The following is a 57188-nucleotide window of genomic DNA, read 5'->3' on the forward strand; positions in this document are numbered from 1 at the left end:
GGTGATCACAGGCAGCATGCTGTCGTGGAGCAGGTGATCGCGGACTTGAAGAACGGCCCGTTCGCCCACGCCCCCTCCGGGCACTTCCAGGCGAATGCCGCCTGGCTCGCGCTGGCCGCTCTCGCGCACAATCTGACCCGCGCCGCCGGCGCCCTGGCATCCGCCTTCCACGCCAAGGCCACCACCGCAACGATCCGCGACCACCTGATCAACGTGCCGGCCCGCATGGCCCGTTCGGCCCGGCGTCTCACCCTCCACCTGCCCGAACACTGGCCCTGGGCCAACGACTTCACCCAGCTCTTCGACCTGGTGCACGGACCACCACCCACCGCCTGAGAAGCCCTGACCACCTCGCCCGCAAGGGCCCGCGACCGCCGAACAGTGGAAGAGCTGGACAGACCAGCGGATACTCCCTGCCCGAACGGCCAGATCATCTCGGCCACCGCCAGCGGCAACCCCGAAACGATCAGCCCGGAATCAAGCCGGTGGATTCGGGCTGAGGCGGTCTCCGAGTCAGGTGGTTCCACGGAAGACACGGAGGGCATCACATGTTTCTGGGAGGCAGCACCGAGAGCACGCGTACGATGTGATCGCGAAATTCCTCCATGAAGCGTTGCAGAGACTGTTCCGTATCGCTATTGGTGACCTGACCGTCGTCCGTGAATACCTCCGGGTTGAATCTGACGTAGGCCTCGGGTGCGTTCATTTGTGGAGAGTTGCAGTAGCTGAGAACGCTGCGAAGGCTCTGCTGGGCGATGGCTGTCCCGATGGCACCGGGGGAGGCTCCGATTACCGCGGACGGTTTATGGGTGAATGAATTGTCTCCCCAGGGTCGGCTGGCCCAGTCGATGGCGTTCTTCAAGGCGCCGGGGATTGACCGATTATATTCCGGGGTGACGAATAGAATGGCGTCGGCGGAAGAGATCGCAGTTTTGAGCCTCCTACCTTCGCTGGGAAAGTCACTGTCGTAGTCGTAGCTGTAGAGCGGGAGGTCACCGATCGGGATCTCATTGAACTCCAAGTCCGGTGGGGCCAGTCGGATCAGGACCTTAGAAAGCGTTCGATTGATTGAGTGAGTCGCCAGGCTTCCCACGATGTAGCCGACCTTGTACGTGGTCATTTCTCCTCGATTCGATGTGCGCGCCTTGCATTCGCCCGGTCTCTTGCCGGAAGGGGGCGCACTTCCTCCAAGTGCACGAAATCACGGTCGGTCGTAATCCGCCTTCCAGGCTGATCCAACCGGAGGAGCACGGTTCACGGTGCCGTTAGCCTCGATTCGTCAGCGGTGATCGCTGCCTGACGAGGTGATCACTTCGCCCCGTTTGTCCCGACGGGTGTCGGGTGGGCCTTCGCGTGTCGCTGCGGCTGCGCCGGGGTTCCACTTCTCCCGGGCCTGCAGGCCTCTCCTCTCTGGTTCTTGTCAGGACGGTTTGGCCAGGTCAAGTCACGGCGGGGAGGGCACCGAGCCGGTTCCAGCAGGTGGTGAAGGTGTTGGCCCAGGGCCAGGTCTGCTCGATCCGCAGCCAGCGGCGGCGGGCGTGCTTCGCGAGGCGGGCGGGCAGGTGGTAGAGGCGAAAGCGCATGGTGTCCGGCTCGGCGTCGGCCAGGTCCTTGCTGTCGTGCAGGGTCAGCAGACGGAGCCAGGCGTCGAGATCGGCCGCGAGGTTGGCGGTGAGCATCCATGCCGCGTTGATCTGCCAGGACTGTGAGGGCAGGTTGTGCAGGCCCATGGCCTTGCCGGTGCGGATGCGGTCTTCGACCTCGGCGTGGTCGCGGTGCAGGGCATCGAGGAACTGGATCTGGTGGGAGCCGGCGATGCCCCACATGTGACGGATGTTCGTTGCCGTGATCGAGTAGCGCCAGCCGGTCTTCTTCTCGAAGGCGGTCAGCTTCTTCAGGTGCCGCCGTGAGGGGCGGACCCGGCGGACGATCAGCCGCATCCCCTCCGGCCAGCCCTCGCGGGTGCTCAGACCAGTCAACTCAGCGACCTGGTAACCCTCTTGGAGTTCGCCGCCCTGTGTCAGCGAGGTCTCCCACGCTCTCTCGGGAAGCTGTGCGATCGCGGCTTCGTCCTCCTCGGTGATCTTCCAGCCGACCGTGTGACGGACCATGCGCCGCGTGGTGTTCAACGCTTCGAGGTGCTGAAGCAGACCGTGCGTGGCCCCCGCGCCGTCGACGCGGATCAGCAGCTTGGACTGCGAGGAGCGGGGGATCTGCTCCAGGCAGGCGGCCAGCACGCGCAGGTGGTCCTCGACGGTATTTGCTCCCGCGTTGCCCGGGCGCAGTTCCATCGCGAGACTCTCGCCGGTGTTCGCGCACCATCCGGCCAGCGGATGAAACCCGAACGTACCCTTGAATGTGCCCGCGGCTCCTTCCTTCCTGGACGCGGTGGTGATGACCGTGGCGTCCAGGTCCACGACGATCCAGCCCTTCAGGGCGCGTCCGGCGACCGTGAGAGAGGGAAAGCCGCAGGGCCGCAGGTGGAGCAGGGTCCACACGTGGCGGCGTACTCGCCGACGCACCTTCGCAATCCGCGTCAGAGTCTGTTCGTCGAGCCCGGCCAGCACCCGGCGCGTGGTCGAGTCCGAGACAGTTGGCCCGAACAAGCCCTGGTGGTGCAGCTGGAGCTGCTCGGCCTCCAGCAGGCTCCGGGCTCCCAGCACGATCGCGACCGCCAGCTGGGCGAGCACGGCGGCCCGCTCCCGCCAGCCGACCGCCGTGCTCGTCGGCAGCACCCCGGCGAGCCCTCGTGTCAGACCGATCCGGTCCGCCAGCTTCCGCAGCAGCACCGCTCCCGCATGCCCGACCAGCCCCTTCCCGTCGGCCGTCACAGACAGCCCACGGTCCCACCCTGTACGCTCGCTCACCAGAAAGGTGTCCTGACTCCTGCACCGGATACGACCTAGACACTCGCATCCTTGCAGGTCAGCGGCACCTTTCTGCTATCGGGCCGTCAGGAAGCCCAATTTCGCTGAATACTCAGGGTTAGCCTCGATTCTTCAGCGGTCGTGAGTGCATGACGGACCTGTCGGTTCGCCCTGTTTGTTCCGCGTGATCGCGGGCGGGGCCTTCGCGTGTCGCTGCGGCTGCGCCGGGGTTCCACGGCACCCGGAGATGGTGCGGGTCTGCTCCTTTCCTTGTCTCGTCGGGCTGGTGGTCTGGTCGTCAGGTGACGGCGGGCAGGGCGGTCAGTCGGTGCCAGCAGGTGGTGAACGCTTTCGCCCAGGGCCAGGTCCGCTCGATCCGCAGCCAGCGGCGGCGGGCGTGGTCGGTGAGTCGGGCGGGCAGGTGGTAGAGGCGGAAACGCATGGTGTCCGGCTCCGCGTCGGCCGGGTCGTCGATGTCGTGCAGGGCGAGCAGCCGCAGCCACGCGTCGAGGTCGGCGGCGAGGTTCGCAGCGAGCGTCCAGCCGCGGTTGACTTCCCAGGAGGCGGAGGGCAGGTTGTCCAGGCCCATCGCCTTGTTGGTGCGCACCCGGTCTTCCACGGACGCGTGGGAGCGGTGCAGCACGTCCAGGAACTGGGCGTGACCGGAGCCGGCGATGCCCCACATGTGGCGGATGTTGGTCGCGGTGATGCAGTAGCGCCAGCCGGTCTTCTTCTCGAACGCGGTCAGTTTCTTCAGGTGCCGTCGGGAGGGCTTGACGCGGCGCACGATCAGCCGCATCCCCTCCGGCCAGCCTTCACGGGTGTTGACCCCGGTCAACTCCGCGACGAAATAGCCCTCCTGGACGCTGCCGTCCTGGTGCACAGAGGTCTCCCAGGCGGCCCCGGGCAGGCGGGCGATGGCCCGCTCGTCGTTATCGGTGATCTTCCAGCCGACGGTGTAACGGACCGTGCGCCGCGTGGTGTTCAAGGCTTCCAGGTGCTCCAGCAGCCCGTGGGTGGCTCCGGCCCCGTCCACCCGGATGAGGATCTTCGCAGCCGAGGAGCCGGGGATCTGCGCGAGGGCATCGGTGAGCACACGGACGTGGTCGGCCACCGTGTTCGCTCCGGAATTCCCCGGCCGCAGGAGCATGGCCAGGGACTCGGTGGTGTTGGCGCACCACGCAGCCAGCGGATGAAACCCGAACGTCTTTTTGAACGTGACCGCCGCCCCGGCCTTCTTCGACGCCGAGGTGATGATGGTGGCGTCGAGATCGATGACGATCCAGCCGGCAAGCCGCTTGCCCGCCACGACCAGCCACGGGAAGCCGCCCGGCCGCAGATGCAGCAGACTCCACACGTGCCGACGCGCCCGCGCCCGCGCCTTTGCGATCTTCGCCAGGGTGACCTCGTCGAGCGCGGCCAGCGTGCGCCGGGCGGTGGAGTCCGAGGCCGCGAACCCGAACAACGGCCGGTGATGCAACTGGAGCTGCTCGGCCTCCGACAGGTTCGCCGCCCCCAGCACGATCGCGACCGCCAGTTGAACCAGCACTGCCGCACGGTCCCGCCAGCCGGCCACCGTGCTGGACGGCAGCACCTTCGCCAGCGTGTCCGTCAGCCCCGTCCGGTCCGCACACCGACGCAGCAGCACCGCCCCGGCATGCCCGACCAGCCTCTTCCCGTCAGCCACCACGGACAGCCGACGATCCCACCCTGTACGCTCAACCACCAGAAAGGTGCCTTGCTCCCGCAGCGGATACGACCTAGACACTCGCATCCTCGCAGGTCAACGGCACCTTTCTGCTATCGGTGCGTCAGATCACCCAATTCCACTGAATACCCAGGGTTAGGACAGCTCGATCCGGCGGGGCTTTTCGCTGTCCAGACGATCTCTGGTGTGCTCCAGGGCTTGCCGCTTCGGCCGGACCGGCGCCCCAGCCTGGACGAAGCAGCTGGCCGATGGGGTGCCATCAGCTTGGGAGGCTCGAGTGATCGGACTTGCGGTGTGAAGTAGCCGAGGACGGAGTGCCGGCAGCGCCGCGTAGGTCCGGCTTCCACTGATCATCGGGATTGCCATGGGTAAGGGGCTGACCGCAATTAGTGATGTCGCCATGCGGCTGGGCACCTTCCGGGGTCCGCGCACCGGCAGTCCTCCCTGCACGACCTCATGCCCTTCCTGGAGCGCAGCATGTGCTGGAACCTTGGCGAACCCATCGGGTCGGAGCAGGAAAGGGGCAGCCGCGGTTGAACAGGACAAAGGAACAGGCCGTCATGCTGGGATGCTATTCGGCTTCGGACGTTCGTCCGAGCGGCGGTGTGGAGGGTCGAGGTTGGGCAACGAACACGTAGGCCACGGCGGCGACGACGGCGCCGATCACTGGACCGACCCAGTACAGCCAGAACTCCTGCCACGGCGTATGGCCACCGAAGATAGTCGTGGCCGCGTAGGGACCGAACGTACGCGCAGGGTTGACCGAGCCGTTGCTGATGGGGCCGATGACCATGATTTCGCAGGCCACCACCAGGCCGATGACCAGCCCGGCCCAGCCCGTCGGTGCACGCGCGTCCACGGCCAACGCCATGATGGTGAACAACAGCAGCGCGGTTCCCAGGGCCTCAGCCACGCCAGCCTGCAGGTAAGTATGACCGGGCTGGACCACCGTGCCGCCGGAGACGTTGGCAGTCAGTGCAGACGAGCCGAAGATCACGTTGACCAGCAAGCCGCCACCGAGCGCCCCGCCCAGCTGGGCGACGACGTAAGGGACGACCTCCCTCCAGGGGAAGCGTTGTATCGCGGCCAGCGCGATGGTCACCGCAGGGTTGATGTGCGCCCCGGAGATGGGGCCGAACACGTAGACGGCAGCGGCGATGACGAAAGCGAACGAGAAACCGATGATCCCTATCGCGGCGTAGTCCAGCTGGCCCTTGCCCACCACCAAGGCGGCTACGAACGAGCCCGCCCCGAAGATCACCAGTAGCGCGGTGCCGATCGCCTCCGCGGCCAACCGTCGCCACAGCTTCGCGGTCATGAATTGCTCACCCCGATAGCTCGAGCGCGCCGGGGGTGCACGCCCAACGTCAGGGGTGTTGGCCGTGCGCCGACCGGCTACATCGGATCAGACGGCCTTTGGGTCGGGCTCGAGCACGACCTTCGGACCGGCGGCCGAGGTGCGGACCTAACCATGCGCCGGCGGTGACTTGGCGGCCCCGGGCCGGTACTCGGCCGGGGCCGCATGCTGGCTTGTTCTGCCGCGCCTGCCCGCGGTCAGGTTGCCGGTGACGATTGTTCAACGGGCGCCGCCGTCGGGGTGCAGGACGACCTTGGTCCATCCGTTGTCACGGGCGTCGAAGTGCTGGTAGGCCTCGGGGGCCCGGTCCAGCGGGAGTTCGTGGGAGACGATCCAGGACGGTGTGGCCTTGCTCTGCTGGATCAGGTTGCACAGCTGGCGGTTGTAGGCCTTGATGTTGGCCTGCCCGTTGCCGACCGACTGGCCCTTGAACCAGAACAGGCCGTAGTCGAAGGCGAATTCACCGTGCTGGTACAGCTTGTCGGGACTGCCGGGATCCTGGGGAATGAAGATACCGACCACACCAATGGTGCCGGTGAACTTCACCGACTCCACCAGGTTGTTCAGCGTCATGTTGGGGTGCTCATGGCCCTGGGGGTCGTGGGCCTGGTAGCCCACGCACTCACAGCCCCGGTCCGCCCCGAGTCCGTTTGTGTGCTCGTTGACCTGGTCGACGGGCGAGGCCTTGGAGTCGTCGATGGGAATTGCCCCGATCTGCTCGGCCAGCGCGAGGCGGTCCGGGTGGCGGTCCACGACCATGACCTTGGATGCACTCTTGAGGTTCGCCGACAGTGCGGCCATCAGGCCGACCGGGCCGGCACCGTAGATCACCACGGTGTCGCCGGGCCGTACCTTGGCCAGTTCCGTGCAGTGCCAACCGGTGGGGAAGACGTCGGAGAGCATCACGTAGTCGGTCTGCCGCTCCCGGGCCTCTTCCGGCAGGACCAGACAGTTGTGGTCACCGTAGGGCACGCGCAGCAGCTCAGCCTGCCCGCCGCTGTACGGGCCCATGTCGGCGAAGCCGTAGGCGGCACCGGCCGTCTTCGGATTGTCGGCAGTGGTCAGGCAGAACGCGGTCAGCCCCTGCTCGCAGTTCCGGCAGAAACCGCAGCTGATGTTGAACGGCAAGCAGACCAGATCCCCGACCCTGACCCTGTCGACTCCGGCGCCGACCTCGGTCACCTCCCCCAGGTTCTCGTGTCCGAAGATCCGTCCCTGCTCGAAGTCTGTGCGGCCCTCATACATGTGCAGATCCGAACCGCAGATGTTGGTGCTGGTGATCCTCACCAGCACATCGGTGGGCCGTTCGATGCGCGCGTCGGGGACATCCTTCACACTGACGGTGCGCGGCCCGTCATAGACAACAGCCTTCATGGCTTCCCCTTCGATTGCTTCACCACACGGTGGCCGGCATCAGGAGCTGCGCAAGGAGATCAGGTCACTCTGGACGACTCAGGCGACGGGAACCGGCACGCGGGCTCCTCCCGCGCAGGCGCGAGAACAATCCCGCGCTCCGCTGGGCCCTCGGCCTTCGGTGACCACTACCGCACCACCGCTCCTCCACCCTCCCACCTCCATCAGGCGTGTCAAGCCGTGGTCGGGAAGTGCCTGTGGAGCCTGTCCGTGGGAGGTCCGGGTCCCAGGAGAATGGGCCTAGGGTCTGTGTGATGTTGTGATCAACCGGCTGTTTGCAGGAGATCTCCGACCCAGATCATCGAGGCGCGGAGTTCGAGGCCGGCGAGGTAGCTTTCGGGTGTCTTGTCGGAGCGTGTAGCGATGCCGCGCCAGTCCTTCAGACGGTTGATCAGTCGCTCGACGGTGTTGCGGTCACGGTAAGGATCGGCGTCGTAAGTGACGGGACGGCCGCCCCGGCTGCCCTTCTTCTTGCGGTTGGCGGCCTGGTCCTTCTTCTCCGGGATGACCGCCGCCGTGATGTGACGTTTGCGGAGGTAGGCGCGGTTGGCGCGGGACGAGTGCGCCCTGTCCGCGGTGACCGCGCCCGGCCGGGCGCGGGGCCGGCCGACCGGCGGACGGACGCGGATCCTCTTGAGCACGGGGACGAACTGGGGGCTGCCCGCGGCCTGCCCGGCGGTCAGGGCGAACGACAGAGGCCGGAGCTTCCGGTCGGCAGCGAGGTGGATCTTACTGGTCAGCCCGCCGCGGGACCTGCCGAGCAGGGCCTGCAGTGCGTCCAGCAGGTGATCCCTGCAGGCCAGGACGGGGCCAGGACCTGGTCCGGAATAGCTCAGGCCGTGTTCGGCGGGCTGGGATCTGTGTCCTCGCCTTCTCGGGCGGGGCTGGTGAGGATGCCGGTGAGGGCCTGGTCGACGACGGCGTGGGCGAACGCGGGGGTCAGTTGGTCGGTGAGATGGGGCAGCAGGAGGCGGATGTAGCAGGCGCCCCAGATGAGGTCCACGAGCACGCCGAGATCGGCGTCGGCGCGGATCTGCCCGCGTTCCTTGGCGGCTTCGAGCAGGGTGAATACTCGCCGGCGGCGGGGACCGAAGTAGTGGTGGTCGAACTGGGCCGCCAGCTCCGCGTCGGTCTGGGCGACGCCGATGAAGTCGGGTCACCGGCGACAACCCGCGCGCCGCCACCCGCCTGGCCGCCGAGGTCGGCATCACCGACGTACACGCCGGGCTGCTGCCCCAGGACAAGGTCGCCGTGATCCGGGAACAGGAGCGGGCCGGACGCCGGGTGCTCGCTGTCGGCGACGGCGTCAACGACGCCCCCGCCCTGGCCGCCGCGCACACCGGCATCGCCATGGGCCGGGCCGGCTCCGACCTGGCCCTGGAGGCCGCCGACGCGGTCATCGTCCGCGACGAACTCGCTACCATTCCCACCGTGGTGGCCCTCTCCCGCCGGGCCCGCCGCCTGGTGGTCCAGAACCTGGTCCTCGCCAGTGTCTTCATCTCCGGACTGGTCGTCTGGGACCTGGCGGCCACCCTGCCACTGCCCCTCGGTGTCCTCGGTCACGAGGGCTCGACCGTCATCGTCGGCCTCAACGGCCTGCGGCTGCTGCGCGAGGCCGCCCGGCACCGGGCCCGCGCGGAGGGCCGCCGCTGACCCAATGCGCCCCATGGCCCGTCGCACCCGCGCTAGTGCGGCGGGCCGTTGACGTCCGACGGCTTCGACGGCGCTGCTGAGGCGGGAGACGCAACCCGCAACACATGATCGACTGTTCATATGGACATGGATTTCATTTTCATCTACCGTGAGGAGCGCCGACACCGCACGAGCCATAGGGGGTGATGTGCCATGGGCAGCCGGATGACACGGCAGCGCAAGGCGGTCACGCGCACACTCGCGGGCTGCCAGGACTTCGTATCGGCCCAGGAGTTGTACGCCCTTCTGGTGGCCGGCGACCACGCGATCGGCCTGACCACCGCCCTTCGCCGTGCACGGCATCAGCGAACTGTCCTTCGCCGGTGCCTCGGCCGCGCTGCTGCTGGAGACGAATGTCGTGGCGGGCTCGATCGTCGGCTCGCTCGTTGCAGTCGGCGCGATTGGCGTCCTGGGAGCGCGGGCCCGGGACCGCAACTCGGCGATCGGCATCCTCATGCCATTCGGCCTGGGGCTGGGGGTCCTCTTCCTCGCCCTCTACAAGGTCCGGGCGGCCAACAAATTCGGCCTGCTCACCAGCCAGATCGTCGCCGTCGACACTCCGCAGATGACCTGGCTGCTCAGCACCTCCGCCGTGGTCCTGGTGGCTCTGGTGGTGATGTGGCGGCCGCTGTCCTTCGCCAGCGCCGACCCGGACGTCGCCGAGGCCCGCGGCGCCCCGGTGCGAGGACTGTCCTTCGCCTTCGTGATCGTGCTCGGCCTCGCCGTCGCCCTGTCCGTGCAGGTCGTCGGCGCCCTGCTGGCCCTCACCCTCGTCGTCACCCCCGCAGCGGCCGTCGCCCGCGCCACCGCCTCCCCCGTACTGCTACCACTGCTCAGCATCGTCTTCGGCGGTATTCTCCTCGCCCTGGGCAGCAACATCCCCATCAGCCCGTACGTCACGACGATCTCGTTCACGATCTACGCCGTCTGCCGCTTGGTCGGCAAGTACCGCACCCGCCGTCTGGGAGCCAGGAGGACGGCCCCGCAGCCCGCCTGAGGGAGCAGGTGGCGGCGGCAGTCGCGGCGTGCAGTGGCCGACGTCATCTGCCGAGGAAGGCTGCGCGTCGGCCTCCGTTCGACCGGGCGCACGGTACGGGCACACACTTGAGGAGGGGGTCCGTCACTCAGCAGCGGCGGAAGGAGTCCTTCATGCATCCACTCACCGTCGCCAGTGCCGCAGCCGGGCGTCTTGCCCACTATGCCGTCTCCGGCGTGGTGGGCGGCCTGATCATCCGGGGAGTCACAAAACGTGCACCCGACGGCCAACCCGCCGTCCGGAAGGCCCTCGTCGGTGGTATCGCCCGGGGCATCGTCGTCGGCCGCTGGGTCGCTTCGGCCACGGAAGAAGCTCGGCTCAAAGCAGGGGACGTGATCGCGGAGGCCCGCACCACGCTCGGTGAGGAGGCACCGCCGCCCTCCGCGGTGAGCGTCGCCGACGGCGATCACGGGCACGAGCACTGATCATGTCCGGCGTGGTCGTACGCTCCGTCGCCGCGGGCCGGGTCCGACTGGTCGTTCCGTGGGTGCGTGCCCGCCCCGGCAGCGCGGGACTGATCGACGAGCGGCTGATGGGCATCAGCGGGTTCAGGGCACTGCGGATCTTCCCGCGTACCGGGAGCGTCGTGGTCTGGATGGCGCCGGACCTCCTCGACGTCGAACGGCTCGTCGCGGCGCTCGAAGAGGCTCCGCCCGCGACCGCGCCGGCGAAGCCCACCCGGTCCACGCCCGACTCGTCCACCGGTGAGGTGGCCCGGCTGGTCGTCGGCGGCGCGGCCCTCGCCTTCGTGGCGCTGCGACGCCTGCTGGGCCGGCCGAGGATCACGCTCGGTTCGTCCGGCTTCCTCGGCATGGTCACCGTCTTCACCGGACTGCCCTTCTTCCGGGGAGCCCTGCACTCGCTGCGCGGCCGCAGCCACCCGGGCACGGACACCCTGGTCACCGCGGCAACCGTCATCTCCCTGCTCCTACGGGAGAACGTGGTGGCCCTCACCGTCCTGTGGCTGCTCAACATCGGCGAGTTCCTGCAGACCCTGACCCTGCGCCGCACTCGGCGCGCCATCGAGGATCTGCTCACCATCGGTGAGGAGCGCGTCTGGCTCGTACGGGAAGACGGCGTCGAGGCCGAGGTGGCCCTCGAAGACGTCGCGCCGGGAGACGTCGTCGCGGTGTACGAACACCACCGCATCCCGGTCGACGGACATGTCGTCTCCGGCGAGGCCCTCGTAGACCAGGCCGCGATCACCGGTGAAGCCCTGCCCGTCTACGCCCGGGAAGGCACCCACGTCTATGCCGGGACCATCGTCACCTCCGGATCGCTCACCGTGCGGACCACCTCGGTCGGCCGGGACACCACCGTGGGCCGGATCATCAGCCGGGTCGAAGAGGCCCAGTCCGACCGGGCGCCGATCCAGACTGTCGCAGCCCGCTTCACCCGGCGCTTCGTCCCCGTCTCCTTCGCCCTGGCCGCACTCACCTACGCCATCACCCGCGACGCCCGCCGGGCCATGACCATGCTCCTGATCGCCTGCCCCTGCGCCGCCGGCCTGGCCACACCCACCGCCATCAGCGCCGCCATCGGCAACGGAGCGCGCCGCGGCACCCTCATCAAGGGCGGCACCCACCTGGAGGGCGTCGGCCGCGTCACGGCCGTCGTCTTCGACAAGACGGGCACGCTCACCTTCGGCCGTCCTTTGGTCACCAGCGTGGTCACCCTCAGCGACCGGTTCATGGCCGACGAGGTGCTCAGCCTCGCCGCATCCGGAGAGCTGCACGCCCGGCATCCGCTCGCCCAGGCGATCGTCGCCCGCACCGAGCAACAGCACCTGAACGTGCCCATCCACCAAGCCTGCGAGGTCGTCCTGGGCATGGGCATGCGCGCCGAACTCGACGGCACCCGTCTGCTGGTGGGCAGCCCCGCCCTGCTGCGTCGGCACGGCGTCGAACTCACCGAGGGGGCGCAGGGCTGGACCGAACAGCTCCGACGAGGCGGCGAAACCGTCATCTGCCTGGCCCAGGACGACGACCTGATCGGGCTGCTCGGGGTCTCCGACGCCGTACGCTCCGGGGCCGCAACCGTCATCCGGCAACTGCGCGGCCTCGGCGTCTCACGACTGGTGCTGCTCACCGGCGACGCACCCGAGACCGCCCAGGTCGTCGCCGACACCCTCGGCATCACCGAGGTCCACGCACATGCCCTCCCGGAGGGCAAACTCCAGCTGATCCGCGACCTGCAGAGCGAGGGCCACACCGTCGCCATGGTCGGCGACGGCACCAACGACGCCCCGGCCCTCGCCCTGGCCGACGTCGGCATCAGCAGGGGCGAACACTCCTCCCACGTCGCCCTGGAAACCGCCGACATCGCCCTCGCGGGCAACGACCTGCGCCAGGTCGCCGCCGTCGTCGAACTCAGCCGCCACACCCTGCGCCTCGTCCGCCAGAACTACGGCCTCGCCATCGGAGTCAACCTCCTCGGCCTCCTCGCCAGCGCCGGCGGTTCCATCAACCCCGTTCTCGCGGCACTGCTGCACAACATGAGCAGCATCGCGGTCGTCGGCAACTCGGCCCGGCTGGTCAACCACACGCCACATCTTCCGCGGGTGATCGACGGGGAATTGAAGGCGGCTCCGTTGGAAGACCGTCGGGTGCATTGACGCCGTGCTGCTTGACCTGGGCGACGTGCAGGGCGTCGGCCGCATCGGTCTTGCGGTCCCCGCCGGTGGCCAGGAGCCGGGCTCGGGCGGAAAGGGTGGAGGGCACGTCCACCACGTGCTCGCCGGCAGAGGCCAGCTGCTGGGCGAGGCTGCGGCCGAGTCCTTTGGCTCCCTTCGGCACCCTGGACGCTACGGCTGCAGACCGTGCATCTGAGTCCGATTCAACAAGTCAGAGGTCCGACTACCGCCTGGCCTCGCGCAACGCCCAGCCGCTTGAGGGCGACAGGTCTGCATAACGTGGATGCGCGAGTACGGCACCGGACTCCTGCCTCGCGAGACGACGAGCCGACGTGTTCTTCGCGATGCTCCGCGACGGCACCTTCTACGACCCCCAACCCGCCTCCACGGGTTGAGTATCTGCCCTGGTCAACGCCGAGAAACGCCCCGCCTACCCCTCACCTGACGGCTTCTGAGCTACGTAGGTACCGCGCTGGGGCACGGTGAAGACTTCCCCGGACTCCACCAGGACAGAGATAGCCCGGCGCACTGTGGAGCGAGCAAGACCGTATTGCTGCACCAACTGAGTCTCGGAAGCAATCGCGCGCCCTGGTGCCCAGTCTCCGCGCCGGATACGCGCCCGGAGGATTTCCGCAAGTTGCTTGTACGGCGTCAGCGGAGCGCCGTGGTCAATCTCAGCGTCAGCATCCATAGTTCGTTTTGGCCGTCTGCAAGTTGGCCGTAGCGCTGCGCGACATCGCCAACGTGGCAGACATGCGCGGCGAACGGCTCAGCGAACCCGCGTACGGACCGGCGGCAAGGGCGCTGGAGCAAGCGTTGCGCGCGTCGCTGCGGCGGTGAACACGTGGCCGACGAGAGACCGTTGATGACGCTCCGCGTATCGCGCGATGGCGGGCGCACCTGGGGACCGGTGAAGATGTTCCGCCCCAGCGATGCCATGCCGCCGCTGAGCACTTCGGCATGGCCACCGTGTGAGTGTTTCCGCTGTAGTCCGAAGAACCGGCACGGCTAATACTCCAGTCTGGTTTTGTGATGTCGCGCGAGGGTCGACTGGGTACGGGTACGGCCACCGCGTGATCATCAGGGGTTGTGTGGACTCCTGAAGATCGTGCGGTGGCCGCAGGCCATAGCGTAGACCCTGCCCGCTGGCGGGCGATGTTCGACCAGGCCATGGCCCGGATCGCGGGCAGGTTCAGGCGAGTTGAGCCCCGGGCCGCAGCCCGCGCTTACCTGCTTGGGCTGCTGTCGAACGTCGAACGGAAGAACTGCTGGCAGTTAGCCGAACAGGCGGGCCATAGGCGGCCTGGGCCGCTGCAACGCCTGCTGCGCTATGCCCGCTGGGACGCCGATGCCGTCCGCGACGACCTGCGTGCCTACGCCGCCGAACATCTCGGCGTCGACGGCGGCGTTCTCGTTGTCGACGAGACCGGCTTTGTGAAGAAGGGCCGGTCCTCGGCAGGGGTGCAGAGGCAGTGCACCGGCACCGCGGGACGTATCGAGAACGCCCAGGTCGGCGTGTTCCTCGCCCTGGCCACCAGCCGGGGCCGGGCCCTGATCGATCGACGGCTCTATCTCCCGGAACACTCCTGGTCCCAGGATCCTGAACGCCGCAACGCGGCCGGGATACCGCAGACGGTGCAGTTCGCGACCAAGCCCCGTCTGGCCTCGGAGATGGTCGCTGCCGCGCTGGAAGCCGGGATCACCGCCTCCTGGGTGACCGGCGACGAAGCCTACGGCCAGGACCCCCAGCTCCGCGCCGCCCTCGAGGCACGCGGCATCGGCTACGTGATGGCCGTCGCCTGCTCGACACGGGTGAGGATCAACCACGGCCGCACTCCCGACCGCGCCGATACCGTCGCCGGCCGCCTGCCCGCCACGGCCTGGCACCGTCAGAGCGCAGGAAACGGAGCGAAAGGCCCGCGGTACTACGACTGGGCCTGGATCCACATCGACACCGGCAGCCACCGGCGCCTGCTCATCCGACGCAACCGGTCCACCGGCGAACTCGCCTTCTACCTGTGCTGGTCACGCACCGAAATGCCCCTGTCCGAACTGGTCCGCGTCGCCGGCATCCGCTGGAGCATCGAGGAATGCTTCCAGGCCGCCAAGAGCCAGGTCGGACTCGACCGCTACCAGGTCAGACACTGGACCTCATGGCACCGGCACATCACCCTCGCGATGCTCGCCCTGGCCTTTCTGACCGCCCTCGCCGCCGACGCGGTACCCCAGCGGCCCGCCGATGCGCACTACCTCGTCCGCAGTCGCGATCCGATCACGCTGACCGTCCCGGAGATCCGCCACCTACTTGCCGCCGTCTTCAACCCACCAGCCGTGACCGCGGCCAGCCTGCTGCACTGGTCCAACTGGCGCAGACGCCACCAGGCAACAGCCCGACGCAGCCACTACCGACGACGGACCGCCAACGAACCCGCTGGATAGATCGCAAAACCGCAGTGGAATACCAGGACGTTTCGTTCAGCTTCTGGGCGGCGACCATCACCTCGTTGAGGCGACCATCGTGCTCGTGAGGCCGGTTCAAGATCCACTCAGCTGCGCGCGGGCGCTAGGGTGCATAGGGTTCGTGGTCAGTGAGTGATACATGACAACCCGCCCTCTTCAACGGCCCTTCCGGAAGCCCTCCTTCATGTCGATTGACCGCACGTTACGTTTGCTGCCTCGCCACCCGGCAGTCGGAACAACGTTCATGGCAGAAACTGCCCTTCTGCGTCGCGCTGTTCTCGTCTGGTTGCTTCCGATGCTGTGGACTGTTGCCCTTGGCCTGTGGGGGCTTTCGCGGCAGGACAGCGTATGGCGGGACGAGGCCGCGACCTGGCAGGTAGCCCAGCGCTCCACGGCTGAGATCTGGCAAATGCTGGGGAACGTCGACGTCGTGCATGGGTGTTACTACCTGTTGATGCACGCGCTGTTTGAGTGCTTCGGGCCCAGCACCATAACTCTGCGGCTGCCCTCGGTGCTGGCTACGGGGATCGCGGCGGCTTGCGTGGCAGTCATCGGCCACAGGCTGGCCGGCGTGTGGGTGGGCCTAGCGGGAGGGATGGCGTTCGGGCTGCTGCCGGCTGTGCAGTTCTACCTCCAAGAGGGTCGGCCCTATGCACTGGTCGCAGCGGGGGCCGGGATCTCCACATTGCTCCTCGTGACCGTGCTCCGCAGGCGTGTCCGGACGCTGCACTGGGCTGCATACAGCAGCACCGTCCTGCTGATGGGGCTGCTGAACTGGCTCTCGCTCGTGATCCTCCCGGCACACCTGGCCACTCTGCTGTGGACTCGAGCCGGGCGCGAAATCTGGACACGGTGGACGACAGCCTCTGCAGCCGCCACGGCCTGTGTGCTGCCGTTGATCCTCTTCAGTCGAGGCCAGTCCGCACAGGTGTCATGGATACCGCCGCTGTCCTGGCACATGTTGATCGGTCCTGCGGTTCTGCTGGCGATCGGTGGTGTCGGCGCCCTACTGGACCGGCCCCGAGCAGGCCGACCGTCGGCAGCAGCCGTCGGGTTACCGCTGCTGGCGGTGCCGCAGATCGGCCTCATCGCTCTTTCCCTGATCCAGCCGTTGTTCTTGGACCGATACATCCTCTACAGCATGCTGGGGCTGGCACTGCTGATCGGCACCACCATCGGCTCGGCGATACAGGCAGCCAGGCCCCGGCTCCCGAGAGCGTCGAAGTGGATTCTCCCCGCAGTGGTCGTCGCAGCGATGGTGGCACTGCTGCCGCAGTCACTGGTCAAGCGGTCCCCGGCAAGCAGGGTGGACGACGTCCTGGCGATAGCGTCGAACGTCCGGCGGATGAGAACGGCCGGGAGTGCGGTGCTTTTCATCCCGTCGGCACGTCGGGACACCAAGTCCGTCTCGCCGAGCGCCTTTGCCGGGCTGCGAGACATAGCTCTCGTAGAGAGCCCGGAGAAGTCCGGGACCCTGAAGGGTGTGGAGGCAAGCCCGGATCACATACGTGCTGCGATGCTTGCCCAGCAACGGATACTGCTGGTGACGGACGCAACGCAGGTGGCGAGACCGGTGACGGCCGAGCGGGACAAGATGAAGACCGCCGTGCTGAAGACGTACTTCACGCCAGTGGCTGACGAGCAGGTCCGTGGCCGGCGGGTGACGGTGTATCAGCGGCTTGGGGCTGCTCACTGACCGGCGAGGCAAGACCACCTTCGAGCTCGTAACCGGTCGGGCTGTGCGGACCCGCCACTCGGGCGGCCTTCAGGTGCCCAATGATCCGCACAGAGTTCCAGCAGTCCGCACGCAGTCCGTAAGACACCCAGACGCCCCTTACGTAAGATCACAAAACCAGACTGGAGTACTAAGTGCCCGTCCATGAACTGATCATTTCGGGGTTGCAGGGGCGGTGACGCGGGCGACACGGCGTCGCATCAGGATGATCATCGACCAGTGGACCATGGCCTCGTGGTGCTCGGGTAAGCGCTCGTAGTCGCGGACGCACCGGCGGCGCCGGCAGATCCACGACAGGCTGCGCTCGACCACCCAGCGCCTCGGGAGCACCACGAAGCCCTTCGCGTCGTCACTGCGTTTGACGATCTCCAGGGCGACGTGGACTTTATCCTTGGCCCAGTCCACGAGCTTGCCCGCGTAGCCGCCGTCGGCCCACACCAGGACGACCCGCTCGTAGAGGTCGCGGAGCAACTCCAGCGCCGGGCGGGCGCCGTCGCGGTCCTGCACGTTCGCGGCGGTCACCAGCACGACCAGGACCATGCCGACCGTGTCCACGATCACGTGGCGCTTGCGCCCGCCAACCTTCTTGCCCGCATCCCATCCCCGGCTGTCGGCGCCGACCCTCTCCGCGGCCCGTACGGATTGCGAGTCGATGACCGCCGCGGACGGTTCCCGGTCACGCCCTTCAGCCTCGCGGACCTTCTCGCGCAGGTCGTTGTGGAGGGCGAGGGTGAAGCCGTCCCGGCTCCACCGGGTGAAGGTCGCGTGCAATGTCTTCCAGTGAATGCCGTAGTCGACGGGCAGGTTGCGCCACTTGTTGCCGTTGTCGGCGACGTAGCAGATGGCGTCGATGACCAGGCGTCGGCAGTACTCCTCCGGGCGCCCGCCATTGCCGTCCAGCCAGGTCGGCCAGGGCAGCAGCGGCGCGATGGCCTGCCACTCCGTATCCGTCATGTCCGTGGTGTAGCGGCGCGGACGGGCAGGACGGCCGGCACCGTGGCCGAACCGGCAGGCAGCGCATGAGCAGCTGACTTCCTCGACTGCGGAGACAGAGGACGGTGAGGTGGCGTACAACGGCATGACAGGACCTCTTGGTGCAGCGGTCGGCTTGGACACCGCTGTTGCTACCAAGAGGTCCTGCTCGTCCGGACGACTTCACCGATTCCGCTCCACCGCCTCGACGATCAGTTCATGGACGGGCACTTAGGGCTGGAGCGACGCCTGCGGCCCACGGGGGCGGGGTGGTGTGCCCGCAACGGTTCCCGGCGCACACTGAGCGCGTTACGGTCAGCTACGGACGAGCTGGGGGTGTAGGGCCTCGGTGAGGATCCTCCCTTCGGCCTGGGCCGGAGCGGGGATGCCGAGCAAGGCCGCGATCGTCGGCGCGATGTCGACGTGCCGCGCCTGCACGGGCGGCACACCCGGGAGCAACCCGCGACCGGCGAGGAGAAGCCCGGCCTGCATCTCTCCGGTCCGGCCGTGGTAGCCGCGTGGTCCGTCTGGGTCGTCCACGCCGAACGACCAGCCGGCGACCGGCTCGGCCACCAGGTCACCCATGAACGGGCTGGCGTGCAGGGCGGCAAGGTCGCTGCGGTCGTACACCCGCTGCACCGGTGGCAACGATTCGAGCACGGCCCTGGCCCGGGCGACGCCGTCGGCCGTTCGCGCCGCGCCCAACAGGTGCACGCTGGCGACACCTCCGACAACCATCGCCACGTCGGTTTCCGGGCGAGGTAGGCCGCCGGGCGAGACAAACTCGGGTGTGAAGCCGGCACCGCGCAACGCGGTGAGGACAAGCTTGCCGAATCCGCGGGTGAAGGTCGTCATGCCGTGGTCTCCCAGCACCACGAACGCCGTCTCGCCGTAGATGCCGACGTCCTTGGTCGCCTGCACGAGTCTGCCCAGGTCCGAGTCGAGGCCCGCCAGTATGCCAGGAATGTTCGGCGACTCCGCGCCCTCCTCATGGCCTCGCGCGTCGAGTTCGTCGCTGTACACGGCAAGGAGCGTGGGCGGCTGCTCGACGGTGACGAGCTGGGAACCCGAACGCACGGAGCGGCCGTTCAGGATGTCGATCGCCAGGTCGGTGCGGGTGGTGCTGGTGCCGCCAGGCTGCAGGTACAGCCGGCGGGGATCGCCGTACACGGCGCCGTGGTTCTGCACGATGAAGAACTGCACCGAGGCGACGGTCCCGCCGGCGGCATGGACCGCCTCGGCGATGGTCTCCGCTTCGAGCGTGCGGGATTGGCTCACCGCGCGCCCGGTCACCGGGTCGAGATAGTACGGGGTGTTCAGGTGGGTCTGCGGCCAGGCGCCGGTGGCGACGGTGGACCACGAGGTGTTGGTGATTGACGGGAAGCAGCCGGTCGTCGTGCTGAGGCTGCCTCGCCGGGTCAACTCGTCCAGGTGCGGCGTCTCGACCAGGTCCAGGTAGGCCGGATCGAAGCCGTCCCAGGCGACCAGCACGACATGTTTGGCGCGTGGCCCGCGGCCGGCCGCCCAGGCCGTCCCGGACGACATCGCCACCGTGGCAGCACCCAGCCCGGCCGCGAGCAGGGAACGCCGACTCACTGGGCGGGCGGAGGCGGTGTGCAAGATCGGTTCGTTCATTCGTCCGAGCTTCCGGGGTTGTCGTGAACGTTCCCCGTCAGCGAGCCGGCACGAGGCTGTCCAGGACGTGATGGGCACGGCTCGAACGGCACGATCGCCGTCAACTCCCCCAGATGGCCCGGCGCGAACCTGCCCGCGGCCACAGTGACCGTACGGGTGACGGTCGTCAGCGCGGACGGCAGGACACAATAAAAGGGCAACGGCGAGGTTGTCGCCGCCGCCAACGACTCCACGTACGGGTTGGCGGGATACGTGTGGTCGAAGAACATCGACCAGGCGCTGCGCACCGCCAACCGGCTTCAGGCGGGCTGGATCCAGATCAACCGCGGCGGCGGGCAGATCCCTGGCATGGCCTACGGCGGCATCAAGCAGTCCGGCCCGGGCCGCGAGTACTCCGTGGACGGCGCGCTGGAGAGCTTCACCCAGCACAAGAGCTTCACTATCGCCTACACGGCCTGACCCACCCCCCACGGGCCGCCCGCCCGCGCACCACCCCCGCGCGCACCCGTTTCGCGTACGACGTCTGACAGGCGTCGCCGAAGCCCGGACCCGCATCGGTCCGTTGTTCCCCAACTCCGCTCCGGCGGCACCTGTCAGCGCGACGGTTCCGTCGTACCCGAAGGAGACCCACTATGGGTACCACCACCCCTCCACCGCCGGCCCACGGTGTCGAGCTCACCGATGGAGGCACTCGCCACGATCGCCGCGGTGGTTCCGGACGGACGGCAGGTGAACACAGCGAGAGGCGCACCCCCTACGCATGGACAGCTCGGGTTGCGCCTCTCCCTATTTTCCGCCCCCGCACGGGCGAGAACGGAGATCCCATCACGCCCGTCAGCGGAGCCTTACGGCAGCCAACGCGCAGCCTTGTCATCGCTGCGGCCGCCGTGCCGCTCGCCCTGGCCGCGCTCGTCGACAACCTCAGGGTGCGCCGCCAACTGGATGCCGCCGACGGGACCCGCTGTCCGGACTGCCCGGCCGCCCCGACCTGCTCACCGTCGATGCTGGCGGTCGGCTCAAGCGCCTGCTGCAACGACCTCGCGGTTCACGAGCTCGACAACAGGGGCCCGCCCGCCATGAGGCCACCATCGACGGTCAGGACATGACCACTGAGGTAGCTCGCCTTGTCGGAACCCAGGTACTGAAGGGCCTCGGCGATCTCCTCCGGGGTGCCCGCCCGGTGCATGGGCAGCACCGAATCGACCGCGTCACGCGCCGTGTCGTCGCCGGTGAACTGCTCGTACATGGCGGTCCGTGTGAAGCCGGGCGCGATGGCGTTGACCCGGATGCCGTGGGCGGCGCCTTCGAGTGCGGCCGCCTTGGTGAAGCCGACGACGGCGTGCTTGCTCCCGACGTACAAGGTCGCCTCGGGATAACCCATCAGGCCGAAGACGGAGCTGACGTTGACGATGCTGCCAACGCTCTGTTCCCTCATGACCCGGAACTCGTGCTTCAGGCACAGCAGCGTTCCCTTGACGTTGGTGTCGAAGATGGCCTGGTAGTCCTCGTCGGTCACATCCGTGACAGGGCCGGGTGTTCCCGCGGTGCCGGCATTGTTGACGGCCACATCGATCCGCCCGAACCGCGCGACCGCGCGGTCGACGAGGTCCTTCACATCGGCGTCGAAGCGGACGTCGGCGCGCACGAACTCGGCCGGGGCGCCGAGGTCGGAGAGCTCACCGGCGAACTGCTCACCCACGTCCTGGTGGCGGCCGGAGACCACAAGGTTCGCGCCTTGACGGGCGTAAGCCAAAGCGGTGGCACGGCCGATGCCGGTGAGCGCGCCCGTGATGAGGACTACGGGGTCAGACACGTCGAGGGTCCTTCCTGCCACTACAGGGGTGAACGACGGGAGCGTTCGGAATCCGCACCGCACCGGTTTCCTCTTCGGGCAGAAGCGTGTCCCCGCATCCCCGCAACGAAGGTGTCCCAGCTGTATGACAGCCGCATCGGACCCGACCGCAGCATCCATCGAACGGGGTGACTTGATGGCCCGTATGACCCACCGACGGCAATCGGGACAGACGATCCGGAGGCGGACACGCGGCCAGGAGGGAGGCGAACCGCGGCTTCGGACGGGAGCTGTCGTCGGCGCAGACCGGGGAAGGACGGCGAGTGCGGGTGCGGGCCTCGCGCGGCAGGGCGAGCATGGGAGGGACCACGCCACCGAGGCCGATGACAGGAAGGCATCCGATGCAGCCGAGCGAGGCGGTCAGGGTTGTGATCGTCGGGGGGTCCGTCGGGGGTCTCACAGCAGCCCATGAGCTGCGGGCCGTGGGTGCCGAGGCCGCCGTGTACGAGCGTTCCGCGGGCAGGATGGAGGCCCGTGGCGCCGGGATCGTCATGCAGCCCGAGGTGGAGGCACTGCTCGTTCGTCTGGGCATGTCGGCGCGAGCAGTGAGCGTCGATCTGTGGGAGCGCCAACAGCTCCACCTCCACGGCAGGGCCACCCGGTACGAGGCCCCCCAGCTGATGACCGCGTGGGACACCCTCTACCAGGCGCTGCGGGAATCCCTCACCGGGGTCTGCTACCGCTTGGACAGCGTCCTGAGACGGGTCCGAGTGGAGGGCTCCGACGTCACGGCCGAGTTCGCGGACGGGTTCACGACGCAGGGCCACTTCCTGGTGGGCGCCGACGGAATCGGCTCGGCGACGCGCCGACTGCTGGATCCTGCCGCCCGCCCCTCGTACGCCGGCTACGTGGCCTGGCGAGGTCTGGAGCCGGAATCCGCCCTGCCCAGCGACCTGCTGGAGCTGCTGACGGGCCGGTTCACGTTCTTCGGCTCGGACGGCCTGCAGATGCTGTGCTACCTCGTTCCGGGCCCCGACGGCGAGCTGACGCAGGGCTTCAGACGCGTCAACTGGGTGTGGTACATGAACGTGCCCGAACGCGATCTGCGGAGGCTGCTCGCGAGCCGGTCCGGGAAGCCGTACACAGTGCCACCGCAGCCCCTCCGACGCCGACGGCGTGCAGGGTACCTCGGCCGGGGTCGCCGGCCGCCTCGGCCCGACCACCGATGTGGTCGCCGACCAGTACAGCACCGTGCGCCTGCAGTTGCAGGCCACCGACCGCGACGGGGACCGGCTGGCCTACTACGCCACCGAACTGCCCGACGGCGTCACCGTAGACCCGGCCACCGGCCTGGTCACCATCCACCCGACCACAGCCGGTGAGCAGGACATGACCTTCTACGCCACCGACGGCAGGGCGCGCGACCAGGTGAGCGTCCACCTGACCGTGCGGCCGCACGCCGTCCCGATGGGCGAGAAGATCGAGGCGGAGGGCTACATTGATCAGCACGGCTGGTCAGCTGACGGCACCAACTTCATCGAGAGCAACGCCGCGGCCGGCGGAGGCAAGAACGTGGGCTGGACGGCCGCCGGCAACTGGCTCACGTACCGCATCGACGTGGCGCAGGCAGGCACCTACGATCTCGAGTTGCGCGTCGCCAACGGCACCGGGACCACCGCACCGAACGCCTTGTCCCTGCGTGACCAGAGCGGAGCCACGCTCGCAACCGTGTCGGTGCCTGCCACGGGTGGCTGGGGGAATTACCAGCCCGTGCACGCGCCTGTGACGCTCGCAGCCGGGGAACAGACGATCACCGTCTGACGGTCCGAGAACACCCCCTTGGACCAGGCCTGCACTCCCTGCCGACGACGGCCCTTGCCGCCCTTCATCCGCACGTCACCAGCCCTGCCTTGCCGTGATCGAGAGCCAGGCATACATTCCTATGCGCCTCTCACGACCGCCCCGAAAGGGGCAAGAGGAGGTGCAGACAAGCGGAGGGTTGGGGCGGGCCGGAGTCGGCGATCGGCGCGCTGGGGGTAAGGCCTGTAATGCACAGATGTGCGGGCGGGCCAGCGACGGAATCACTCAGCGCATGTTCAGTTCCGCCGTGCGCGGTATCAAATGACGCCGTGGACGCGGGGGCCCGGATGTCGTGGACCGCGCCGACCGACGGCGACGGGAACCAGTTCCGTGTGCTGGAGGCGACGGCACCGCCGCCCGATCTGTAACAGACGACGAAGGGGGACGTCACGGTATGGAGGGGCTGCTCTTCTTCAACCGGTCGTGCAGAACGGTGACTTCACCTTCGCCGGCCGGCCTGGCAAGGCCACCGGGGATCCGGCTCGCCGCCGCTCTGAACGAGCTGCTCGGCAAGGTGCCGGTACCGCATCTGTGGAACACGGTCACCCTCGCCGGGAACCTCCGATACCGCGAACGCCTCAACACCACCGGCACGGCGGCGCGGCGGCCGGGGTACGAAGCCGGGCTCATCGCCGCCAAGCACGACGGCCCGCCCCCACAGGCGGGGAAGGTCGCCGACGGCGACCCGGACGTCGCCGCGCTTTAGACCACACTGCCACGACCTCCCTCGTCGGCATGGGGTCCTGTATCAGGAGAGCCGCCCCGGCCGCCGGGCAGACCTTCGCTGGTGACGAAGTAGAAGACAGGGAGCATGACGAACACCGCGATCGCCAGCAAGGGTGCGACGAAGACCCCAAGGAGGCCGGCAACGGTGTAGGCAACGGCTCCAGCCCAGGAACGAAGCTGTCCGTGCCGTACGTACGTGTCCTCCACGTCAGGGTCCAGCAGCTCGGGCCGGCGGGCGATCTGCTGGTAGAAGGCCACCCAGCTCAGGCACATCGCCGCGGCGAGGCCGGCGTAGAGAGCGACGGCCACCCGCGCGTCGGAGCCCGTAGGGTCAGCCTGCAGTGCGTCCGCGACCACCGCTGTGGGGAAGGAAAGCGCCGCCGTGCTGAGCAGGAGAAACAGATTGACAGCATGAAGTCCGCGGTCCATCGCCCTGATGCGCACGAAGGCCTGGTGGTGGTTGAGCCAGATCACCGAGACATAGCCGAAGGACGCCAAGTAGCCGAGGTAGGCAGGCCACTGAGCCAGCAAAGCCTGGCCAAGGCCACCCGCCTTGTGCGGCGGAGCAGCGAGATTCAGAACCAATAGCGTGACGGCAATGGCGAATACACCGTCGCTGAAGGCCTCAGCCCGTGTGGTCTCAGAACGAGAGAACTTGCGAGAGTGGCTCCGGGACAAGCTTGGCTCCTGAAGTACTTGGCTCATGTCGGATTCGGACGGTTTTCATCGTCGGCGGCCTCAAGGGCTCGAACCGTCCGGCAGAGCTTGAGCCAACCACATCCGAGCGAGGCCCTCTGGCGGGCATTGCACCGAAGAGGCACCCTACGCCTCGGAGCAACGCGCGGCTCACCGCCCGTCAGGTTACAGATTTCAAGGCCCGGCAACCGAGACCGCAGCCCGCGACCCGTGCGGTCCGGGAGGCACGACGCCCCGGCCGGACGGACGCGGTGCGGGAAGTGTTCCCGCGCGGCTGCCCTACCGCCCGTCAACTCGTCGCACGTACCGCTTCGCGGATCAGGTCCGCGACCTCCTGGGGATGGGAGACGGCAACGGCGTGCGACGCGCCCTCGATCTCGACGACGGTCGCCCCTGCGCGCTTCGCGGCGAAGCGCTCCACCTCCGGGTTGATGGCCTGGTCCGCGCCTGCCACCAGTGCCCAGGACGGCCTGGTCTTCCATGCGGCAGCGGTGGCCTTCTCTCCGAAGGCCCCGGCGGCGAGCGGCCGCTGAGCCGCCGCGAGGACCTTCGTGACCGCCGCCGGCACATCGGCGGCGAAGACCGACGGAAAGGCCTCCTCGGCGATGGTGACCTCGATGACAGGGTCACCGTCCGCGACCGGGTACGTCCACTGCTTGAGGTTGCTCACCAGCGGCGAGGCGGGGAAGCGGCCCTGCAGCTCACCAAGACTCTCGCCCTCCTCGAGAACGTAGGCGGCCACGTAGACCAGCCCGACGACGTTCTCCGTGGTGCCGGCCACGGTGATGAGCGCACCGCCGTAGGAGTGGCCGACCAGTACGACGGGACCGTCGATCTGGGAGGTCACGGAGGCGAGGTACGCGGCGTCGGCCGCGAGTCCGCGCAGCGGGTTCGAGGGCGCGATCACGGGAATGCCGTGGCCCTGCAGTTCCGCGATGACCCCGGACCAGCCGGCCGCGTCGGCGAACGCGCCGTGGACCAGGACGACCGTGGGCGTGGAGGTGGACATGTGTGCGTTGTCTCCTCGGACTCAGACGGCGTACAGGGCGGTGTGCAAGGTGCGGACGGCCAGGGCGATGGCGGCCTCGGCCGCGTGGGTCCCGCGCAGAGCGTTGAGCATGACAAAGTCGTGGATGATGCCCTGGAAACGCACGGCCGTGACCGGCACGCCCGCCTCGCGCAGCTTGTTGGCGTACGCCTCGCCCTCGTCGCGCAGCACGTCGGCCTCGCCGGTGATGACCAGCGCCGGGGGCAGGTCCTTCAGCTGCTCCACGGTGGCCCGCAGCGGGGACGCGGTGATCTGGGCGCGCTCGTTCTCATCGGTCGTGTACTGGTCCCAGAACCACTGCATGCCGTCCCGGCGCAGGAAGTAGCCGGTGGCGAACTGGTGGTAGGAGCCGGTGTCGAAGTTCGCGTCGGTCACCGGGTAGAACAGCACCTGCTGCACCAGCGCGATGCCGCCGCGCTCCTTGGCCATCAAGGTCAGCGCCGCGGTCATGTTGCCGCCGACGGAGTCACCGGCCACCGCCAGTCGCGCACCGTCGAGTCCCTTGGACGCGCCCCGCTCCACGACCCACCGCGCGACCGTGAAGTTCTGCTCGATGGCGACGGGGTAGCGGACCTCGGGCGAGAGGTCGTACTCGGGGAAGACCACGGCGGCGTTCGCGCCGACGGCAAGTTCCCGCACCAGACGGTCGTGGGTGTGGGCGTTGCCGAACACCCACCCGGCACCGTGGATGTAGAGGATCACCGGAAGGGTGCCCTCGGCACCGGCGGGCTTGACGATACGAGCCCGGACACTGCCCGTAGGACCGCCCTCGACGTTGATCCACTCCTCGTCGATCGCCGGCTTCTCGATGTCGCCCGACTGCACCTCGTCGACGGCCTTGCGCCCTTCGGACGGGGCCAGATCGAACAGGTACGGCGGGTTGGCGGTCGCCTCCGCGAACGCGGCTGCCGCGGGCTCCAGCACGGGCTGAACCGGCGCAACGGCATCGGACATGCGAATCTCCTGGAATTGTGTTGGGGACGCCGGTCCTTCCGGCCCACGGCCCGGGAAGCATGTGCCGAACGCTCCGGTGCCGCCGACCTCCACGCTAAAGCCGGCTGAGAGGCACTCGTTGCCCACGAGCGCACCACCGATGTCCCCACAGTGCACGGAAGTCGTCCGGCCCCGGCCCCTGATCGACGGCACGGGAATCCCGTGCACTGTGCGGAACCATCCAGTGCGCTGAGGGAACAAACAACGGCGTCCGCCGCACCTAGCGTGACGGGCGAACACACATGCGTTTCCGCATCCTCCGTCCGCCGACATCCCATACGGCGGACATCTGGAAACCGTTCCTCGCGGAAGGGGTTGTACTCACGTGTCAGCGATGCCGGTCGGCGGACTGGTTCCCCAAGCCACCGACGAAGCTGCGGACCTGGTCGTCCGCAACGCGAAGGTCCATACGGGAGACCCGAACCGCCCGCACGCCGAGGCACTCGCCGTCAGGAGCGGTGTCATCACCGTCGTCGGTGACGACATGGACGTGGCCCCGTACGTCGGTGCCGCCACCAAGGTGGTGGACGCCCTCGGCCGGCGGGTGGTCCCGGGCCTCAACGACGCCCATTTGCATGTCATTCGCGGCGGCCTCAACTACGTGCTGGAACTGCGCTGGGACGGGGTGCCCACGCTGCGCCAGGGCCTGGCGATGCTGCGGGAGCAGGCCGCGCGCACGCCCAAGGGACAGTGGGTGCGGGTGGTGGGAGGCTGGTCGGCCGAACAGTTCGCCGAGCGGCGGCTGCCGACCGTGGCGGAGCTGAACGCCGCGGCCCCGGACACCCCCGTGTTCGTGCTGCACCTGTACCAGTCGGCCGTCCTCAACCGAGCGGCGCTCAAGGCCGCCGGATTCGACAGGAACACCCCCGACCCCAGGGGCGGTCAGATCGTACGCGGCCGGGACGGGGAGCCGACGGGCATGCTGCTGGCCGCGCCCAGCGCCCTCATCCTCTACTCGACCCTGGCCAAGGCGCCGGTGCTCCAGGACGAGGACCAGAAGACCTCGACCCGTCATTTCCTGCGTGAACTGAACAGGTTCGGACTGACTTCTGCCATCGACGCCGCCGGCGGATTCCAGAACTTCCCCGACAACTACAGCACCGTCATCGAACTGGCGAAGGCCGGCCAGTTGTCGCTGCGGATCGCCTACCACCTCTTCCCGCAGACGGCCGGCCAGGAGATAGCCGACCTCACCCGCTGGATCGACATGGCCCGGCCCGAGGACGGGGACGCATGGCTGCGCCTCAACGGCGCGGGAGAGAATCTCACCTGGGCGGCGGCGGATTTCGAGAACTTCGCCCAGCCGCGTCCGGAACTCGCCCCCGATTACGAGACGGAGTTCGAGAAGGCGGTACGTCTTCTCATGGAGAACGGCTGGGGATTCCGGCTGCACGCCACGTATGACGGGACCATCCGCCGGGATCTCGCGGTCTTCGAGAAGCTGGCCGCGGAGGGGCTCTTCCCGGCCGGAAACCGCTGGCTGTTCGATCACGCGGAGACCGTTTCCCCGGACAGCCTCGACCGCGTCGCCGCCCTCGGCGGAGCCATGTCCGTGCAGAACCGCCTGTCCTTCCAGGGCGACGCGTTCCTGTGCCGCTACGGTCCCGGAGCCGCCGCGGACGCCCCGCCGATCCGGGCCATGCTGGACCGCGGGCTGACCGTGGCCGCCGGCACTGACGCCACCCGCGTCTCCACGTACAACCCCTGGGTCGCCCTGCACTGGCTGGTCAGCGGCCGCAGCATCGGTGACCTGGCGCTCCGCCCGCAGACCAACCGTGTCGACCGGCAGACCGCGCTGACGATGTTCACCCGTGCCGGCGCCGCGCTGACCGGCGAGGAGGACGTCAAGGGCGTTCTGCGCCCGGGGTACTACGGCGACCTGGCTGTCCTGTCCGAGGACTACTTCACGGTGCCCGAGCCGGAGATCCCCCGCATCGAGTCGCTGCTCACCGTCACAGGCGGCCGGATCGTCTACGCCGCCGCCGAGTACGAGGGCCTCGACGAGGAACTGCCGCCCATCAGCCCCGCCTGGAGCCCGGTGGCGCACTTCGGCGGCTACCAGGCGTCCCGGCAGGGCCTTTCGGGCGTCCGTCAGGCGGAGTCGCTCGGCGAGGTCGTCGCCGAGTCCGAGCAGCACCGCGCGTGGCGCGTCGCTCGCGGTCTCGCCCCGGCCACCGCAACGCCCTTCGATCCCTGCTTCGCCCTCTAGAGCTCCTGGGAGGGCCGGGCCACGAGCCGCCCCCCTCCCGCCCCTTCCAGCCCCGTCACAGGACGTTTTCACTCCGGCGCCGACGCCCCGTCCGCGCCGCTTCCCGTGGAAAGGCACCCTCATGGTCGACATCACCCAGGTCACCGCGGCTCCCAGCCCCGACCTGATCACACCCGACAACTGCGCTGTGCTGTTCGTGGACCACCAGCCGCAGATGTTCTTCGGCACCGGCAGCGGCGACCGGACCGCGATCATCAACGCCACGGTGGGCCTGGCCAAGGCAGCCAAGGTGTTCGACGTCCCGGTCGTCCTGAGCACTGTGGCCGCCGAGTCCTTCTCCGGCCCGATCATGCCGCAGCTGCCGGGCGTCTTCCCCGACCACAAGATCATCGACCGCACCTCGATGAATGCCTGGGAGGACTCCGCGTTCGTCGAGGCGGTCAAGGCGACGGGCCGCAAGAAGCTCGTCATCGCCGGTCTGTGGACCGAGGTCTGCGTCGTGCTGCCCACGCTCTCCGCCCTCGCGCAGGGTTACGAGATATACGTGGTCACCGACGCCTCCGGCGGCGTCAGCCCGCAGGCCCACGAGCACGCAGTGCAGCGCATGATCCAGGCCGGCGCGGTCCCGGTCACCTGGGTGCAGGTGCTTCTGGAGCTCCAGCGCGACTGGGCCCGCACGGAGACGTACGCGGCCGTGACGGACGTGGTGAAGGAGCACGGCGGCGCGTACGGCCTCGGCATTCTCTACGCGCAGACCGTCATCGGCGCGCACGCGGCGGGCTGATCCCGCGCCGATCGAACAGCGCCAAGGACGGATGTCAGGAACAGGCGGGAAACGATGAACGCTGGATTGCTGGTGCTCCGGGTGGTGGTGGGGCTCCTCATCGCCGGCCATGGAGTGCAGAAGGTGAGCTTCCGGCTGGGAGGCAACGGATTGGCTGGCGGAACCGAGGAGTTCCGCCACGACGGCTTCCGCGGCGGCCGGCTGACCGCGCTCGTCGCGGGAGGCAGTCAGATCGGCGCCGGCCTGTTCCTGGCCGCCGGTCTGCTCACGCCGCTGGCGGCGATGGCCGCGATGGGGGTGATGACAGTCGCGGGCACCGTCAAGTGGCCCAAGGGACTGTGGGTACAGAACGACGGCTACGAGTATCCGTTGGTCCTGGTCATCGTCTCCGCCGCGCTGGCTCTGACCGGACCCGGCCAGTGGTCCGTCGACCACGCCCTCGGCACCACACCCTGGCCGCTGTGGCTGGTCGTCGCGGCGGTCCTGGCCGGCCCGTTGAGCGGACTGCTCACTCGCGTAGTGCTGCGCCGCTCGCCCGCCGGGCCGGAAGCGGCCGCATCGAAGGGAACGCCCCATGCGCCAGTTGCTGAGTGACGCCGGCCGCACGCTCGTGCCGCCCCGAGGGGAACGCCACGGCCCGCTGCCTCCCCTGCTGCTGACGCTGACGGTGGTCACGGGCCTGATCGACGCGGTGAGCTTTCTCGGTCTCGGGCACGTCCTCGTCGCCAACATGACCGGCAATGTGATCTTCCTGGCGTTCGCGCTGGCGGGCGCCGCGAACCTCTCCGCGTCCGCCTCCCTGGTCTCGCTGGCCGCGTTCCTCCTGGGCGCCCTCGCCGGGGGCAGGCTCGGCAGCCGGTTCGCGGCGCACCGGGGACGCCTGCTGACGGCGGCCACCGCCGTGCAGGCGGTCCTGGTCGCCGTCACCGTGGCGGTCGCCGCGGCCGGCGGCGGCCGGGTCACCACCGGAGTCCAGTACACGCTGATCGTGCTGCTGGGGCTCGGCATGGGCCTGCAGAACGCGGTCGCCCGGCGCCTCGGTGTGCCAGACCTCACCACGACCGTGCTGACGCTGACTCTGACGGGGCTGGCCGCGGACTCCGCCCCGGCCGGCGGTGCGGCGCCGCGACCCGGCCGCCGGATCCTGTCCGTGCTGGCCATGTTCCTCGGAGCCTTCGTCGGAGCTGTCCTCCTCCTGCACGGTCATCTCGTGATCATCCTGGGCCTGGCCCTGCTGCTGACCGTGCTCACCTCCGTGATCACGCACCGCCTGTCGGCCGCCGAAGCCGCCTGGATCCGGCCGCCGTCCTGACGGAACGGGACCGACCGGCCGCGGAATGCCGCATGAAGTGCCGGAGGCCTCCTCGTCCAGGGGCCCCCGGCACGACGACGTCACGCGAGGGGTGGCAAGGAGGATCCGATGAGCGCCGCACCATCACCACCAGTACCCGCAGAATCAGAGTCCCCGTGGGCGCCGCTCGCGGCGCGCGCTTTCCGGGCGCTGTGGATCGCCCAGTTGGTCTCCAACATCGGCAGCTGGATGCAGACGGTCGGCGCCCAGTGGCTTCTGGTCGGGGACAGTGCCGCCCTGGTGACGCTCGTTCAGACCGCCTCCAGTCTTCCCGTCGTGCTGCTGGCCCTGCCCTCCGGGGTCGTCGCCGACCGCTTCGACAGGCGTTCGGTGCTGCTGGCCGCGCAGTTCACGATGCTCGCGGTGTCCGGTGCCCTGGCCGTGCTGGCGTTCACGGACGCGCTCACGCCGGAAGAGCTGCTCGTCCTCACCTTCCTTCTGGGGTGCGGAACGGCACTGATGGGCCCGGCCTGGCAGGCAATCCAGCCGGAGCTGGTGGAGCGCCGCCTACTCGGTCAGGCGGCGGCGCTGGGCGCGGTGAACATGAACCTGGCCCGAGCCGTCGGCCCGGCACTCGGCGGGGCGGTGGTCGCGGCGGCAGGCGCAGGATGGGTCTTCGCCTTCAACGCGGCCTCCTACCTGGGCATCGCGGCTGTCCTCATGATGTGGCGGCGCCCGGGGACGGCCTCCCCCGCCGCGGAGAGCGAACCACTGCTGGCCGCCCTGTCCGCCGGCCGCCGCTATGTGTGGAACGCCCCCGGCGTGCGCCGAGTCCTCCTGCGTACGCTCCTGTTCATCCCCGGCGGCGCCGCCCTGTGGGCACTGCTGCCACTGAGCGCGAGCCGTTCCCTCGGCCTCGGCTCGGGTGGATATGGACTCCTGCTGGCGGCGGTCGGCACGGGGGCCGTGGCGGGAGCCTTCGCACTGCCCCGCATCCACCGCGTGCTGGGGGCCAACGGCACCCTCGTCGCCGGCGCGCTGGGGTTCGCCGGTGTACTGGCAGTGCTGGGCACGGTCCGAACACCGTGGCTGGTGACGGTCGCCCTGCTACCCGCGGGTCTCGCCTGGATCGGTGTACTGTCCACGCTCAACGCAGCCGTGCAGACGCGGCTTCCGGGCTGGGTCAGGGCTCGTGGGCTCGCCGTCTATCTCCTGGTCTTCCAGGGCGGTCAGGCGCTGGCGGCGCCCCTGTGGGGTGCGGTGGCCGACTGGCTCGGGCTCACCGCCTGCCTCCTGGTCGCCGGTGCCGTGATGCTGCTGAGTGCCGCCAGCGTACGGCGGTGGCCTCTGCACGATGCCGAGGGCATCGACCCCTCGCCGTCCGACCACTGGCCCACTCCTCCCCTGGTGTTCGAAGCGGGCGAGGCCGACGGGCCGGTCCTGATCTCCGTCATCTACCGCCTCCCTCCGGACAGCCGCGCCGAGTTCACGGACCGCATGCACCATGTCGCGCGCTCCAGGCGCCGTACGGGAGCCCTCGCCTGGGGCCTCTACCAGGACGGCAACGACCCGGAGCGCTTCATCGAGAACTACCTGGTCGCCTCCTGGGCGGAGCACCGCGCACAGCACCACACCCGTCTGACAGCCACCGATCGCCACTACGAGGAGCAGGCTCGTGAGCTGCTCCTGCCGGGGACCCTGCCCGAGGTGACCCATGCATTCGACACCGCGTCGGGCCCCACTGTGCCGGATCAAGGCACGCGTACGCCGGAGTCCGGCGACGCCAGGTCCGGCTCTTGGACCTCCGGATAGCACCAGGTCCCGCAGGCAGGTTTCCAGTCGGCCGCCCCTGGACCCAGCAGTTGACTGTCGCGTGGTGCCGATCTGGCAGGTCCCGTGGCAGCCAGTGCGCGTGGACGTGAACGACTCCGGCGCGGATGTCACCGCTCCTTGGCCGACCCCAGGAGCTGTGCTCCCGCGCGGGGCAGACGGGTGTCAGGCGGTGGCTTTCCGTTGTTCCCGGGCCGCGCGCGTGATGGCGCGCCGGATGGGTTCGTAGCCGGTGCACCGGCAGATGTTGGACCCCACGACGCCCGCGATGGCCTCCGGATGGTCAGCAAGTTCAGGATCGGCTTCGAGCGCTCCGGCGGCGACCATGAGGAAGCCCGGTGTGCAGAATCCGCACTGGAGAGCATGCTCGGCCGAGAAGGCACGTTGCAGGGCGTGGGGTTCGCCGTCGGGTCCCGCGAGGCCCTCCACCGTACGAACGGAGCTGCCGTCGCACTGCACGGCCAGCACCAGGCACGAGCGGACCGCTTCGCCGTCCATGAGCACGGTGCAAGCCCCGCAGATGCCGTGCTCGCAACCCAGGTGCGTACCGGTCAGGCGCAAGTCGTCACGCAGGACGTCGGCGAGCAGGCGCCGGGGCTCCACATCGAGGGGGTGTTCGGTTCCGTTCACCTTGAGTGTGATCTTCATCGGTTGTCCCCCTCGGGTACGGCAAGTCGTGCGTGCAGGTCCGTCGCTGCCTCGCGGAGCGTTCTGCCGACCAGGACGGCGATGGCCTGCCGCTTGTACTCCACGTCGGCGTACGGTTCGGCGACCGGCGCGGCATCCGTCCGGGCCGCGACGCGGCCTGCGCGGGCGAACGGATGGTTGTCGGGGAGCCGTGGCCCGGTCGGGAGCGGGCCGATTTCGGTGCCGAGCAGCAGCCGTTCGGCAGCGTGGGCCCGTACCGGTCGGTCGGCGGAGTTGACCAGTCCGATCCGTGCGTCGCTGATCACGCCGTCGTTCACCGTGAGGGCCGCAGCGACGGCGACCTGGGCGAAGCAGAAGTGAGTGCGGCGGTGCTCGATGAAGCCCACGCCGCTGCTCTCGCCGAGCAGGGGAAGGCGTACGGCGGTGATGAGTTCCTGGGGCCGGCGTGCGGTGCGGTACGGCCCGAGGAAGTAGTTGCCGGCCGGGATGGCTCGGGCACCATCGGGGCCGGTCACCTCCACGGTGGCGTCCAGGGCGAGGCCGATCGCGCACCACTCCGAGGCGGGATGGGCCCAGGCGAAACTGCCGACCATGGTCCCGCGGGAACGGATGGGCGGATGGGCGATGTTGACCACGGCCCGGGACAGCAGGGTGCCGAGCGGGCCCGGTGCAGCTTCGGCCGATTCGAAGGCCGCGTGGTGGATCAGGGCGCCGACGCGCAGTTCGTCGCCCTCGACGGTCATGCGGTCGAGCTCCGGGATGCGGTTGATGTCGACGACGAGTTCGGGCCGGATGCGTTGCAGGTGCATCTCCAGGATCAGGCTCTGTCCTCCCGCGAGTACCTGGGCCTTGTACGCGGTGTCGCCGAGGGCCTCGACGGCTTCGGCGACCGTGCGGGGTACCACGTAGTCGAAGGTGGCGGGTTTCACCGGTCGCCTTCCTCATGTTTCGGGGCGCGTGCCGCCCGCCAGACGCTGTCCGGGGTGAGCGGCATCTGCAGCAGGCTGGGATCGGCGATCCGCAGGGCGTCGGCCACGGCGTTGACGATGGCGGCCGGGGTGCCGATGCAGCCGGACTCCCCGGCTCCCTTGGCACCGAGCGGCGTGCTGGGACCAGGTGTGCGGGTGTCCTTGACCTCGATGGGCGGGATCTCCGTGAACGTCGGGAGCAGGTAGTCCAGGAAGCCGTTCGCCAGATGCGGTACGCCGGCGTCGTCGAACGTCATGCCTTCGTAGAGGGCCTGGCCGATGCCCTGCACGGCCGATCCGAAGGCCTGTCCGCGCACCACAGTGGGGTTGAGGACCACTCCGCAGTCGTCGACGGCCACGAGCCGCAGGACGTTCACGGTGCCCAGCTCCGGATCCACCTCGGTCACCGCCGCATGGGCGCCGAAGGGGAACGCCATGCCGGCTTCGTATCTGTCCTCGACCCGCAACGGGCCGGTGGTCTTCACCAGATCGCCAAGGCTGGTGGCAGCCGAACCGTCGTGGGCGGCATGCACGCTCCCGTCCGCCCATGCGATCTCCTGGATCGGCAGGTCCCACAGCTCCGCCGCCCGGGTGCGGGCCTCCTCGATCAGGCGGGTCGCGACGTGCTGGAGCATGGCGCCGGCGACCTGGGCGGAACGGCTGGCGAAGGAGCCCAGTCCTTCGGGCTGTTCGTCGGTGTCGCCCTCGACGAGGTGGACCTGCGCCTTCGGGATGCCGAGTACCTTGGCGATCAGGGCGGGGAAGACCGTCTCGTGCCCTTGGCCGCTGGGGGCCGCACCGCAACGGGCGGTGACGGCGCCGTCTTCGTGCGCCTCGAGGCTGCCGAACTCGTGCAGGCCGCCTTCTTCGCCGCCCGAGCGCTCCACATAGCAGGAGACTCCGATGCCCAGCGGCAGCGCGTCGGGGTCCTCGCGCCGTCGGGCCCGCTCCGCACCCCACTCCTCGTAACCGAGCGTCTCCAACGCCAGGTCCAGGGCGGCGGCGTAGTTCCCGCTGTCGTAGCGGCGTCCGGTCGGCGTCTGGTACGGGAAGGCATCGGGCGGGATGAAGTTGCGCCGCCGCAACTCGATCGGGTCGATCCCGAGCCGCCGGGCGAGCAGGTCCATCGTCCGCTCGATTGCGCTCGCCGCCTCGGGACGCCCGGCGCCCCGGTACGGGTAGGTCACCATGGTGTTGGTGAGCACCGACCGGAGGGTCGCGTGGACGCGTGGGGTCGTGTACGCGCCGGTCGCCATCCATGCCGTCTGCATGGGCAGTCCAGCGCCGAGGTGCGGATAGGCGCCGACGTCGGCGTCGATCGTCAACTCATAGGCGAGGAGCCGTCCTTCGGCGTCGGCGGCGAGCCGGACAGTCTGGTCCTGTCCCCTGCCCCGGGTGGCGACGAGCATCGACTCCAGGCGGTCCTCGATCCAGCGGACCGGTCGCCCGAGCTTGACCGCCAGGTAGGCGACGACCACGAACTCGGGGAAGGCGGCACTCTTCGACCCGAAGGCGCCTCCGGTGTCCGGGACAACGACCCGGATCCGGTCGGCGGACCAACCGAGCAGCGCGGCCAGTTCACGCCGCAGCCGGTGCGGCATTTGGTGCCCAGACCACACCGTCAGCCGGTCCCCTTCGGGCACGGCGAGAATCGTGCGGCATTCCATGGGGCTGGGCATCAGCAGTTCCTGACGGTACGTGGCTTCGACGACGGCGGCCGCGTCCTGCCAGACGGACGGGTCGATCGGTTCTCCCGCCTCGCCCCGCAGGGCGATGTTGCTCAGTCCGTCGAACAGGCGGACGGAGTCGTCCAGCGCCGCGGCGGGTGTCACCACGGCGTGCAGGGGATCGATCGTGACCGAGACCTCGGCGACCCCGTCCTCGGTCCGGTACCGGTCCTCTGCCAGGACGACCGCCAGCGCCTCGCCCGGATAGCGCACCCGATCCTTCACGAGGGCCGGCCACTCCCGGCCCGCGACGGCGCCCTCGGTGGAGAGTCCGGCCAGCAGGGTGTACGGAACCGGAGGAAGGTCCGGCAGATCCGCCGCCGACCAGGCTCCCACGACACCCGGCACGTCACGGGCCGCCGTACAGTCCACCGCCCGTAGCAGGCCGTGGGCGACCTTGCTTCTCACGAATGCGGCATCCAGACACCGCGGCACGTCGATATCGGCCACGTACCGGCCTTTTCCGGTGAGCAGCCGCTCGTCCTCGCGCCTCGTCCATTGCTCCACAACAACACCCCGTTCGTGTCTTTGCGGGAAATTGACGTCGTTCCGGCGGAACGCCACACCAGTGGAATTCAGCTGCTCGGACACTAACCGAGGCGGAAGCGGCGGAGCGAGCGACAGGCGGACCCTGTGCGCTGTGAGGTCAGAAGTAGTGTGCTGCCCGCAAAACCGGCCGCCGGATCCGGCGGCCGGCCGGAGGGTGGACGGTCAGCCCAGTTCGGTTTCCAGCCAGCGCAAAACGTCGGGCGTCACGGGGTCGGTGATGTCCGCGAACTCGTCGTGGCGCTTGAGGAACTTGGCCACGTACGGGCAGACGGGCACGATCCGCTTCCCGGAGTTCCGTACGTCGGTGAGCGCCTGCTGGACCAGCTGGGAGGCCAGGCCCTGTCCGGCGAACGCGTCGTCGATCTCGGTGTGGTAAAAGACGCGCTGTTCCCCGCGGTCACGGTAGGCGGTCAGCCCGGCGCGCTTGCCGTCGACCAGGATTTCGTAGCGGTTCCCGACGTCTGCGCGCTCGACGACCGGAGTGGTGGAAGGCTGGCTCATCGGGTGCCTTTCGGTTGATGTCAGTGACCCGGTGGATTCCTGCGCGGCTTGATCCTCGCATTGGGCAGGGCAGGTGCGCGAAGACGGCCTCGAGGGCTACGTCGTCGTCGCCAACGCCCGGGCTCCGACGTATCCTTCGACGGCGCCGAAGCGATCGGAGGAGTTTCACCAATCGTCCCGGGTCTTGGCAATATCTTCGTGGCTGCGCCCGATGAAATTCCACCAGGTGGCGATTTCGTCCTCGAACGGGGTTCCGCCGAGCAGGACCGTCCGTGCGATGCCGTCCGACTCGTTCGTCAGTGTCAGCGCGTCGGTACGGTACCGGTGTGGGCGTACCCCAACTACACGGGATCCAACAGGCTGTCGGCCAGGCGTATCTCCCCCTGGCCGACCATGAGGCCGTGCTCGAAGCCGGGATCCACGGCAAGCGACACGCCGGCCGGTTTGTCTTTCGACGCAGGACGCGTCAGGACCCGGCCGGTACGGATCAGCGCAGCGCCGCCAGGGCCTGCTCCACAGCCCGGTGGAACGTCGGATAGGTGTAGATCATGTTCCGGAGCTGCTCGACCGGCACCTCCGCGTGGACGGCGACGATCAGCCCGTACAAGAGCTCGCCCCCGGCCGGTCCTGCGGAGGTCGCGCCGACCAGGACGCCCCGGTCTGCGTCCTCGACCAGCTTGATGAACCCCTCGCCGCCCGGCCCATGGATCCACGCGCGAGTCGAGGAGGCGTTGGGCACCACCGCGGTCCGCACCCGCAAGCCCCGCTCGCGGGCTTGTCGCTCGGTGAGTCCCACTGCCGCAACCTCGGGATCGGTGAAGGTGACGCGGGGCAGTGCACGGTAGTCGGCATCGGGGCCGGGCCGGTCGAGGATGTCGCGGACGGCGATCTGCGCCTGGTACATCGACACATGTGTGAAGGCGCCACAGCCGGTGATGTCGCCGACCGCCCACAATCCCTCAGCCGCCCGCATCCGGCCGTCCGTGGGCACGATCCCCGTCTCGGGATCAAGCCCCACCGTCTCGACGCCCAGGTCGACGAGCTCGGCGTGGCGCCCGGTGGCGACGAGCAGCCGTTCGCCGCGCAAGGGGTCCGCCCGCCCTTCCACAAGGACGCGGAACTCGGCGCCGTCATAGCTGACCTGCCGGGCGCGAACGCCGGTGAGCACGGTCACGCCGTCCGCCCGCAGGGCCTGCGCGGCGAGTTCCGCGGCTTCAGGTTCCTCCTGGGACAACAGCCGGTCCTGCCCCTCGATCAGGGTGACGCGGCAGGTGAAGCGGGCGAAGACCTGTGCGACTTCCACGCCGATGGCACCCCCGCCCAGGACGAGCATCGACGTCGGCAGGTCCTTGGTCGCCATGGCGTCCCGATTGGTCCAGTACGGCGTCGCGGCAAGGCCGGGTACGGGCGGGATCCGGGGCCGGCTGCCCGTGGCCAGCACGACACCGCGGCGGGCCTCCCACGTGCGCCCTTCGACGGTGACCCGTCGCGGCCCAGTGAGGCGCCCTCTTCCACGGACCAGGCGGCCGCCCTTGGCCACGAGGCGGTCGGCCGCCACCTGATCGTTCCAGTCGTCAGTGGCTTCTTCGCGGATGCGACCGGCTACACGCCCCCAGTCCGGGGTGACGTCCGTGTCTCCGGCGAGCGCCGGGACTCGGCGGGCTTCGGCGAGCAGGTTCCCGGCCCGGATCATCATCTTGCTGGGCACGCATCCCCAGTACGGGCACTCACCCCCTACGAGTTCCGCCTCGACACCGACCACGTCCAAGCCGGCCTCGGCCAGCGTGCCCGCGGCGTACTCACCTCCGGGTCCCAGGCCGACGACGACCACGTCCACCTGCTCGTTCACGCGCACACCTCTCCCTCCGAACGGCCTCCAACGACCTGCCGAGCACCGAGGCTAGGGCTGTTCAGCGGCTGCCCCGTGTCCCTGAGCGCACGGCTGTCGGTCCGAGAGCGAACACCAAAGGCCCCACGCCGCCTACGGTGCGCTCATGGGCAGCTCCGCATGCGCTCCTGGACAACGCGTCCCCCGCTTCCACGCCTAGCGTCACTCGCGCACGCACAGCACCGCACCCCAGGAGGCGCGCCATGACCAGCAACTCCAAGCCCGTAAGCCACAGCCAGCCGTGGCTGCATCAGAAGGGCGAAGTCATCCAGGAGTTCGGGACCGTCAGGCAGTTCCCCCTCAGCCTGTCCTACGACGCGCGCATGTACTCCTGCCAGCGCCTCAACAAGATCCTGGCGAACACTCAGATCCTCTACGGCCTCTACAAGAAGCACCACTGGATCATGCGCGGCGCCACCTTTTACCAGCTGCACCTGCTCCTGGACAAGCACGCGGGCGAGCAGCTGGAACTCGTCGACACGATCGCCGAGCGTGTCCAGACCCTGGGCGGCGTCGCGGTGGGCGACCCCCGGCACGTCGCCGAGATCACTTCCATTCCGCGCCCGCCGGACGGCGTCGAGGAAGCCCCGGCGATGCTCTCGCGGCTGCTGGAGGCCCACGAGACCATCCTGGCGGAGGCCCACGACGCGGCCGCCCGGACTGCCGAGCTCGGCGACGACGGCACCAACGACCTGCTGGTATCACAGGTGATCCGCACCGGGGAGCTGCAGGCGTGGTTCCTGGCGGAGCACCTGGTGGACACCCCGCTGGTGCGCGCCTGAGACATCCGCAAGGCACGCAGAAGGTACGCAGCGTCGGGCGAGTACACCGGCGGACGCCCTGACGGCATCGGGCTGCGGGTGCCGCGCCCCCTTCCGCTCACGCGGTGCGTGTTCCCGCCTCCGGCGCGGACCGGAGGCCCGGCCCGCGCCCGCTGCCCCTCAAGACCGCCGCTCCCCGGGAGTACCCATGGCTTCGCCCACCGTCGTCGAACTGTCCCGATGGCAGTTCGCGATCACCGCGATCTTCCATATGACCTTCCCCGCGCTCACCGTCGGGCTCTCCGTGCTGCTCGCCGTCGTGTACACGGTCTACGTACGCACGGGAAATCCTCTGTACCTGCAGATCTTCCGGTTCTGGAAGAAGATCTTCGCCGTCGGCTTCGGCCTGGGCGTCGTCGCGGGCACGGTGATGACCTTCGAGTTCGGCCTGAACTGGGGCACCTACGCCCACGCGGTCGGTCCGGTCATCGGGGTCACCATCGGCATGGAAGTGATCACCGCCTTCTTCCTGGAGGCGGGCTTCATCGGCCTGATGCTCTACGGGGACGGGCGGATCCGCCCACGCACTCTGGCCCTGGCCAGCTGGATGGTCGCCGTCGGAACCCTGCTGTCCACCACCTGGATCCTGTCGGCGAACAGTTGGATGCAGGACCCGGTCGGCTACCAGAAGGTCGACGGCCAGTTCCACGCCAAGGACTGGGTGAGCATCCTACTCAACCCCGCCTTCGCCCACCGCTTCCCGCACATGCTGCTGGCCGTGCTGATCAGCGCCGCCTGGTTCGTCGGCGGCATCTCCGCCTGGTACCTGGTGAAGAAACGGGCCTCCGCCCAGCCCATGGCCCGCCGCTGCCTGTCCATCGCCCTCGGCGTCCTCGGTGTTCTCATGCCGGTGCAGCTGTACGTGGGAGACGGCACCGCTGTCTTCATGGGACAGCACCAGCTGCCCAAGCTGGAGGCGTTCGAGGGCAACTGGAAGAGCGACAACAACGGCTACAACCTGCTCGTCGTCCCCGACACGGACAAGGGCGAGAACCGCTTCCACGTCGAGATACCCCATCTCGGCTCGGTCATCGCCCAGGACCTCGGCGGGGAGAAGACCACGCCCGGACTGCTGCAGACCCCGCCCGACGAACGCCCCAGCATGTGGACCACCTTCTACGGCTTCCGCGCCATGTACTTCACCGCGCTACTCATGTTCGGCACGGCCTTCGCGGGCGTAGTCCTGCGCATGCGACGGCGCCTGTTCGACTCGCCGCGCTTCCTGCGGTGGATGGTGTGGATGACCCCGGCCGGGATCATCGCCATCACCGGCGGCTGGATCGTCGCTGAAACGGGCCGCCAACCGTGGGTCGTATACGGCCAGTTGCGCACCGCAGACGCGGTCTCCCACCTCAGCACACCGGAAGTCGCCGCCACTCTCGCCTGCTTCGTCCTGCTCTATGCCACCCTGCTGGCCATCTGGGCCCGCTACATCGTCCGTACGGTCAAGGCCGGCCCCGAGGCACTGCCCATCGGACCCGCCTCGCCCGACGTACCGGAGGCCCTCGTTGCTTGAGTACGCCGCTTACGCCCTGGCCCTCTTCTCACTCGGCATGTACGTCGTCCTCGACGGTTACGACCTCGGTGTGGGCATGCTCAGCCTGGCGGCCAAGCCCGAGCGCCGACGGGAGTACGGCGAAATCGTCGCCACCGCCTGGGACGCCAACGAGAGCTGGCTCATCCTGGTCGGCGTCGTCCTCTGGGCGGGCCTGCCCAGCGCCTATGCCGTGGTGCTGCCCGGCGTCTATCTGCCGCTGATCGTCATGCTGGTCTCCATCATCCTGCGCGGACTGGGCCTGGAGATGCACAGCGCGGCCGGCGGTTACCGGCGGGGCTGGGCACTGCTGTTCGGCGGCGCGTCGCTCGCCGTCACCGTGTGCCAGGGCCTCGTCCTGGGTGCCGTGCTCAGCGGCCCGCGCCAGCGGAACGGAACCTTCCACAGCGGGGCCCTCGACTGGTTCAGCCTCTACGGCGTGCTGTGCGCCCTCGGTCTGGTCGTCGTCTACCTGCTGGCCGGGGCGGCCTGGTTGCAGGACAAGACCGAAGGGTGGCGGCGGCCGCGTGCCCGCCGCACCGGACGGTCCCTGCTGCTCGGCACCCTGATCATGGCGCTCGTGCTCGGCCTGATGCTGCGGAGCGCAGACCCTCAGCAGTTCCACCTGCACCAGCCGGTGCGGGCCGTACTGTTCTGGCTCGCTGTCGCCGTCGCCTCCGTGGCCGGTGCCCTCGCCTGGTACGGCTTCGGCCGCAGTCCCGACTGGCGGCCGTTCGCGGCCGTGACCACCATGACGGCCAGTGGGCTCCTGGGGCTGGTGGCCGTCTCCGTGCCGGTCGTCGTGCCGCCGGGGCTGACCGTCCATCAGGCAGCGAGCCCGCGCTCCTCCCAGCTCTTCCTGGTCCTCGGCGTCGGCCTGTGCATGCCGTTCGTCCTGGCCTACAACATCTACGCGTGGCGCAGTTTCCGGGGCAAGTACAGCGATCCGGTGGAGAGCCCCGTACCGCCGCTGCCCGCCCGGGCCCAGCCCCTCACGCCCGCACCCGCGGCCACCGGGACACCGCGGACGATCGTGCGCCGCGTCCTGCTGACGGTGCTCGGCATCCTGGCCACCGCTCTCTCCCAGGATGTGTTCGGCGGCGTCTCCGATCTGATCGGGCCGATCGGCGTCACCGTGCTCGGCTGCACCGCGCTGGCCGCCTGGATCGTCGGCGACCGCCGTGACGCCCGCGCCGGATGCTTCGACGCGGACGCCGGGGCGGAGACCCTCTCGTGAGCAGCACCGCCGTACTCCTGGACGAACTGGCCGCGGAGCGGACCGAGGATGCGGTCCCCGACCGCCTGCGCACCTGGGCGGCGGCCGGCCGGCCCGAGCTGCGCCGGGCGGGCATCCTGCGCGGAGCGGCCCAGCTGGGCACGGTCCTGTGGGCGAGTGGGCTCTCCTGGGCCGCGCAACAAGGCCTGTCGGCACTGCACGGCGACCTGCCCACGGCGGACGTGGTGCCTCCGGCCCTTCTGACAGCGGCCGGAGTGGCCCTGCGAGCCGGACTGCTGGCCGCCGGCGACGCGGCGGCCGCGCGCGGCGCCCGCGACGTACGCGAGGCCCTGCGCCGCCGGATCATCGAGACGGCACTGCCCGCCCGCGGACCGGCCCGCACTGCCCTGGGTGATGCGGCGCCGGCCCGGGCCGTCGACGGCGAAGTCGACCAGCTGACCGACTGGCTCACCGGATACCTGCCCGCCCGGACCACCATGCTGCTCGGCAGTGGTCTCGTACTGGCCGCCATCGCCTGCCGCAGTTGGTTCGTCGCCCTGCTCGTGCTGGCCGCCACCCCGCTGCTGCCGGCCAACCTGAAGGTCATCGGCCTGGGCACACAGGCCGCCGTCCGCGCCCAGCTGTCCGCGATCCGCGGCCATCAGGCCAGGCTGCTGGACCATCTGCGCGGGCTGCCCACCCTGGCCGGGCTCGGCGCGCACGACGAGGCGGCCCGCGCCCTGGAGCGGGACGACGGGGAAGTCGCCCGGCGGACCGAGAAAGTGCTGCGCATCGCGTTCCTGTCGACCGCGTGGGTCGAACTGCTCATCACTGGCACCCTCGCCGTGGTGGCGACCTACTGCGGCCTGGTCCTGCTCGACTATCTGCACCTGCCCGTCGTCCCGGACCGCATGAGCCTGTCCGCCGCGCTGTTCGTCCTCGTCCTGGTACCCGCCTACTTCGCCCCGGCCCGGGACCTGGCCGCCGGCTACCACGCCCGCGCCCAGGCCGCCGCCGCCGCCGAGCTGCTGGCCCCGGTGCTGGACACACCCGGCGAGAACGTGCTGCCACCCGCCGAACCGGTCCGGCCGGGGCGGCGTGGCGCGGCGCCTGCCGGGGTGCGCCTGGAAGCCGTCACAGTCCGGCACCCGGAACGGGAGGCACCTGCCCTGGACGGCGTCAGTGTGCAGCTCGCACCGGCCGAGTGCCTCGTCGTCACCGGGCCGAGCGGGGCGGGCAAGTCCAGCCTGCTGGCCGTCGCGGCGGGTCTGTCCGCCCCGCACGACGGACGCGCGCTCCACGTGCTGGACGGACGGGCCGTCCCTGCTGACCCCGGCCGGGTCTCCTGGGTGGGCCAGCCGGCGCACCTGCTGCCTGGCACCCTGCGTGAGAACCTTCTCCTGGCCCGGCCCACCGCGAGCGACCACGACCTGCTCGGTGCCGCCGCCGCCCTCGGCTTCGAAGACCTCCTGGACACGCTGCCCCAGGGACTGGACACCCCACTCGGCGAACGCGGCACCGGCCTGTCCTCCGGCCAGTCACAGCAACTGGCCCTCGTCCGGGCATTGCTGCGCGACGCACCCCTGCTGTGCCTGGACGAGCCCACCGCGCACCTCGACCAGGAGGCGGAGCAGCGGGTCCTGTCGGCGCTGCGGACGCTGGCCCGCGACCGTACGGTCCTGCTCGCCACCCACAGTCCCGCGCTGCTGCCGCTGGCGGACCAGGTCATCACGCTGGACCACGGGAGAGCCCGATGAACCGTACCGGAGCCTGGCGCCTGCTGCGCGCGGCAGCTGGGCGCCGCGCCCTGTTGAACGGCATGCTGCTGGCCACCGCGGGCGAACTCAGCGCTGCCGCGCTGCTCGGCGTGTCCGGGTGGTTCCTGACAACCTGCGCCGTGGTCACCCTCCAGGCCAACAGCACCTGGTCCTGGATGTACCCCTCGGGTGCCGTACGGACGCTGGCCCTGGCCCGCACCGGACTGCGCTACCTCGAACGCCTGGTCAGCCACCGGACGGTGCTGACCGCCTCCGTGAGGTTGCGCGCCCGGCTGGCCCGTGGCGCTGCCCGCCTCACCCCCCGCGAGCTGCGCGGACAACGCGACGGGACGTTGCTCGCCCGGCTCACGACCGACGTGGAGACCGTCGCGGGTCTGCCCGCAGACGTCTGCGCACCTCTGGTGGCGGCCGTCATCACCGCGTGCCTGGTCGAGATCCTGCTGCTGTGGGCGATGCCGCTCCTGGGGGCGGCCGAGCTGGTCGTGTGGGCGGCCGGCCTGGTCTGCGCCCGGCGCACCCACCACCGGGCGCGAGCCCTTCTGGCCACCGCCGCCGAGACCAGGGCCGCACTCCGTACCGTGCTGCTCGGCAGCCGGGCCGCCTTCGACGAACTGCGGTGCCTGGACGCCGTGCCACAGGCACAACGGGCGGCGACGACCATGATGACGGCCGTCGAGTCCGCCGAGTGGGCCGCTGCCCGGGCCGAACGGCTGGGCCGTCTGGCGCTGCGTCTGCTTGCCGCCCTGGGCCAGGCGTCGGTACTGGTGATCGCCCTGTGCGCCGTCCCGGCCCAGCCCGTCGCCGTCGTGGTGGGCGAGGTGCTGCTGACGGCCGCGGGGTGGGAGCTCCTGGAGCGGCTGCCCCGGCTGCTGCAACTCCTGGCCCAGGCCGGTGACGCGGCCGGGCGCCTCGCGCCCCTCGCTACCCAGGAGCCGCCCGCGGGCCGACACCGGCCGACCGCGCAGTGCGTGGAGACGGCCGGACTACCGCTCCTCGGCTCGCCCGCGACACTCACCACGACCCTGTCAGGCCCAGGCCTGATGCTCGTCACCGGCCCCAACGGCAGCGGGAAGTCGACGCTGCTCGGACAGCTCGCCGGACGGATACCGGCCCCTGCCGGAACTGTCCTCCTCGGCGGCACGCCGATGCAGGAGCTGCCGGCCCGGACCGTCGCCGAGACGGTCGTCCTGGTCGAGGCCGACGACTGGCTGGCCGACGACACGGTGGCGGCCAATCTGCGCCAGGCGGCGCCTGCGGCGGACACCGCCGCGCTTCGGGCCGTACTGGAGGTGGTCGGCCTCTCTGGGCTGCCGCTCGACGCCCGGGTGGGCCCCGGCGGGCGCCTGCTGTCCCAGGGGCAGCGACGGCGCCTCGCCACCGCGCGCGCCGTGCTGCGGCGTCCTCCGGTGCTGCTGCTCGACGAACCCACCGCCGGTCTGGACCGCCCCACCGCCGAGGCGCTGCTGGCCGCGCTGTTCCGGGCGCTGCCCGAGACCTCGGTGGTGATCGCCGCGCAGGAGCAGGCCCTCGGCCTGCTGGACCGGTCGCCGTCCGAGGTCGTCCGCCTGGATCCGGCCGCGGACGGGGCCGGTGGCTCGGCAGCGCCCGTCGGGCCGGGACTCAGTCGAAGCGCAGATCGGACAGCTGCCGTTCGAGCGCGGTGACGTCGTCCTCGGGTGCCGGCTCGGCCGCATGCGCGGCCATGAGGGCGGCCAGTTCGCCGCCCGCCCGCCGGACACGCGCGGGCAGTCCCTCCGTGTACGCGTCGCCACCCGATCCCCAGTCCTCGGACGCCGCGTACACCGCGGTGGGGACGACGGCCGCGCGCAGATAGGAGAACAGCGGGCGCAGCGCGTGCTCCAGGACCAGGGAGTGGCGGGCCGTGCCTCCGGTCGCCGCGATCAGAACCGGCTTGCCGGTCAGGGCGTCCGGGTCAATCAGGTCGAAGAAGGACTTGAACAGTCCGCTGTAGGAGGCGGTGAACACGGGAGTGACGGCGATCAGACCGGCGGCGCCCGTCACCGAGTCGATCCCGGCGGCCAGCGGAGGTGGCGGGAATCCCGTCACGAGGTTGTTGGCGACGGCGACGGCCAGTTCGCGCAGTTCGACGACCTCGGTCTCCACGTCGAGGCCCTGAGTGGCGAGTTCGCCGTGGACCACCTCGGCGAGACGGTCCGCGAGCAGACGGGTGGAGGACGGGGTGCTCAGCCCCGCGCACACGGCGACGAGCTTCATGCGGCCGACTCTCCCTTCGAGGACTCCGCGGCGGCGACCCGAGCCGCGTGCGTCGGCGCGTCCGGCACATCGGCGGGGCGCCCCTTCGCGAACTCCCTGCGCAAGACGGGCACCACCTCTTCGCCGAGTATGTCGAGCTGTTCCAGAACGGTCTTCAGGGGCAGGCCCGCGTGATCCATCAGGAACAGCTGCCGCTGGTAGTCGCCGACGGTCTCACGGAAGGACAGCGTCCGCTCGATGACCTGTTGGGGGGAGCCCACCGTCAGCGGGGTCTGGTCGGTGAAGTCCTCCAGTGACGGTCCATGGCCGTAGACCGGCGCATTGTCGAAGTAGGGGCGGAATTCCCGTACGGCGTCCTGCGAGTTCTTCCGCATGAAGACCTGCCCGCCGAGCCCGACGACGGCCTCTTCGGGGCGGCCGTGACCGTAGCGGGCGTACCGCCGCCGGTACAGCTGGACCATCCGCCTCGTGTGCTCGGCCGGCCAGAAGATGTTGTTGTGGAAGAAGCCGTCGCCGTAGTAGGCCGCCTGGTCGGCGATCTCCGGCGAGCGGATCGAGCCGTGCCAGACGAATGGCGGGATGCCGTCCAGCGGACGGGGAGTGGAGGTGAAGCCCTGAAGGGACGTACGGAACTTCCCCTCCCAGTTGACCACGTCTTCGCGCCACAGCCGGTGCAACAGCGCGTAGTTCTCCCGGGCGAGAGGAATACCCTGCCGGATGTCCTGCCCGAACCACGGATAGACGGGGCCTGTGTTTCCGCGCCCCAGCATCAGGTCCACCCGGCCGTCCGCGAGGTGCTGGAGCATCGCGAAGTCCTCGGCGATCTTCACGGGGTCGTTGGTGGTGATCAGTGTCGTGGCCGTGGACAGGATCAGCTTCTCGGTGCGGGCAGCGACGTGGCCGAGCATCGTGGTCGGGGACGACGGCACGAACGGCGGGTTGTGGTGCTCGCCGGTCGCGAAGACGTCCAGGCCCACCTCCTCCGCCTTGAGCGCGATGGCGACCATCGCCTTGATCCGTTCGTGCTCCGACGGAGTGCGGCCTGTGGTCGGATCGGTCGTCACATCCCCGACCGTGAAGATGCCGAACTGCATGGGTCTCTCTTCTTCCGGCAATCGTATGAGATGGGGAACGCTAGGCTCCGGTCGCACGATCGTCATGACTGTGCGTGCACGGGGTCGAGTCATCCAGCGCCCTTCTCGCGCGGGTCGTCATCGTGCGCTGTCGTTCGTGACGGATAGTTACTGTTGGGGCCGACTTCAGACCTGATGCCCCTCTGTAGAGACGGGAGTTCTTCCATGGCGCATGAGCCGATCCTGGTGCTTGCCGCGACGGGCGGACAGGGCGGGGCCGTGACCGACGCGCTGCTGAGCCGCGGAGCCCGGATCAGGGCGCTGGTACGCGACCCCGGCCGGAGTGCCGCGCGGCAACTGGCCGACCGGGGTGTCGACGTGATGGCGGGCTCCCTGAGCGATCGCGGGTCGCTCGCCACGGCCATGAAGGGGGTGGCCGATGTCTTCGCGTTCACCACGCCCTTCGAGGCCGGTGTCGAGGCGGAGGTGGGCCAAGGGCGGGCGATCCTCGCCGCCGCGACGCAGGAGCGTGTTCCGCATCTCGTGTTCAGCTCGGTGGCCGGGGCCGACCAGGACAGCGGGGTACCGCATTTCGAGAGCAAGGCACGCATCGAGGCGGAACTGGCCGCGGGCGATGTTCCGTACACGATCCTGGGGCCGACGTACTTCTTCGACAACGCGCTCGGTGGAGCGCGGCGCATCCTTGACGGCGTTCTCGATCTGCCGCTGCCGCCCGACCGGCCGTTGCAGCAGCTCGCTCGCCCCGACCTCGGCGCGTTCGCGGCGGAAGTGCTGCTCAACCCCGCCCGCTACGTCGGGCAGCGCATCGAACTGGCCAGCGACGCACCCACTCCCACGCAGATGGCGGCCGCGTTCAGCGAGGCGCTGGGACGGGACGTCCGCCATGAGTACGTACCGCTGACAGCCATCGGCAATCCGGACATGCACGCGATGTGGGCGTTCCTGAACGGGCCCGGCTATCGCGTCGACATCCCCGCACTCCACGATGCTCACCCGGAGATCCGCTGGACCGGCTTCGCCGACTGGGCGCACCGCACCTGGGCGACCGCCCACTGAACCGGGCGTCGACCTCTGGTCGGCTCGCCGGGCAGCGAACACGAGCACGCCCGGCGAGCCCTGCCACCCCCGGATCTCACGGATTCACGCGATGTGGCGAACAGGCCGCGCCGGCACGCCCTCCCGCTCACGGTCGCCCGGGACGCAGGCTGCAACCGGGGCTCCCAAGGCGCGCGTCTGGGACGGGCCGGAACCATCGAGGTCACCGCCGACACCTGAGCTGAGCCCCCTGCCGAGCAAGGCCAGGCAGGCCACCAGTCATAGCCACTCCGCCGACCTGAAGGGAAAGCCGCCTCGTGCGGGACAGAAGTGTTCGGAGAATGGCTCCGAAGCCGTGAGCACACCTACCACGCCGTGATCATCACATCGGACCCGGCCCGACCGAGTCCGACATCCTCTCCACGATCGCGCCCCCGGGGATGGTCGAGCAGATCAAGGCAGCCGAGGCAGCGAGTCTGTCGCTCAAGCGCCGTGGAACCGCCGACGAGGTGGCGCGGTGGATAGTCGCCCTGGCCGACCCGGAGGTATCCTGGGTCACCGGCCAGGTCCTGGCCGTAGACGGCGGTATGTCAGTCTCATGAGCCGCCGAGTCCTGGTAGTGGGACGCCGGTCCTGTCGGGCTCGGCCTCGCCCACGGTCTGCACGTCCGGGGCACCGAGGTGACGGTGGCAGAACGGGCCCCCGAGCTGTCCGAGGTCGGATGGGCGATCACACTGTCCGACCTGCACCGCAACGCACTGGACCGGCTCGGCTACCCACCGCGCCTGTGGCAGCGGCCACCCATGGGGTACGAGTACATATTCGACGCGCACACCTTGCTTCCCGTGAACACCTTCGAGTTCGGCCCGACAGTAATGCTGGAGCGGTCGCTGCTGCAGATGCGACTCCTCGATCCGGTCCATGACTTGGTGCGCACCGGCACCGCTCTGGTCTCAGTCGAGGACGACGCCACCGTCGTCGGCGTCCGCTTCGACGACGGCACCACCGGCGAGTACGACGCCGTCATCGGAACCGACGGTGTCCACTCCTGGATCCGCCGCAACGCCCTCGAGGGCCCTGCACCGCTCGACATCGGCTGCACCGTCATTCGTTTCCGCGTCCCGAACAAGACCGGCGTGACCTTCGCGGCCCGCACCACACCAGTCCAGGGCTCACGACTGGGGTACTTCCTGAACGACGGGGGCGAGACCCTGCACTGCATGCTGTTCATCAACGATCCCGCCGGGCGCCACCACGACACTCGCTGAGCACGCTGGCCGAACGGTTCGCTGGTCTGCAAGGTCCCCTCGGCCATGTGGTTGAGGCCATGCGGTCCGAACCCGACCGGCTCTGCGTCGACATCAAACAGGTCACCACCAATGTCTGGGCCCGTGGTCGCGTCGCGATCGCCGGCGACGCCGCCCACGCCATGAGCCCGGCTCTCGGCCAGGGCGCGGGAGCCGGATTCGAGGATGCGGCAGTGCTCTCGGATCTGCTCACGGCGCCCGGGCTTCCGGTCGAGCACGCCCTCGCCGGTTACGAACAAATCCGCCGTCCCGCCGTGCACGACCTCCAGTACCGCTCCTTCAACGCCGTTCGCGAACTCGTACTCGACAAGAAGCCTGAGTTCACGTGCTCCCTGGTCTACGGTCCAGGGATTCCGGCCTGGGTCGTCTGACCCTCCCGGGGCTTCCTGCTTTCAACGCGCTGTGCCGGGACTTTCGTCCTCGGACACACCACATGAGATGACGTCTTGGGCGGCCATGCGCTCGAAATAATCGATGAACGCCTCCTTGCCGTCGGCGACATGTGGGTTGTGCTGGATGTAGGTGCCGCCGGCGTAGAGGTCGATGGCCTCGGCCGGGCGGCACTGATGAACATCAGGTCGTGGAACGCCACGGCTGCGGCCTTACTCTTCTCCGGCTCGCTCGCTCAAGGTGCCACCTTGACGTGCTCCCTGGCCTAAAGTCCAGGGATTCCGGCCTGGGTCGTCTGACCCTTCCGGGGGCTTCCTGCTTCAACGCGCTGTGCCGGGACTTTCGTCCTGGTCTTACCGGCGCTCCACGAGGCGTTTATCGTCTCCGCCCGTCCGGCGGCGACGATGCGGCGTCCTTCGAAGAGGACGTTGCGGGCTGCGTTGTGGTCGCGGTCGTGCACCGTGCCGCACGCGCCACACGTCCACTCCCGGACCTGCAGGGGCTTGGGACCATCCCGGAATCCACAGGCCGAACAGACCTGAGAGGACGGGAAGGCCCGGCCCACCTTGGCGAAGATGCGGCCGTGCTTAACCGCCTTGTACTCCAGCATGCCGACGAACGCGGACCACCCCGCGTCGTGCACGGACTTGGCAAGCCGGGTACGGCCGAGACCGGACACCGCGAGGTCTTCCACATACACCGCTTGATTGTCGCGAATGATCTGCGTGGAAGCCTTGTGGTGCCAGTCCCGGCGCCGGTCCGCCACCTTGGCATGCTGGCGTGCAACCTTGATACGGGCCCTGGCCCGGTTCTTCGACCCCTTGACCTTACGGGACAGCTCCCGTCCAAGGCGCTTGAGCTTCTTCTCCGCCCGGCGCAGGAAGCGCGGGCTGTCGATCTTGCTGCCGTCGGACAGGACCGCGAAGGCGGACAGGCCCAGGTCGATCCCGGACTCTGTCTCCAGCTCGGGGAGGATGTCCGGATCGGTGTCCACGACGAAGCTGAGGAAGTACCGGCCGCAACTGTCCTTGGTGACGGTCAGGGACGTCGGTGCGGCCGGAAGCCGACGAGACCACTTGACCTTGAGATGGCCGACCTTGGCCAGGTACACCGTGCCGTCGTCCTGGAGACAGAAGGCGTTGGTGTTGACGCGGATCGACTGCCGGGTGTCCTTCTTCGACTTGTAGCGGGGAGGGCCGACCTTGCGGCCCTGCCGCTTGCCCTTGATGGAGTCGAAGAAGTTCTTGTAGGCGGTGTCCAGGTCCCGCAGAGACTGCTGCAAGACGACCGCCGACACGTCGGCGAGCCAGGCACGTTCCTCAGTGCGCTTGGCCTCGGTGATGCGAAGCCGGGACAGATCCGCTGATTTCACATACGGAAGTCCTGCCGCGTGTGCTTCCTTCCGGTCGCGCAGGCAGTCGTTCCACACCACGCGGGCGCACCCGAACGCACGCGCCAGCGCCCGCCGCTGGGAGGCGTCCGGGTAGGTCCGGAAGTTGTAGCGGAGCTGCACAACCAAGACGCTACTACGATCGGCCTCATGGATGGGCCGAACGACTACAAGCACGTTGTTTCGGCGATGCATGTGCACTTGGTCTTTGTCACGAAGTACCGACACGGGTGTTCAACGACGAGATGTTGACGCGCTGCGAAGAGATCATGCGCAAGGTGTGCGAGGACTTCGAGGCGGAGCTGAAGCAGTTCAACGGCGAACCCGGTCACGTCCACCTCCTGGTGCACTACCCGCCCAAGGTCGCCGTCTCGAAACTGGTCAACAGCCTCAAAGACGTCTCCGCTCGCCGGATACGGCTGCGGGTACCTCCCGGCCGAAGGCTGGGGGAGAGTCCACCGGCCGGATCAACCGCGCCATCACGCCCGGACACCTGTGGTCACCCTCGCATTTCTCCGCATCATGCGGCGGAGCACCATTGGCGATCCTCCGCCAGTACATCGAGCAGCAAAAACGTCCGCTCTAACGTGCACGTCAGAACAGCCTTGAGATGCATTCATCCCCGGCGTGAACGCCGGGGCTTTCTGCAAGAGCCCCGGTAAGCTCGGGCACCGGGTGCGGCACGGTGAGTGCGTCGAGCAGGTGGTGGGCGTCGGCAGGGACGGGCAGGGCCCGGCCGGCGAGGTCGGAGGGGGTTTCGGGGTGGGTGGGGTTGATACGCACGAGGCGTGAATGGGGGAGGCGGCGGGTGAGGAGTTCGCCGGGCCATCGGATCACGCCGGGGGTGTTGAATCCGGCGCCGAACTCCAGGATGAGCAGACGGGTGCCGGAGGGGGCCGTGCCCAGCCAGTCCTGGAGGCGGCGGCCCGCGGGGAGGTAGGGGGAGTCGATGAACTCGGGGCCGACGCGGACGTTGATCTCAATCTCGCCGCCGCAGTTCGGGCAGCGGGGCAGGGCGTCGGGGTCGGTGACGGCGCCGGTGGCCGGGTCGTACGCGGCGAGGAGCCGTGCGACGAGGGGCTCGCTGCTCCAGACGGCGGAGGTGCAGGGGGTGGTGCACTGGTAGCGGCCGTAGTCGCCTTGCGGGGTGAATATCCGGTCGGGCGCGAAGCCGTTGCGGGCGAAGAGGCCGTCCACGTTGGACGTCATCACCCAGTGGTCCTTGTCGCCGACCAGTGCGCGCAGTCGCTGGTAGAGGGGGTTGGGGGTGGTCGAGAAGCGGATGTCGTCGATGTGGACGGCCCAGTAGCCCCACAGCAGGTCGGGCGGGAGGGGCACGCCGACGAGGTAGCGGGAGCGCAGGCCGAGGCGGTGCAGGGCAGGGAAGAGCTCCTGGAAGCGGTCTTCGTCGCCGTAGTCGTATCCGGCGGCGGCGCTGAGTCCGGCTCCGGCCGTGATCAGGATGCGGTCGGCCTCGGCGAGCCAGCCGCGTATCGTGCCGGCGGCGCCTTCCGGGTCGAAGGTGGGGTGGTTCATCGGTGCTGGAACCCTCCGGTCAGTGCACGGACGTAGGTGGCGCGGTCGTCGTCCGCGTACACGTTGAAGATCACGCGGTCGAGGCGTGTGGGGTGGCGGTCGAGCCAGTCGGCCACGGTGTTGAGGGCGATGCGGGCGGCGGGCGTCTTGGGGTAGCCGTAGACGCCGGTGCTGATTCCGCAGAACGCGACGGTGCGCAGGCCGTCCACCTCGGCGGCGAGATCGAGACAGGCGCGGTACGAGGCCCCCAGAGCTTGCTGGTGCTGCGGGAGCACGGGGCCGTCGACGATCGGGCCGACGGTGTGCAGGACGTAGCGGGCGGGCAGGTGGTAGCCCCGGGTGATCTTGGCGGTTCCGGTCGGCTCCGGGTGACCCTGCAGGGACATGATCGTGTGGCAGTCGGCGCGCAGGCGGGGGCCGGCCGCGGCGTGGATGGCGTTGTCGATGCACGCGTGCATCGGGGCGAAGCAGCCGAGCAGGGAACTGTTGGCGGCATTGACGATGGCGTCCGCGTCGAGGGTGGTGATGTCGCCCTGCCACAGCACCGTACGGTCGGCGGCCCGGTACGTGGTGCCGGGAAACGTGTCGCGGACGGTGGGGAGCGAGGCCACGTCGGTGGTGTCGCGCGCCAGGCGTTCACCGGCCAGGAGCGTGTCCAGCATCCGGGCGGCGCGGGCCGGCAGCGGGTCCGGTTCCCGGACGGTCAGCACGGCGCGCAGCAGCCGCCGGGCGGCGGCATTGTCAAGCCGGTCTGCCGCTCCGGATCGCAATCCGGCCGGCGCTGCCACCGGGTCGTCGCCCAACAGGTCGAGTACCTCGCGGACCTGGTCGGCGGGCCGAGTGGCCGGGGCATGTCGAGCGACAGGCCGGAAGGGTTCATCCAGGATGATGGCGGTGCCGTAGGCATCGAGCGGCAGTGCGGTGGTGTGCATGAGAGTCTCCTGGCGGTGCGGGACGCGCCGCCGCGGCCACCCGGCGTTGCCGGGCCGGCGCGGCGGCGCGTCCGTGCGTTCGGGCGGGTTCAGGGTTCCGGTATGGAGTTCGGCGACGCGGCCGCCGCCCGCCCGGTCGCGGGTGTCAGAACAGGCCGTTGTCGTGGGGCAGTTCGGCCGCGATCGGGGCGATGACGTCCCAGTGCTCGACGATCTTGCCGTCGGCCACGCGGAAGAGGTCGTAGTACGCGACGGGGACACCGAACTCGCCCTCGGACTGGAGCAGGACGAACTCGCCCTCGGCGATGACCTTGTGGACGGCCTTGTAGACGAGGTTCTTGCCCTGCTCGGCCCACTTCGCGGCGGCGGCCCCGAAACCGTCCAGGCCGTCGGCGGCCTCCGGGTTGTGCTGGAGGTAGGTCTCGGTCGAGATGTAGTCGGTGAGCACCGAGTAGTCGGCACCGACCAGGACCTTCTGCGCGAACTCGGCGACCAGGGCGCGGTTGGCCTCGGTCGTCTCCGGCGCGGTGACCTCGGCGGGGCCGTCGGTCTGCGAGCGGCCGGATGCGGTGTCCTCGACCACGGGGGTCAGGGCGTCCCAGTGCTCGGCGAGCTTGCCGTCGGCGTCGACGCGGAAGATGTCGAAGGCGACCAGCGGCTCGGGGCCGAAGCCGTGGTACGTGCCGTGCAGGGCCACCAGGTCGTCGTCGGCCAGCACCCGGGCTCCCTCGTAGCGGAAGCCCTCCGGCAGCCCGGCGACCAACTGGCGCAGGGCCTCGGGACCGTCGGCGGCCAGGGAGCTGTGCTGGCGGTAGTCGGCGGCGACCCAGCGGTCCACCGCACTCGGGTCCTGCTGGCCGAACAGCTCGCCGGCGGCGGACAGAACGGTGTTCTTGGCGTTGCTCATGACGGGTCGTCTCCTTGTGAGGTCAGGCCCTGGGTGGAGGGCTTGGGGATGGGTGCCGTCAGGCGCTGGTCGAGTGCGGCGGTCAGGGAGGCGGCCGTGGAGGCCGCGCCGCCCATCTGGTCGGCGCCGTCAGCGGTGTGCAGCAGCAGAGTCGGGTAGGAGGTGACACGCAGGCGGCGCAGTGCGCGGAAGTCGGCGCGGGCCTTCTCCCGGCCGGCCGGGGACGCGTATGCCGCGGTCACGGCGTCCACGTCTCCGCCGAGTTCGTCGGCTATGTCCCGGTAGACCGCGGCGTCGGACAGGCTGCGGCCGTCGACGAACCACGCCCGTTGCGCGGCCTCGGCCGCATCGAGCTCACTGATGCCCGGCTGGTCGCGCAGCGCGGACAGTCCCGCCGCCGCGGCGGCCGAGTCCAGCACGGTCGTCCCCTGCGACAGCGCGCGCTCATAGCCCGCGCCGAAGACCACACCGGTCAACCGCGCGATACGGTCCCGCTCGGCCGGCAGCTGCGGGTAGGCCGCCACCGGCCGCACCCGGGCACCGGTGTAGAGGCCGGCCGACAGGACACCGAGCCGGATGCGGTGTGCGTTGTCCTCGGCGAAGGCCCGCAGGGCCGGGCCGAAGCCGTAGCACCAGGGGCAGTACGCGTCGAAGGCGTACGTCAGCGAGGCTCGCTCCGCCGAAGACATCACACTCCCCCTCTCTTGCCTCTTGCTGCTTTCCGACATCGTCTCGATGCCGGATGAGCTGACACCTCCAAGTTAGGGGCGATGAACAGGGTGAATCAGATACGCTGACGACTCACGATGGTCAAAAAACGACACGACGCCGATCGCGGCATCCCGGAGGTCTCCTTCGTCGCACCCGCCGGAACCCCCGCGGGCGTCGAAGTGCTGCCCCTCGCGGACCTGAGCCGGCGCGTGCCCGCCGAGCGGCTCACAGCTCCCCAGCGCCCGGACTTCCACCACCTGCTCACCCTCACCCGTGGAACCCTGTGGCACACGGTCGACTTCACCGCCTACGCCCTCGACCCCGGCTCCTGGCTCTGGGTACGCCCCGGCCAGGTCCAGCAGTGGGGCGACCTCACCCACGCCGAAGGCACCCTGATCCTGTTCCGCCAGGACTTCCTCGACCCGGCCACCACCGACGGCGCCCGCCTGGAGGACTCCCACGCCCCGATCCTGCGCCGGCCCCTTCCCGACGACGTTGCGGCCCTGCGGCTGGCCGCCGACCACCTCACCGCCGAGTTCCACGCACTCGGACACCTGCCCCTGGAGGTCCACACCGCGGCCCTGCGCCACCTGCTGGCCGTCCTCGTCCTCCGCCTGGCCCACCTCACCACGCCCGCCGGAAGTCCCGCACCCGAACCCGACGCCACCTACCTACGCTTCCGTGACGCCGTGGAGAAGGACTTCACCCGCACCCGCCGGGTCGAGGACTACGCCGAGGCGCTCGGCTACTCTGCCCGCACCCTCTCCCGCGCCACCCTCGCCGTCGCCGGCCTCGGCGCCAAGGAGTTCGTCGACCGTCGCGTCGTCCTCGAAGCCAAGCGCCTCCTGGCCCACAGCGACCGTACCGCCGCCCGCATCGCCGGCCACCTCGGCTTCTCCAGCGCGACCCACTTCAGCAAGTACTTCCAACAGCGCACCGGACAGACCCCGATCGCCTTCCGCAACACGGTCCGCGGGCACCCCACGAAGTGAAACCCGGCTGCCATCCGCAACGGCCCCGAAGTCGCCGATCAGCCCCGACCAAACCCACAGACGCCCCTACTTCTGCGCGGCCGCCGAGGAGACGAACCTGACGCGGGCGGCACGACGCGGGCGGCACGACGCCTGCGGCTCGACTCGCCCGCCCTCAGCCGGCCAAGGCCCTCCTCACCCTCGGCTCCAGCATCATCTGCGGGCGTCGCCTGAAGGCCTCTTTTTGCCAGAAGTCCTTGAAGCGCAGTAGGCAGAAGCGGTCCCGCCGCGTCCCGGAGCCTGGTCGCCAGATC

At 69.4% G+C, this 57188-nt stretch carries 48 protein-coding genes and 6 pseudogenes; 27 read left to right on the forward strand and 27 right to left on the reverse strand.

Annotated features, from left to right (window positions below; genetic code table 11):
- A partial coding sequence (locus ACIQFZ_RS28420; protein WP_402692457.1) for a transposase occupies positions 1–336 on the forward strand: 336 nt, incomplete at its 5' end.
- Between the two features lie 208 nt (positions 337–544).
- On the opposite strand, the gene ACIQFZ_RS28425 is transcribed toward ACIQFZ_RS28420, so the two are convergent.
- From ACIQFZ_RS28425 to ACIQFZ_RS28455, 7 genes and pseudogenes are all read right to left on the reverse strand, one after another.
- Complete coding sequence (locus ACIQFZ_RS28425; RefSeq protein ID WP_402692458.1) at positions 545–1120, reverse strand: NADPH-dependent FMN reductase; 576 nt, start codon at positions 1118–1120, stop codon at positions 545–547.
- 319 nt (positions 1121–1439) lie between these two features.
- The gene (locus tag ACIQFZ_RS28430; protein WP_402692459.1) at positions 1440–2867 is read right to left on the reverse strand and encodes an IS1380 family transposase; all 1428 of its coding nucleotides are present in this window, start codon (positions 2865–2867) and stop codon (positions 1440–1442) included.
- A 298-nt stretch (positions 2868–3165) separates the two neighbouring features.
- Positions 3166–4641, reverse strand: coding sequence for an IS1380 family transposase (locus tag ACIQFZ_RS28435; protein WP_402692460.1), 1476 nt, complete (start codon positions 4639–4641; stop codon positions 3166–3168).
- Between the two features lie 505 nt (positions 4642–5146).
- Positions 5147–5893, reverse strand: coding sequence for an MIP/aquaporin family protein (locus ACIQFZ_RS28440; RefSeq protein ID WP_376653350.1), 747 nt, complete (start codon positions 5891–5893; stop codon positions 5147–5149).
- 258 nt (positions 5894–6151) lie between these two features.
- On the reverse strand, positions 6152–7306 hold the full coding sequence (locus ACIQFZ_RS28445) for a glutathione-independent formaldehyde dehydrogenase (protein WP_402692461.1): 1155 nt from the start codon (positions 7304–7306) through the stop codon (positions 6152–6154).
- Positions 7307–7608: 302 nt separating this feature from the next.
- Positions 7609–8115: pseudogene (locus ACIQFZ_RS28450) on the reverse strand (IS5 family transposase); the annotation flags it as partial.
- Between the two features lie 62 nt (positions 8116–8177).
- Positions 8178–8492 carry a TetR-like C-terminal domain-containing protein gene (locus tag ACIQFZ_RS28455; RefSeq protein ID WP_402692525.1) on the reverse strand — a complete coding sequence of 105 codons (315 nt, stop codon included), beginning with the start codon at positions 8490–8492 and terminating at the stop codon, positions 8178–8180.
- A gap of 8 nt (positions 8493–8500) precedes the next feature.
- Here ACIQFZ_RS28455 and ACIQFZ_RS28460 point away from each other — a divergent pair.
- From ACIQFZ_RS28460 to ACIQFZ_RS28475, 4 genes and pseudogenes are all read left to right on the forward strand, one after another.
- Positions 8501–8998 (forward strand): annotated as a pseudogene (locus ACIQFZ_RS28460) (HAD-IC family P-type ATPase); the annotation flags it as partial.
- Between the two features lie 331 nt (positions 8999–9329).
- Positions 9330–10034 (forward strand): metal ABC transporter permease, encoded by a 705-nt coding sequence (locus tag ACIQFZ_RS28465; RefSeq protein WP_402692462.1) that lies wholly within the window; start codon positions 9330–9332, stop codon positions 10032–10034.
- Positions 10035–10186: 152 nt separating this feature from the next.
- Positions 10187–10498, forward strand: coding sequence for a DUF1490 family protein (locus tag ACIQFZ_RS28470; protein WP_402692463.1), 312 nt, complete (start codon positions 10187–10189; stop codon positions 10496–10498).
- Between the two features lie 2 nt (positions 10499–10500).
- Positions 10501–12687 (forward strand): heavy metal translocating P-type ATPase, encoded by a 2187-nt coding sequence (locus ACIQFZ_RS28475; protein WP_402692464.1) that lies wholly within the window; start codon positions 10501–10503, stop codon positions 12685–12687.
- A 448-nt stretch (positions 12688–13135) separates the two neighbouring features.
- Here the strand turns inward: ACIQFZ_RS28475 and ACIQFZ_RS28480 are convergent, their stop codons facing one another.
- The gene (locus tag ACIQFZ_RS28480; RefSeq protein WP_402692465.1) at positions 13136–13396 is read right to left on the reverse strand and encodes a GntR family transcriptional regulator; all 261 of its coding nucleotides are present in this window, start codon (positions 13394–13396) and stop codon (positions 13136–13138) included.
- Positions 13397–13875: 479 nt separating this feature from the next.
- On the opposite strand from ACIQFZ_RS28480, the gene ACIQFZ_RS28485 reads away from it, so the two are divergent.
- Together ACIQFZ_RS28485 and ACIQFZ_RS28490 are read left to right on the forward strand one after the other, a co-directional pair.
- Positions 13876–15144, forward strand: a complete 1269-nt coding sequence (locus ACIQFZ_RS28485) for an IS701 family transposase (protein ID WP_402692526.1) — start codon at positions 13876–13878, stop codon at positions 15142–15144.
- Positions 15145–15409: 265 nt separating this feature from the next.
- Positions 15410–16861 (forward strand): hypothetical protein, encoded by a 1452-nt coding sequence (locus tag ACIQFZ_RS28490; protein WP_402692466.1) that lies wholly within the window; start codon positions 15410–15412, stop codon positions 16859–16861.
- 192 nt (positions 16862–17053) lie between these two features.
- Here the strand turns inward: ACIQFZ_RS28490 and ACIQFZ_RS28495 are convergent, their stop codons facing one another.
- The gene (locus ACIQFZ_RS28495; RefSeq protein ID WP_402692467.1) at positions 17054–17854 is read right to left on the reverse strand and encodes an IS5 family transposase; all 801 of its coding nucleotides are present in this window, start codon (positions 17852–17854) and stop codon (positions 17054–17056) included.
- Between the two features lie 333 nt (positions 17855–18187).
- Entirely contained in the window at positions 18188–19507 is a 1320-nt protein-coding gene (locus ACIQFZ_RS28500) for an alkaline phosphatase family protein (RefSeq protein ID WP_402692468.1), read from the reverse strand.
- Positions 19508–19723: 216 nt separating this feature from the next.
- On the opposite strand from ACIQFZ_RS28500, the pseudogene ACIQFZ_RS28505 reads away from it, so the two are divergent.
- Positions 19724–19966: pseudogene (locus ACIQFZ_RS28505) on the forward strand (aldehyde dehydrogenase family protein); the annotation flags it as partial.
- Positions 19967–20552: 586 nt separating this feature from the next.
- Here ACIQFZ_RS28505 and ACIQFZ_RS28510 read toward each other — a convergent pair.
- Positions 20553–21320 carry an SDR family NAD(P)-dependent oxidoreductase gene (locus ACIQFZ_RS28510; protein WP_402692469.1) on the reverse strand — a complete coding sequence of 256 codons (768 nt, stop codon included), beginning with the start codon at positions 21318–21320 and terminating at the stop codon, positions 20553–20555.
- 380 nt (positions 21321–21700) lie between these two features.
- On the opposite strand from ACIQFZ_RS28510, the pseudogene ACIQFZ_RS28515 reads away from it, so the two are divergent.
- The 3 genes and pseudogenes from ACIQFZ_RS28515 to ACIQFZ_RS28525 form a co-directional block, all read left to right on the forward strand.
- Positions 21701–22423: pseudogene (locus ACIQFZ_RS28515) on the forward strand (FAD-dependent monooxygenase); the annotation flags it as partial.
- Between the two features lie 52 nt (positions 22424–22475).
- Entirely contained in the window at positions 22476–23120 is a 645-nt protein-coding gene (locus ACIQFZ_RS28520; protein ID WP_402692470.1) for a carbohydrate-binding protein, read from the forward strand.
- A gap of 472 nt (positions 23121–23592) precedes the next feature.
- On the forward strand, positions 23593–23865 hold the full coding sequence (locus ACIQFZ_RS28525; protein ID WP_402692471.1) for a hypothetical protein: 273 nt from the start codon (positions 23593–23595) through the stop codon (positions 23863–23865).
- Here ACIQFZ_RS28525 and ACIQFZ_RS28530 read toward each other — a convergent pair.
- The 3 genes from ACIQFZ_RS28530 to ACIQFZ_RS28540 form a co-directional block, all read right to left on the reverse strand.
- Positions 23862–24590, reverse strand: a complete 729-nt coding sequence (locus ACIQFZ_RS28530) for a TMEM175 family protein (RefSeq protein WP_402692472.1) — start codon at positions 24588–24590, stop codon at positions 23862–23864. The genes ACIQFZ_RS28525 and ACIQFZ_RS28530 overlap by 4 nt on opposite strands.
- A 280-nt stretch (positions 24591–24870) precedes the next feature.
- Positions 24871–25590 carry an alpha/beta fold hydrolase gene (locus ACIQFZ_RS28535; protein ID WP_402692473.1) on the reverse strand — a complete coding sequence of 240 codons (720 nt, stop codon included), beginning with the start codon at positions 25588–25590 and terminating at the stop codon, positions 24871–24873.
- Positions 25591–25611: 21 nt separating this feature from the next.
- Positions 25612–26583 (reverse strand): alpha/beta hydrolase, encoded by a 972-nt coding sequence (locus ACIQFZ_RS28540; RefSeq protein ID WP_402692474.1) that lies wholly within the window; start codon positions 26581–26583, stop codon positions 25612–25614.
- Between the two features lie 373 nt (positions 26584–26956).
- Here ACIQFZ_RS28540 and ACIQFZ_RS28545 point away from each other — a divergent pair, with 373 nt between their 5' ends.
- From ACIQFZ_RS28545 to ACIQFZ_RS28565, 5 genes are all read left to right on the forward strand, one after another.
- Positions 26957–28831, forward strand: coding sequence for an amidohydrolase (locus tag ACIQFZ_RS28545; RefSeq protein WP_402692527.1), 1875 nt, complete (start codon positions 26957–26959; stop codon positions 28829–28831).
- A 121-nt stretch (positions 28832–28952) separates the two neighbouring features.
- Positions 28953–29615 carry a hydrolase gene (locus ACIQFZ_RS28550; RefSeq protein WP_383059831.1) on the forward strand — a complete coding sequence of 221 codons (663 nt, stop codon included), beginning with the start codon at positions 28953–28955 and terminating at the stop codon, positions 29613–29615.
- Positions 29616–29669: 54 nt separating this feature from the next.
- The gene (locus ACIQFZ_RS28555) at positions 29670–30209 is read left to right on the forward strand and encodes a DoxX family protein (protein WP_402692475.1); all 540 of its coding nucleotides are present in this window, start codon (positions 29670–29672) and stop codon (positions 30207–30209) included.
- Positions 30190–30927: a DUF1275 family protein gene (locus ACIQFZ_RS28560; protein ID WP_383059829.1), complete on the forward strand. Its 738-nt coding sequence runs from the start codon at positions 30190–30192 to the stop codon at positions 30925–30927. The genes ACIQFZ_RS28555 and ACIQFZ_RS28560 overlap by 20 nt, the downstream gene beginning before the upstream one ends.
- A 108-nt stretch (positions 30928–31035) precedes the next feature.
- Entirely contained in the window at positions 31036–32718 is a 1683-nt protein-coding gene (locus ACIQFZ_RS28565; RefSeq protein ID WP_402692476.1) for an MFS transporter, read from the forward strand.
- A 183-nt stretch (positions 32719–32901) separates the two neighbouring features.
- Here the strand turns inward: ACIQFZ_RS28565 and ACIQFZ_RS28570 are convergent, their stop codons facing one another.
- The 6 genes from ACIQFZ_RS28570 to ACIQFZ_RS28595 form a co-directional block, all read right to left on the reverse strand.
- Positions 32902–33384: a (2Fe-2S)-binding protein gene (locus ACIQFZ_RS28570; protein WP_383059826.1), complete on the reverse strand. Its 483-nt coding sequence runs from the start codon at positions 33382–33384 to the stop codon at positions 32902–32904.
- Positions 33381–34313 carry an FAD binding domain-containing protein gene (locus ACIQFZ_RS28575; protein ID WP_402692477.1) on the reverse strand — a complete coding sequence of 311 codons (933 nt, stop codon included), beginning with the start codon at positions 34311–34313 and terminating at the stop codon, positions 33381–33383. The genes ACIQFZ_RS28570 and ACIQFZ_RS28575 overlap by 4 nt, the downstream gene beginning before the upstream one ends.
- Positions 34310–36487 carry a xanthine dehydrogenase family protein molybdopterin-binding subunit gene (locus tag ACIQFZ_RS28580; RefSeq protein WP_402692478.1) on the reverse strand — a complete coding sequence of 726 codons (2178 nt, stop codon included), beginning with the start codon at positions 36485–36487 and terminating at the stop codon, positions 34310–34312. Before ACIQFZ_RS28580 ends, ACIQFZ_RS28575 begins: the two co-directional genes overlap by 4 nt.
- A gap of 303 nt (positions 36488–36790) precedes the next feature.
- Positions 36791–37129, reverse strand: coding sequence for a GNAT family N-acetyltransferase (locus ACIQFZ_RS28585; RefSeq protein WP_383059822.1), 339 nt, complete (start codon positions 37127–37129; stop codon positions 36791–36793).
- 165 nt (positions 37130–37294) lie between these two features.
- Positions 37295–37435, reverse strand: coding sequence for a pirin-like C-terminal cupin domain-containing protein (locus tag ACIQFZ_RS28590; protein WP_383133142.1), 141 nt, complete (start codon positions 37433–37435; stop codon positions 37295–37297).
- Between the two features lie 181 nt (positions 37436–37616).
- The gene (locus tag ACIQFZ_RS28595) at positions 37617–38978 is read right to left on the reverse strand and encodes a dihydrolipoyl dehydrogenase family protein (RefSeq protein WP_402692479.1); all 1362 of its coding nucleotides are present in this window, start codon (positions 38976–38978) and stop codon (positions 37617–37619) included.
- Between the two features lie 242 nt (positions 38979–39220).
- On the opposite strand from ACIQFZ_RS28595, the gene ACIQFZ_RS28600 reads away from it, so the two are divergent.
- From ACIQFZ_RS28600 to ACIQFZ_RS28620, 5 genes are all read left to right on the forward strand, one after another.
- Complete coding sequence (locus ACIQFZ_RS28600; RefSeq protein ID WP_402692480.1) at positions 39221–39799, forward strand: Dps family protein; 579 nt, start codon at positions 39221–39223, stop codon at positions 39797–39799.
- 187 nt (positions 39800–39986) lie between these two features.
- The gene (locus ACIQFZ_RS28605; protein WP_402692481.1) at positions 39987–41354 is read left to right on the forward strand and encodes a cytochrome ubiquinol oxidase subunit I; all 1368 of its coding nucleotides are present in this window, start codon (positions 39987–39989) and stop codon (positions 41352–41354) included.
- Positions 41347–42609 (forward strand): cytochrome d ubiquinol oxidase subunit II, encoded by a 1263-nt coding sequence (locus ACIQFZ_RS28610; protein WP_402692482.1) that lies wholly within the window; start codon positions 41347–41349, stop codon positions 42607–42609. Before ACIQFZ_RS28605 ends, ACIQFZ_RS28610 begins: the two co-directional genes overlap by 8 nt.
- A complete protein-coding gene (locus ACIQFZ_RS28615) occupies positions 42606–44345 on the forward strand; it encodes an ABC transporter ATP-binding protein/permease (protein ID WP_402692483.1) in 1740 nt (579 codons plus the stop codon). Before ACIQFZ_RS28610 ends, ACIQFZ_RS28615 begins: the two co-directional genes overlap by 4 nt.
- Entirely contained in the window at positions 44342–46030 is a 1689-nt protein-coding gene (locus ACIQFZ_RS28620) for an ATP-binding cassette domain-containing protein (protein ID WP_402692484.1), read from the forward strand. Before ACIQFZ_RS28615 ends, ACIQFZ_RS28620 begins: the two co-directional genes overlap by 4 nt.
- On the opposite strand, the gene ACIQFZ_RS28625 is transcribed toward ACIQFZ_RS28620, so the two are convergent.
- Both ACIQFZ_RS28625 and ACIQFZ_RS28630 read right to left on the reverse strand, forming a co-directional pair.
- Complete coding sequence (locus ACIQFZ_RS28625) at positions 45987–46601, reverse strand: FMN reductase (protein ID WP_402692485.1); 615 nt, start codon at positions 46599–46601, stop codon at positions 45987–45989. The two genes, ACIQFZ_RS28620 and ACIQFZ_RS28625, sit on opposite strands and share 44 nt — an antisense overlap.
- Positions 46598–47695 carry an LLM class flavin-dependent oxidoreductase gene (locus ACIQFZ_RS28630; RefSeq protein ID WP_402692486.1) on the reverse strand — a complete coding sequence of 366 codons (1098 nt, stop codon included), beginning with the start codon at positions 47693–47695 and terminating at the stop codon, positions 46598–46600. The genes ACIQFZ_RS28625 and ACIQFZ_RS28630 overlap by 4 nt, the downstream gene beginning before the upstream one ends.
- 204 nt (positions 47696–47899) lie before the next feature.
- Here ACIQFZ_RS28630 and ACIQFZ_RS28635 point away from each other — a divergent pair, with 204 nt between their 5' ends.
- The 4 genes and pseudogenes from ACIQFZ_RS28635 (at position 47900) to ACIQFZ_RS28650 (ending at position 50408) form a co-directional block, all read left to right on the forward strand.
- A complete protein-coding gene (locus ACIQFZ_RS28635; protein WP_402692487.1) occupies positions 47900–48751 on the forward strand; it encodes an NmrA/HSCARG family protein in 852 nt (283 codons plus the stop codon).
- A 365-nt stretch (positions 48752–49116) separates the two neighbouring features.
- Entirely contained in the window at positions 49117–49332 is a 216-nt protein-coding gene (locus tag ACIQFZ_RS28640) for an SDR family oxidoreductase (RefSeq protein WP_402692528.1), read from the forward strand.
- Positions 49333–49368: 36 nt separating this feature from the next.
- Positions 49369–49998: pseudogene (locus ACIQFZ_RS28645) on the forward strand (FAD-dependent oxidoreductase); the annotation flags it as partial.
- Positions 49999–50057: 59 nt separating this feature from the next.
- Entirely contained in the window at positions 50058–50408 is a 351-nt protein-coding gene (locus ACIQFZ_RS28650) for an FAD-dependent oxidoreductase (RefSeq protein WP_402692488.1), read from the forward strand.
- A gap of 284 nt (positions 50409–50692) precedes the next feature.
- Here ACIQFZ_RS28650 and ACIQFZ_RS28655 read toward each other — a convergent pair whose 3' ends face one another.
- Entirely contained in the window at positions 50693–51940 is a 1248-nt protein-coding gene (locus ACIQFZ_RS28655; protein WP_402692529.1) for an RNA-guided endonuclease InsQ/TnpB family protein, read from the reverse strand.
- Positions 51941–51967: 27 nt separating this feature from the next.
- Between ACIQFZ_RS28655 and tnpA the strand changes: the two are divergent.
- Positions 51968–52403, forward strand: a pseudogene (gene tnpA, locus ACIQFZ_RS28660) (IS200/IS605 family transposase).
- An 8-nt stretch (positions 52404–52411) separates the two neighbouring features.
- On the opposite strand, the gene ACIQFZ_RS28665 reads toward tnpA, so the two are convergent.
- The 4 genes from ACIQFZ_RS28665 to ACIQFZ_RS28680 form a co-directional block, all read right to left on the reverse strand.
- Positions 52412–53353, reverse strand: coding sequence for an NAD-dependent protein deacetylase of SIR2 family (locus ACIQFZ_RS28665; protein WP_402692489.1), 942 nt, complete (start codon positions 53351–53353; stop codon positions 52412–52414).
- Positions 53350–54285 (reverse strand): protein-ADP-ribose hydrolase, encoded by a 936-nt coding sequence (locus tag ACIQFZ_RS28670; RefSeq protein WP_402692490.1) that lies wholly within the window; start codon positions 54283–54285, stop codon positions 53350–53352. The genes ACIQFZ_RS28665 and ACIQFZ_RS28670 overlap by 4 nt, the downstream gene beginning before the upstream one ends.
- A 145-nt stretch (positions 54286–54430) precedes the next feature.
- Positions 54431–55192, reverse strand: coding sequence for a nuclear transport factor 2 family protein (locus ACIQFZ_RS28675; RefSeq protein ID WP_402692491.1), 762 nt, complete (start codon positions 55190–55192; stop codon positions 54431–54433).
- Positions 55189–55881, reverse strand: a complete 693-nt coding sequence (locus tag ACIQFZ_RS28680; protein ID WP_402692492.1) for a DsbA family protein — start codon at positions 55879–55881, stop codon at positions 55189–55191. The genes ACIQFZ_RS28675 and ACIQFZ_RS28680 overlap by 4 nt, the downstream gene beginning before the upstream one ends.
- Before the next feature lie 117 nt (positions 55882–55998).
- Here ACIQFZ_RS28680 and ACIQFZ_RS28685 point away from each other — a divergent pair, with 117 nt between their 5' ends.
- On the forward strand, positions 55999–56895 hold the full coding sequence (locus ACIQFZ_RS28685) for a helix-turn-helix domain-containing protein (RefSeq protein ID WP_402692493.1): 897 nt from the start codon (positions 55999–56001) through the stop codon (positions 56893–56895).
- The last annotated feature ends 293 nt before the right edge of the window (positions 56896–57188 follow it).

The organism is Streptomyces sp. NPDC093064, from assembly GCF_044754605.1.
Taxonomy (GTDB): Bacteria; Actinomycetota; Actinomycetes; order Streptomycetales; family Streptomycetaceae; genus Streptomyces.

Coding starts and splice junctions, on each gene's coding strand:
- ACIQFZ_RS28480 (WP_402692465.1), bottom strand. CDS start 13,396: ATGGATGCTGACGCTGAGATTGACCACGGCGCTCCGCTGACGCCGTAC.
- ACIQFZ_RS28630 (WP_402692486.1), bottom strand. CDS start 47,695: ATGCAGTTCGGCATCTTCACGGTCGGGGATGTGACGACCGATCCGACC.
- ACIQFZ_RS28665 (WP_402692489.1), bottom strand. CDS start 53,353: ATGAACCACCCCACCTTCGACCCGGAAGGCGCCGCCGGCACGATACGC.
- ACIQFZ_RS28535 (WP_402692473.1), bottom strand. CDS start 25,590: ATGTCCACCTCCACGCCCACGGTCGTCCTGGTCCACGGCGCGTTCGCC.
- ACIQFZ_RS28540 (WP_402692474.1), bottom strand. CDS start 26,583: ATGTCCGATGCCGTTGCGCCGGTTCAGCCCGTGCTGGAGCCCGCGGCA.
- ACIQFZ_RS28625 (WP_402692485.1), bottom strand. CDS start 46,601: ATGAAGCTCGTCGCCGTGTGCGCGGGGCTGAGCACCCCGTCCTCCACC.
- ACIQFZ_RS28585 (WP_383059822.1), bottom strand. CDS start 37,129: ATGAGCCAGCCTTCCACCACTCCGGTCGTCGAGCGCGCAGACGTCGGG.
- ACIQFZ_RS28475 (WP_402692464.1), top strand. CDS start 10,501: ATGTCCGGCGTGGTCGTACGCTCCGTCGCCGCGGGCCGGGTCCGACTG.
- ACIQFZ_RS28530 (WP_402692472.1), bottom strand. CDS start 24,590: ATGAGCCAAGTACTTCAGGAGCCAAGCTTGTCCCGGAGCCACTCTCGC.
- ACIQFZ_RS28635 (WP_402692487.1), top strand. CDS start 47,900: ATGGCGCATGAGCCGATCCTGGTGCTTGCCGCGACGGGCGGACAGGGC.
- ACIQFZ_RS28425 (WP_402692458.1), bottom strand. CDS start 1,120: ATGACCACGTACAAGGTCGGCTACATCGTGGGAAGCCTGGCGACTCAC.
- ACIQFZ_RS28445 (WP_402692461.1), bottom strand. CDS start 7,306: ATGAAGGCTGTTGTCTATGACGGGCCGCGCACCGTCAGTGTGAAGGAT.
- ACIQFZ_RS28680 (WP_402692492.1), bottom strand. CDS start 55,881: ATGTCTTCGGCGGAGCGAGCCTCGCTGACGTACGCCTTCGACGCGTAC.
- ACIQFZ_RS28560 (WP_383059829.1), top strand. CDS start 30,190: ATGCGCCAGTTGCTGAGTGACGCCGGCCGCACGCTCGTGCCGCCCCGA.
- ACIQFZ_RS28545 (WP_402692527.1), top strand. CDS start 26,957: ATGCCGGTCGGCGGACTGGTTCCCCAAGCCACCGACGAAGCTGCGGAC.
- ACIQFZ_RS28675 (WP_402692491.1), bottom strand. CDS start 55,192: ATGAGCAACGCCAAGAACACCGTTCTGTCCGCCGCCGGCGAGCTGTTC.
- ACIQFZ_RS28490 (WP_402692466.1), top strand. CDS start 15,410: ATGGCAGAAACTGCCCTTCTGCGTCGCGCTGTTCTCGTCTGGTTGCTT.
- ACIQFZ_RS28485 (WP_402692526.1), top strand. CDS start 13,876: ATGGCCCGGATCGCGGGCAGGTTCAGGCGAGTTGAGCCCCGGGCCGCA.
- ACIQFZ_RS28470 (WP_402692463.1), top strand. CDS start 10,187: ATGCATCCACTCACCGTCGCCAGTGCCGCAGCCGGGCGTCTTGCCCAC.
- ACIQFZ_RS28440 (WP_376653350.1), bottom strand. CDS start 5,893: ATGACCGCGAAGCTGTGGCGACGGTTGGCCGCGGAGGCGATCGGCACC.
- ACIQFZ_RS28620 (WP_402692484.1), top strand. CDS start 44,342: ATGAACCGTACCGGAGCCTGGCGCCTGCTGCGCGCGGCAGCTGGGCGC.
- ACIQFZ_RS28670 (WP_402692490.1), bottom strand. CDS start 54,285: ATGCACACCACCGCACTGCCGCTCGATGCCTACGGCACCGCCATCATC.
- ACIQFZ_RS28565 (WP_402692476.1), top strand. CDS start 31,036: ATGAGCGCCGCACCATCACCACCAGTACCCGCAGAATCAGAGTCCCCG.
- ACIQFZ_RS28570 (WP_383059826.1), bottom strand. CDS start 33,384: ATGAAGATCACACTCAAGGTGAACGGAACCGAACACCCCCTCGATGTG.
- ACIQFZ_RS28550 (WP_383059831.1), top strand. CDS start 28,953: ATGGTCGACATCACCCAGGTCACCGCGGCTCCCAGCCCCGACCTGATC.
- ACIQFZ_RS28500 (WP_402692468.1), bottom strand. CDS start 19,507: ATGAACGAACCGATCTTGCACACCGCCTCCGCCCGCCCAGTGAGTCGG.
- ACIQFZ_RS28605 (WP_402692481.1), top strand. CDS start 39,987: ATGGCTTCGCCCACCGTCGTCGAACTGTCCCGATGGCAGTTCGCGATC.
- ACIQFZ_RS28495 (WP_402692467.1), bottom strand. CDS start 17,854: ATGACGGATACGGAGTGGCAGGCCATCGCGCCGCTGCTGCCCTGGCCG.
- ACIQFZ_RS28435 (WP_402692460.1), bottom strand. CDS start 4,641: ATGCGAGTGTCTAGGTCGTATCCGCTGCGGGAGCAAGGCACCTTTCTG.
- ACIQFZ_RS28650 (WP_402692488.1), top strand. CDS start 50,058: ATGCGGTCCGAACCCGACCGGCTCTGCGTCGACATCAAACAGGTCACC.
- ACIQFZ_RS28555 (WP_402692475.1), top strand. CDS start 29,670: ATGAACGCTGGATTGCTGGTGCTCCGGGTGGTGGTGGGGCTCCTCATC.
- ACIQFZ_RS28600 (WP_402692480.1), top strand. CDS start 39,221: ATGACCAGCAACTCCAAGCCCGTAAGCCACAGCCAGCCGTGGCTGCAT.
- ACIQFZ_RS28685 (WP_402692493.1), top strand. CDS start 55,999: ATGGTCAAAAAACGACACGACGCCGATCGCGGCATCCCGGAGGTCTCC.